The organism is Ligilactobacillus acidipiscis (genome assembly GCF_900116935.1).
Lineage (GTDB): Bacteria > Bacillota > Bacilli > Lactobacillales > Lactobacillaceae > Ligilactobacillus > Ligilactobacillus acidipiscis.
The window spans coordinates 1,499,458-1,557,128 of the sequence record NZ_LT630287.1 but is presented as its reverse complement, the minus strand read 5'-3'; the positions used below and the strand labels follow the sequence as shown (position 1 = coordinate 1,557,128).

General features: G+C 39.0%; 53 protein-coding genes and 1 other annotated feature (2 of these 54 only partly in view). Of the genes, 43 read left to right on the top strand and 10 right to left on the bottom strand.

Annotated features, from left to right (window positions below; genetic code table 11):
• The 3 genes in view from BQ5903_RS07175 to BQ5903_RS07165 are tightly spaced (at most 44 nt apart) and all read left to right on the top strand, a layout consistent with a single transcriptional unit that may run on beyond the window.
• Positions 1-420, top strand: partial view of a ParA family protein gene (locus BQ5903_RS07175; RefSeq protein WP_079579240.1) — the 3' portion only. Its footprint begins 369 nt before the window's first position; only the last 420 of its 789 coding nucleotides appear in the window; its start codon lies off the left edge, out of view; it ends in the stop codon at positions 418-420.
• 44 nt (positions 421-464) lie between these two features.
• Complete coding sequence (locus BQ5903_RS07170) at positions 465-665, top strand: hypothetical protein (RefSeq protein ID WP_002320682.1); 201 nt, start codon at positions 465-467, stop codon at positions 663-665.
• Between the two features lie 20 nt (positions 666-685).
• A complete protein-coding gene (locus BQ5903_RS07165) occupies positions 686-961 on the top strand; it encodes a hypothetical protein (RefSeq protein WP_231920823.1) in 276 nt (91 codons plus the stop codon).
• A 699-nt stretch (positions 962-1,660) separates the two neighbouring features.
• On the opposite strand, the gene BQ5903_RS07160 is transcribed toward BQ5903_RS07165, so the two are convergent.
• On the bottom strand, positions 1,661-2,689 hold the full coding sequence (locus BQ5903_RS07160) for an IS30 family transposase (protein ID WP_079578752.1): 1,029 nt from the start codon (positions 2,687-2,689) through the stop codon (positions 1,661-1,663).
• 255 nt (positions 2,690-2,944) lie between these two features.
• On the opposite strand from BQ5903_RS07160, the gene BQ5903_RS07155 reads away from it, so the two are divergent.
• From BQ5903_RS07155 to ltrA, 3 genes are all read left to right on the top strand, one after another.
• Positions 2,945-4,120: an IS256 family transposase gene (locus BQ5903_RS07155; protein WP_079579239.1), complete on the top strand. Its 1,176-nt coding sequence runs from the start codon at positions 2,945-2,947 to the stop codon at positions 4,118-4,120.
• 222 nt (positions 4,121-4,342) lie between these two features.
• Positions 4,343-4,825: a GNAT family acetyltransferase gene (locus tag BQ5903_RS07150; RefSeq protein ID WP_010494765.1), complete on the top strand. Its 483-nt coding sequence runs from the start codon at positions 4,343-4,345 to the stop codon at positions 4,823-4,825.
• A 565-nt stretch (positions 4,826-5,390) separates the two neighbouring features.
• Positions 5,391-6,776, top strand: coding sequence for a group II intron reverse transcriptase/maturase (gene ltrA / locus BQ5903_RS07145; protein ID WP_079579652.1), 1,386 nt, complete (start codon positions 5,391-5,393; stop codon positions 6,774-6,776).
• A 183-nt stretch (positions 6,777-6,959) separates the two neighbouring features.
• Here the strand turns inward: ltrA and BQ5903_RS07140 are convergent, their stop codons facing one another.
• The 3 genes from BQ5903_RS07140 to BQ5903_RS07130 form a co-directional block, all read right to left on the bottom strand.
• Complete coding sequence (locus tag BQ5903_RS07140; RefSeq protein WP_079579238.1) at positions 6,960-7,736, bottom strand: ISL3 family transposase; 777 nt, start codon at positions 7,734-7,736, stop codon at positions 6,960-6,962.
• An 11-nt stretch (positions 7,737-7,747) separates the two neighbouring features.
• Positions 7,748-8,206 carry a helix-turn-helix domain-containing protein gene (locus tag BQ5903_RS07135; RefSeq protein WP_079579237.1) on the bottom strand — a complete coding sequence of 153 codons (459 nt, stop codon included), beginning with the start codon at positions 8,204-8,206 and terminating at the stop codon, positions 7,748-7,750.
• 159 nt (positions 8,207-8,365) lie between these two features.
• Positions 8,366-9,985, bottom strand: a complete 1,620-nt coding sequence (locus BQ5903_RS07130) for an amino acid permease (RefSeq protein ID WP_010494757.1) — start codon at positions 9,983-9,985, stop codon at positions 8,366-8,368.
• A gap of 303 nt (positions 9,986-10,288) precedes the next feature.
• On the opposite strand from BQ5903_RS07130, the gene BQ5903_RS07125 reads away from it, so the two are divergent.
• Positions 10,289-11,137: an aminoglycoside phosphotransferase family protein gene (locus BQ5903_RS07125; protein ID WP_010494755.1), complete on the top strand. Its 849-nt coding sequence runs from the start codon at positions 10,289-10,291 to the stop codon at positions 11,135-11,137.
• Between the two features lie 98 nt (positions 11,138-11,235).
• On the top strand, positions 11,236-11,793 hold the full coding sequence (locus BQ5903_RS07120) for a DNA-3-methyladenine glycosylase I (RefSeq protein ID WP_010494753.1): 558 nt from the start codon (positions 11,236-11,238) through the stop codon (positions 11,791-11,793).
• A 103-nt stretch (positions 11,794-11,896) separates the two neighbouring features.
• Here BQ5903_RS07120 and BQ5903_RS07115 read toward each other — a convergent pair whose 3' ends face one another.
• The 4 genes from BQ5903_RS07115 to BQ5903_RS07100 form a co-directional block, all read right to left on the bottom strand.
• The gene (locus BQ5903_RS07115; protein WP_056971381.1) at positions 11,897-12,394 is read right to left on the bottom strand and encodes a universal stress protein; all 498 of its coding nucleotides are present in this window, start codon (positions 12,392-12,394) and stop codon (positions 11,897-11,899) included.
• An 844-nt stretch (positions 12,395-13,238) separates the two neighbouring features.
• Positions 13,239-14,513 carry a replication-associated recombination protein A gene (locus tag BQ5903_RS07110; protein WP_079579236.1) on the bottom strand — a complete coding sequence of 425 codons (1,275 nt, stop codon included), beginning with the start codon at positions 14,511-14,513 and terminating at the stop codon, positions 13,239-13,241.
• Positions 14,514-14,711: 198 nt separating this feature from the next.
• Entirely contained in the window at positions 14,712-15,320 is a 609-nt protein-coding gene (rpsD, locus tag BQ5903_RS07105) for a 30S ribosomal protein S4 (protein WP_010494744.1), read from the bottom strand.
• A gap of 285 nt (positions 15,321-15,605) precedes the next feature.
• Positions 15,606-16,070 (bottom strand): GAF domain-containing protein, encoded by a 465-nt coding sequence (locus BQ5903_RS07100; protein ID WP_056971385.1) that lies wholly within the window; start codon positions 16,068-16,070, stop codon positions 15,606-15,608.
• A gap of 168 nt (positions 16,071-16,238) precedes the next feature.
• On the opposite strand from BQ5903_RS07100, the gene BQ5903_RS07095 reads away from it, so the two are divergent.
• The 3 genes from BQ5903_RS07095 (at position 16,239) to thiI (ending at position 20,468) form a co-directional block, all read left to right on the top strand.
• The gene (locus BQ5903_RS07095; RefSeq protein WP_010494742.1) at positions 16,239-17,954 is read left to right on the top strand and encodes a septation ring formation regulator EzrA; all 1,716 of its coding nucleotides are present in this window, start codon (positions 16,239-16,241) and stop codon (positions 17,952-17,954) included.
• A 132-nt stretch (positions 17,955-18,086) separates the two neighbouring features.
• Positions 18,087-19,238 (top strand): cysteine desulfurase family protein, encoded by a 1,152-nt coding sequence (locus tag BQ5903_RS07090; RefSeq protein ID WP_079579235.1) that lies wholly within the window; start codon positions 18,087-18,089, stop codon positions 19,236-19,238.
• Between the two features lie 12 nt (positions 19,239-19,250).
• Positions 19,251-20,468: a tRNA uracil 4-sulfurtransferase ThiI gene (gene thiI, locus BQ5903_RS07085; RefSeq protein WP_010494738.1), complete on the top strand. Its 1,218-nt coding sequence runs from the start codon at positions 19,251-19,253 to the stop codon at positions 20,466-20,468.
• A gap of 60 nt (positions 20,469-20,528) precedes the next feature.
• Positions 20,529-20,737: a binding site (T-box leader), on the top strand.
• A gap of 396 nt (positions 20,738-21,133) precedes the next feature.
• On the opposite strand, the gene BQ5903_RS07080 is transcribed toward thiI, so the two are convergent.
• A complete protein-coding gene (locus BQ5903_RS07080; protein ID WP_079578404.1) occupies positions 21,134-22,444 on the bottom strand; it encodes an IS1380 family transposase in 1,311 nt (436 codons plus the stop codon).
• A 199-nt stretch (positions 22,445-22,643) separates the two neighbouring features.
• Between BQ5903_RS07080 and BQ5903_RS07075 the strand changes: the two genes are divergently transcribed.
• From BQ5903_RS07075 to BQ5903_RS07015, 13 genes are all read left to right on the top strand, one after another.
• Positions 22,644-25,304: a valine--tRNA ligase gene (locus BQ5903_RS07075; RefSeq protein WP_010494736.1), complete on the top strand. Its 2,661-nt coding sequence runs from the start codon at positions 22,644-22,646 to the stop codon at positions 25,302-25,304.
• Between the two features lie 152 nt (positions 25,305-25,456).
• Positions 25,457-26,764 carry a bifunctional folylpolyglutamate synthase/dihydrofolate synthase gene (locus BQ5903_RS07070; RefSeq protein ID WP_010494734.1) on the top strand — a complete coding sequence of 436 codons (1,308 nt, stop codon included), beginning with the start codon at positions 25,457-25,459 and terminating at the stop codon, positions 26,762-26,764.
• Between the two features lie 17 nt (positions 26,765-26,781).
• Positions 26,782-27,432 carry an HAD family hydrolase gene (locus tag BQ5903_RS07065; protein ID WP_154022025.1) on the top strand — a complete coding sequence of 217 codons (651 nt, stop codon included), beginning with the start codon at positions 26,782-26,784 and terminating at the stop codon, positions 27,430-27,432.
• A 50-nt stretch (positions 27,433-27,482) separates the two neighbouring features.
• Positions 27,483-28,157, top strand: a complete 675-nt coding sequence (radC, locus tag BQ5903_RS07060; RefSeq protein WP_029604921.1) for a RadC family protein — start codon at positions 27,483-27,485, stop codon at positions 28,155-28,157.
• Between the two features lie 202 nt (positions 28,158-28,359).
• Positions 28,360-28,569: a cold-shock protein gene (locus BQ5903_RS07055; RefSeq protein ID WP_010494725.1), complete on the top strand. Its 210-nt coding sequence runs from the start codon at positions 28,360-28,362 to the stop codon at positions 28,567-28,569.
• A gap of 122 nt (positions 28,570-28,691) precedes the next feature.
• A complete protein-coding gene (locus BQ5903_RS07050) occupies positions 28,692-29,696 on the top strand; it encodes a rod shape-determining protein (RefSeq protein WP_010494724.1) in 1,005 nt (334 codons plus the stop codon).
• 173 nt (positions 29,697-29,869) lie between these two features.
• Positions 29,870-30,721 carry a rod shape-determining protein MreC gene (gene mreC / locus BQ5903_RS07045; RefSeq protein WP_010494722.1) on the top strand — a complete coding sequence of 284 codons (852 nt, stop codon included), beginning with the start codon at positions 29,870-29,872 and terminating at the stop codon, positions 30,719-30,721.
• Positions 30,722-30,733: 12 nt separating this feature from the next.
• On the top strand, positions 30,734-31,246 hold the full coding sequence (mreD, locus tag BQ5903_RS07040) for a rod shape-determining protein MreD (protein ID WP_056988168.1): 513 nt from the start codon (positions 30,734-30,736) through the stop codon (positions 31,244-31,246).
• 14 nt (positions 31,247-31,260) lie between these two features.
• A complete protein-coding gene (locus BQ5903_RS07035; RefSeq protein ID WP_056971394.1) occupies positions 31,261-31,938 on the top strand; it encodes a septum site-determining protein MinC in 678 nt (225 codons plus the stop codon).
• A gap of 1 nt (position 31,939) precedes the next feature.
• Positions 31,940-32,749 (top strand): septum site-determining protein MinD, encoded by an 810-nt coding sequence (gene minD, locus BQ5903_RS07030; protein WP_010494714.1) that lies wholly within the window; start codon positions 31,940-31,942, stop codon positions 32,747-32,749.
• A gap of 166 nt (positions 32,750-32,915) precedes the next feature.
• Positions 32,916-34,379, top strand: a complete 1,464-nt coding sequence (gene cls, locus BQ5903_RS07025) for a cardiolipin synthase (RefSeq protein ID WP_056971396.1) — start codon at positions 32,916-32,918, stop codon at positions 34,377-34,379.
• Between the two features lie 98 nt (positions 34,380-34,477).
• Positions 34,478-35,416, top strand: coding sequence for an alpha/beta hydrolase (locus BQ5903_RS07020; RefSeq protein ID WP_010494705.1), 939 nt, complete (start codon positions 34,478-34,480; stop codon positions 35,414-35,416).
• Positions 35,417-35,555: 139 nt separating this feature from the next.
• Positions 35,556-36,797 (top strand): ISL3 family transposase, encoded by a 1,242-nt coding sequence (locus BQ5903_RS07015; protein WP_079578367.1) that lies wholly within the window; start codon positions 35,556-35,558, stop codon positions 36,795-36,797.
• A 212-nt stretch (positions 36,798-37,009) separates the two neighbouring features.
• Here the strand turns inward: BQ5903_RS07015 and BQ5903_RS07010 are convergent, their stop codons facing one another.
• On the bottom strand, positions 37,010-37,129 hold the full coding sequence (locus BQ5903_RS07010) for a DUF4044 domain-containing protein (protein WP_079579234.1): 120 nt from the start codon (positions 37,127-37,129) through the stop codon (positions 37,010-37,012).
• 233 nt (positions 37,130-37,362) lie between these two features.
• Between BQ5903_RS07010 and BQ5903_RS07005 the strand changes: the two genes are divergently transcribed.
• The 19 genes from BQ5903_RS07005 to BQ5903_RS06915 form a co-directional block, all read left to right on the top strand.
• Positions 37,363-38,673 (top strand): IS1380 family transposase, encoded by a 1,311-nt coding sequence (locus BQ5903_RS07005; protein WP_010499933.1) that lies wholly within the window; start codon positions 37,363-37,365, stop codon positions 38,671-38,673.
• 405 nt (positions 38,674-39,078) lie between these two features.
• A complete protein-coding gene (locus BQ5903_RS07000; protein ID WP_010494693.1) occupies positions 39,079-39,444 on the top strand; it encodes a DUF3397 family protein in 366 nt (121 codons plus the stop codon).
• A 223-nt stretch (positions 39,445-39,667) separates the two neighbouring features.
• A complete protein-coding gene (gene mraZ, locus BQ5903_RS06995; RefSeq protein ID WP_010494692.1) occupies positions 39,668-40,099 on the top strand; it encodes a division/cell wall cluster transcriptional repressor MraZ in 432 nt (143 codons plus the stop codon).
• 52 nt (positions 40,100-40,151) lie between these two features.
• Complete coding sequence (rsmH, locus tag BQ5903_RS06990; RefSeq protein WP_010494689.1) at positions 40,152-41,102, top strand: 16S rRNA (cytosine(1402)-N(4))-methyltransferase RsmH; 951 nt, start codon at positions 40,152-40,154, stop codon at positions 41,100-41,102.
• Between the two features lie 29 nt (positions 41,103-41,131).
• Positions 41,132-41,497, top strand: a complete 366-nt coding sequence (ftsL, locus tag BQ5903_RS06985) for a cell division protein FtsL (RefSeq protein ID WP_010494687.1) — start codon at positions 41,132-41,134, stop codon at positions 41,495-41,497.
• A gap of 128 nt (positions 41,498-41,625) precedes the next feature.
• Positions 41,626-43,650, top strand: a complete 2,025-nt coding sequence (locus BQ5903_RS06980) for a penicillin-binding transpeptidase domain-containing protein (RefSeq protein ID WP_407936218.1) — start codon at positions 41,626-41,628, stop codon at positions 43,648-43,650.
• A gap of 28 nt (positions 43,651-43,678) precedes the next feature.
• Positions 43,679-44,641 (top strand): phospho-N-acetylmuramoyl-pentapeptide-transferase, encoded by a 963-nt coding sequence (gene mraY, locus BQ5903_RS06975; protein WP_010494677.1) that lies wholly within the window; start codon positions 43,679-43,681, stop codon positions 44,639-44,641.
• A 131-nt stretch (positions 44,642-44,772) separates the two neighbouring features.
• Positions 44,773-46,146 carry a UDP-N-acetylmuramoyl-L-alanine--D-glutamate ligase gene (murD, locus tag BQ5903_RS06970; RefSeq protein ID WP_010494675.1) on the top strand — a complete coding sequence of 458 codons (1,374 nt, stop codon included), beginning with the start codon at positions 44,773-44,775 and terminating at the stop codon, positions 46,144-46,146.
• A 3-nt stretch (positions 46,147-46,149) separates the two neighbouring features.
• Entirely contained in the window at positions 46,150-47,244 is a 1,095-nt protein-coding gene (murG, locus tag BQ5903_RS06965; RefSeq protein WP_056971350.1) for an undecaprenyldiphospho-muramoylpentapeptide beta-N-acetylglucosaminyltransferase, read from the top strand.
• An 83-nt stretch (positions 47,245-47,327) separates the two neighbouring features.
• Positions 47,328-48,185: a cell division protein FtsQ/DivIB gene (locus tag BQ5903_RS06960; protein WP_056988053.1), complete on the top strand. Its 858-nt coding sequence runs from the start codon at positions 47,328-47,330 to the stop codon at positions 48,183-48,185.
• A gap of 115 nt (positions 48,186-48,300) precedes the next feature.
• Positions 48,301-49,653, top strand: coding sequence for a cell division protein FtsA (gene ftsA / locus BQ5903_RS06955; protein ID WP_010494665.1), 1,353 nt, complete (start codon positions 48,301-48,303; stop codon positions 49,651-49,653).
• Between the two features lie 27 nt (positions 49,654-49,680).
• On the top strand, positions 49,681-50,940 hold the full coding sequence (gene ftsZ, locus BQ5903_RS06950) for a cell division protein FtsZ (RefSeq protein ID WP_010494664.1): 1,260 nt from the start codon (positions 49,681-49,683) through the stop codon (positions 50,938-50,940).
• Between the two features lie 33 nt (positions 50,941-50,973).
• On the top strand, positions 50,974-51,393 hold the full coding sequence (locus tag BQ5903_RS06945) for a cell division protein SepF (RefSeq protein ID WP_079579231.1): 420 nt from the start codon (positions 50,974-50,976) through the stop codon (positions 51,391-51,393).
• Positions 51,394-51,405: 12 nt separating this feature from the next.
• Complete coding sequence (locus BQ5903_RS06940; protein ID WP_010494662.1) at positions 51,406-51,672, top strand: YggT family protein; 267 nt, start codon at positions 51,406-51,408, stop codon at positions 51,670-51,672.
• An 8-nt stretch (positions 51,673-51,680) separates the two neighbouring features.
• A complete protein-coding gene (locus tag BQ5903_RS06935; protein WP_172823863.1) occupies positions 51,681-52,463 on the top strand; it encodes a YlmH family RNA-binding protein in 783 nt (260 codons plus the stop codon).
• 31 nt (positions 52,464-52,494) lie between these two features.
• Positions 52,495-53,223, top strand: a complete 729-nt coding sequence (locus BQ5903_RS06930) for a DivIVA domain-containing protein (RefSeq protein WP_010494661.1) — start codon at positions 52,495-52,497, stop codon at positions 53,221-53,223.
• 330 nt (positions 53,224-53,553) lie between these two features.
• The gene (gene ileS, locus BQ5903_RS06925; protein ID WP_010494660.1) at positions 53,554-56,352 is read left to right on the top strand and encodes an isoleucine--tRNA ligase; all 2,799 of its coding nucleotides are present in this window, start codon (positions 53,554-53,556) and stop codon (positions 56,350-56,352) included.
• Between the two features lie 222 nt (positions 56,353-56,574).
• Complete coding sequence (gene dapF, locus BQ5903_RS06920) at positions 56,575-57,561, top strand: diaminopimelate epimerase (RefSeq protein ID WP_056971343.1); 987 nt, start codon at positions 56,575-56,577, stop codon at positions 57,559-57,561.
• A 47-nt stretch (positions 57,562-57,608) separates the two neighbouring features.
• A protein-coding gene (locus BQ5903_RS06915) for an NUDIX hydrolase (protein WP_010494658.1) crosses the window boundary here: on the top strand, positions 57,609-57,671 show its 5' portion. 480 nt of this gene lie beyond the right edge of the window; only the first 63 of its 543 coding nucleotides appear in the window; it begins with the start codon at positions 57,609-57,611; its stop codon lies off the right edge, out of view.

Here is a 57,671-nt window from a genome sequence, read left to right as displayed (position 1 = left end):
TGCCACCCTGATTTTTCAACCATTACTCAAAATATGGTAATCATTTCTGATTTTGTATTCAGTCCAATAGAACCCAGCGAATATGGTTTTATCTCAAAAAGCAACTTAGATCTACGTATGCAACAACTAAAAGAAGATGTTATCAACGTAGAAAGTCGCAAAAGTTTTGTTACCGCACAATTAAAGTTCATTGGCAATCGTATTAAACATAATACAAAATCATCAAAAGAGTTCATAGCAGAAATGAAGAAAGACCCTAGGACAATCGGTTTTGTCCCTGAAAAAGAACTGTTTAACAAAAGCACATTGAATCATACACCAATCGTAGATATGGCAAAAGATCAAACAATTTTAAATAAAAACAGGGCATTCTTTGATCAAATCAGCAAAATATTTGAAAGTTTTAAGAACTTACAGTAATATAGAAGCATAGCATGATATGATATGAAAGGATATGATAGATTATGTCATTTGAAGATAAGAGAAACGAAATGAGTACAGTTTTATCAAAGTCAATGAGAAAAAACACCCCACGTATTTCAAAATCATACACACTTAAACCTGAATTAGCGGAGGAATTAACAAGACGTGCTGCCAGTGAAGAATTAACAGCGTCACGCTATTTAGAAAAAATCTTAAAAGAAGCATTTAATTTGAAAGACTAAAAACAAAGGAGGGCATTAAAATGAAAACTCAATTACTTGATTACTGGTTGTATCTGTATCTAGGTTGTATCTATTTAGTGCCTTTATTTGCTATTATGAAGTTAAATAACGGCGATACACGTTTCATGTTACGCAAGTTGCTTTTTCCACTTGAATATCTCATTCAAGTTAAAGCAGAACAAGCATTTAATAATAGTAGTTCAGCAACACGTCTAATTCACATTATAGTGTGGTGTGTGAGCATTTTAGGACTGGTAGGGGCAAGTATACCATTAGTGGCTTTAATGAGCCTATAATGAAACATACGGCAATTTTAGTGTTTATCACTTATTACTGCATGTTAGCCCCAATCACCTTTTGGTTTCAACCGCACGCAAATATCAGCACCAAGACAAAATAAGTTTAATCTTGAATTTGTTTTAAGTTTTCCAAAATGATACTATTTCAATTAAATAAACACAAGACGAGAATAATTTCAAGAAAACAAAAAATCCCCACTCATAAGAGCAGGGACTTAAAGTTTTAAATAAGTAGTGCTGAACCACTACTTAGCCTATCTAACTTTTTCCTGGCAGTTAAAGTCAGATAGACATTATTTCAATTATTGGTTACATTATACCAACTTTAGCGAATAGTCGCAAACAAGTACAAGTATATTTAAACCGAATAACTGAAAGCAATGGACTAAGTAGTTACAGCTACCTAGTCCATTTTTATTTTCACTTGCATTTATGAATCGTCAACATTCACTAAGTGAGTTGAAAAGCGCTTGATAAAATTTAGATCATTGAAAGGACTAATATTTTATCAACCCTAATCATAGCAACTTTTAATTTTAAATCAAGTTGTTAGTTTTATCAACTCACTTTCAAAAAAAGAAAGGGAGCACATATTATGTCAGAAGATAAATATTATTATTCAGAACAAGTTTATAGACCTCAATTGTCAAGTTAAGTGCAACACTAATGGCCTATTCTTATAATTGGTCTAGAAAGTTAAACCAGTTGTGGCATAACATCCGCTGGACAACTATAGCTTAAACAGCGGCGGGGACGGTGATTCAGCGTGTCTTGAACCAACTGCAGATCCACTAATGAGAGGTTTTTAAAGGAATGCCCCTTTGGGAAGAACTCTCTTAATTGACCATTCACATTCTCATTAGTGCCCCGTTCCCAGGGAGAATATGGATGGGCAAAGTAGATTTCCGTTCCTTGAACCTGATTTAAACTAGCGAATTCCGAGCCGTTGTCAAACGTGATAGTCCGAAAGTTTTCTGCACCGTAATCATCAATCGTATCTTGGAGGGCTTGCCGGCAAGTCTCTGCCCGGTAATCAGGCAATTTAACGATAATTTCCATCCGGCTAACTCGCTCGGTTAACGTCATTAAAGCTGGTTCGGACTCAACCCGTTTGGCTTTCACTAAGTCGCCTTCCCAATGGCCCAACTCCTGACGTTTCCGAACCACTGCGGGCCGGTCTTCAATGGACTGTCCAAGCCGTTTTTTATTCAGGCGGGCATGTCGGTGATTCGGGCGTTTAACGCGGCGACGTAGCTTCATGGGTAAATCATAGTTGTGAAGCTCCGGGAGCTTGCCAGCCTCGATGTACCGATAGACCGTAGCCGTTGATGGGCAGGGAAAGCCCGGGTAATGAGCTTTGAAATAGTGGACATACGTATCGACACTGAAAACTCGTGGCTTAGCTTTTAAAGCTTTCGGCAGGGACTTGAAGAACACGGCAGCCCGCTGCAGTAAACCTTTGGGGTGACACTTGGCCCGCTGTTCTCGATAGTAAGCCGCCCCGCGCTCGGCAAAGTAGCTCTGATATGACCGATGTTTCTGGGAATCAATCTGGGTGGTTAACCCGCGTTTTAATTCGCGAGAAATGGTGCTGGGACTCCGGTGAAGCCGGCTGGCGATCTGACGAACGCCAAATCCTAATCGAGTCAGGGACTCAATTTGACCGCGTTCAAAAGATTGGAGTTGTTGGTAATGCTTAGGCATGATATTCTTAGTTTGGGTCATGAAGACACCTATCCTTATCTGTTGATTTTGTCGTTAATAATAAGAATAGGCCTTCATGGCCTTTTAAGCTAGTCTAATTGGTCTAGTTATCAAGTGTTGCACTTCAATTTTAAATCGGGGAACAAGTTTATAGCGAAACGAGAGCGTAAAATATCTTGTGTAAATGCATAAAAGATTTCTGAATTGTATAGAAATAGGGAATGCCTTCCCTTATGATATTTAGTAACCACAGAAAACATCACAGGAGCATTCCCCATGAATGAACTTACCACAGAAATTATCACTGCACTAGCCCAAAAGCAAGATTTGGACGAAGTTTTTCGTCACCACCTCGAAATTGCGATTAACCAGCTGCTTCAAACCGAATTGGCAGAGTTTTTGGGTTACGAACGCTACTCATACGCTGGGATTAACACTGGTAATAACCGCAACGGCAGTTATGAGCGCTCGTTTGATACGAAGTACGGCCAACTTAACTTAACCATTCCTCGAGATCGCAATGGCCGGTTTGAAAATCATACCTTGCCAGCCTACGGTCGGCACAGTGATAATTTAGAAACAACGGTCATTCAGTTGTATACCAAGGGAATTACCACTGCTGAAATTGCCGAACTCATTGAGAAAATGTACGGTGCTCACTACTCCAAAGCCACGGTTTCCAACATGACTAAAGCCGTCAATGAACAGGTTCAAGCTTTCCAGCAACGTCGACTGGCTTCACAATATGCGGCCATCTTCTTAGATGCCACTTACTTGCCGTTAAAGCGGGATACCGTTCAAAAAGAAGCCGTTCATATTGCGATTGGCATTCGTCCAGATGGTACGAAAGAAGTGCTGAACTACCAAGTGGCGCCAACGGAATCGACTGGAATCTGGACTGAACTGCTGGGAACCTTGATCAAGCAGGGCGTTAAAGATGTGCTGTTGTTTGTGGCCGATGGGTTAGTTGGTTTGGATGAAGGCTTGAATCGGCATTTCCCTAAAGCCAAACGACAACGTTGCCTGGTTCATGTTGGGCGGAATCTGATGAACAAAGTTCGCGTAAAAGACCGCAAGGCCGTGATCAGTGACTTTAAACAAGTTCATCGGGCCGCCAACCGTGAAGCAGCCGAACTGAAACTGAATGAGTTCGCCAACAACTGGCATCAGACCTATCCCAAATTAATCAAAGATCTGCTTAAAATGCCGAATTTACTCACTTTCATGGACTTTCCACCAGCTATCCGGCAATCACTATACTCCACTAACCTGATTGAGAACTTTAATAAGCATCTCAAGCGCACCACCCACCACAAAGAACAATTTCCAACGGAAGATTCACTGGATCGCTTCCTGGTTTCTCAGTTTAATGTTTATAACGAGAAGTCTCTGAAGCGGATCCACCGAGGGTTCAAAGGACTCCAGGACACCTTGGAAGCATCATTTATTTAAGTTAGATACATATTATATGTACGAAGGCATTTCATTTACACAAGATTCTTGACGCTACCAATGGTTTAGCTAAAAGCAAAATATTTTTTGAAAGTGATCTCAGTTGATCTTACTGTAATTATAAAATTTTTAAAATTAGCTTTGATTTCAATAATTTTTAGCCAAATATAAATACGCATGGTAGAATAATTGTGGATTCAAGAAAGTAGGGCAAAGAAAAATATGGAAATTAGAGGGATCCAACCAGCTGATCGGGCAATGGTTGATCATTTGCTGGAAACTTTGGACGACTCAAAGAGACATTTAGGACGACAGGCAGCTAAATTCAGGCAAGAAAAAAATTATCAGCCGATACTGGAAATAGTTGCTGAGGAAGACGGTAAAATTACTGGTACAGCTAGCTTACGTGAAATCACGATCAATGACATAGTTTGTTTAATGGTCGGACCGGTTTTGGAAATTGAGGATCGTTTAGCACCCTTGATCAATACTTTGAAGAAACGCGCCTTTCAATCTGGTTACCGTTTTATTATTTGGCAGCAGCTTGATGAAAAGGATCCAAAAACTTTTGGTTTTAAGCCAGCTGCGGATTATCAATTGTACTTACCCGGACAAGAAGATGGGGACGATAATCTTTATATTTATCAGTTAGTAAAAAACAGTTTGAATGATGTTTCAGGTGAAGTCGAATTTTCAACTGAATAAAAACTTTTGGCAAGAAGTATAACTATAGTAATATTTGGTAAATAAAAGGCTCGGAGTCTTGAAAAATTTCGGGACTTTGTCAAATAGTGTTGATGGTCCATAGAACTCTATCTTTATGGTAGGGTTCTTTTTTTACGTGCGCCCGGCATGGGCAGTAACTAGGCGGTGTAAGTCCGCTGTGAGCCGTAGTGGCCGGTATCACGAGTCGAAGACAAGGGTGTCTATCGTGAGGTAGAATCTGAAGGAAGTCCTAGACGAAACATCGAATCGATGAACAAGAAGTGGCTAAAAGGCTGGAAACGGTGGGATGAGATTGCTTAACAAATCGAAGTCCCTGACCACTCGAAACCGTCACAGTAAAGCCAACGGTTTGATGCGAAAGCTACTGCTCTTACCCGGGGAGGTCTGTCATGGTAGTTCTCTCAAGCTGGAAGTTATTTCTGGCAGGAACAGGCTCAATAGTAATGTTGAGTTGTCCATGACAGAAGTCAGCCGAGGCCATAGTAGCCAGTAATGGTGAAGGGCTGAACAACAATAATTTTGATTCATCCTGGAGGTGGAAACAATACGACAATCGCAGAAAACAGAAAATAAAGCTGACTACCTGCGGAGGGTAACCCTGGAAGGGTCAGAGCAAACAGGAGCGCGTAGCGTTGTTTCTGGTGAAAAGAGAACTCAAAATGGCTTATTACGTGAGAAGGTCTTAGACCGGAATAATTTAAATCGGGCCTTTGTCCATGTCAAGCGTAATAAAGGGGCTGGAGGAATTGACGACATGTCCGTTGAGGAACTTGGCCCATACTTGAAAGAGAATAACGTAAAACTAATCGAGGCCTTGCGAACCGAAAGCTATGAACCCCAACCTGTCAAACGAGTTGAGATTCCTAAGCCAGATGGTTCGAAACGTCAGTTAGGAATCCCAACGGTCGTTGACCGTGTGGTTCAACAGGCGTTACAACAGCAACTGTCTCCTATTTTTGAAAAAGTATTCTCAGATAATAGTTATGGTTTTCGACCACACCGCAGTGCACAAAGTGCTGTGAAAAAGGTGGTTGCTTATTATAATCAGGGTTATCACTACGTGGTCGACCTTGATTTAAAGTCCTATTTTGACAATGTGAACCATGATTTACTAATTAAATTTGTTGAAAATTACATTAGTGAGCCATGGGTCTTGCATTTGATTCGTAAGTTCTTGACGAGTGGTGTTATGAATGGTCGATTTTTCGAGAAGTCCGCTAAAGGTACACCGCAAGGTGGCAATATTTCACCATTACTAGCAAATATTTATCTGAACGAGCTGGACAAAGAATTGACCAAAAGAGGACATAAATTTGTACGCTATGCGGATGACTGTAATATCTATGTTAAAAGTAAGCGTGCGGGTGAACGGGTTCTCAAAAGCATCACCCAGTTTTTAGAAAAGGAACTCAAAGTTGAAGTGAATGCAGAAAAGACGCAAGTCGGTTCTCCACTAAGACTGAAGTTTCTAGGTTTTTCGCTGGGTGTGGGACGCAATAGCGCCTACCCGCGTCCTCATCAAAAACCTAAACAGAGAATTAAACAGGAATTGACAAGAATCACCAAGAGAAGCCGAGGCGTCAGCCTTGATAGGATTCTGCATGAAATTAAGCAGAAAATGCAGGGCTGGATCCAATATTATTCCATTGGGAAGATGAAAACCTTTCTCCAACAACTAGACAAATGGTTGCGCTCGCGCATCCGCCAGTATATCTGGAAACAGTGGAAGAATATCGGAACCCGTTATAAAGCATTGATTAAACTAGGCTTGACACCCAAACAGGCGAAAATCTACGTCAATACTCGTAAGGGATACTGGCGCAACGCGCACAGTAAAACACTGTTGATGACCATAACTAATAAAAGACTGGCACAGCGTGGGCTAATAAATCTGTCCAAACTGTACCAGTCTATTCAAGCAAAAGCTTAAGTTGTTGAACCGCCGTATACGGTTCCGTACGTACGGTGGTGTGGGAGGTCGATAGTGTGAACTATCTCCTACCCGATTGCCATAGCTAGATTAAAGTGTTTAGGTGGGAGGCAGGTGCGGGTCCGAAGCGTAGCGAAATGGGCCCGCACCTGCCTCCCACAGTGTTGACCTAAATTTTTTATCTTAGGCATGGATCAATTTGATGCGGATAAAGAAATGCCTTAAGTTACTGAATCCGTAACAGCTACGTTTAAGTTCTTTGATCTTGCGATTGATCCCCTCTAACGGCCCATTAGAGTAGTCATAGAGACAAGCGTTCCTGATCCCTAAGTAGTTCTTTTGAATGGTCCTTATGACGGTATCCATTTCAGTACCATTGGGACGGTAGTTCATAACTAATTGTTGTAAAGTAGCCCGATCGCGGTTGCGAATAAAGGTTAAGATCGTTTGATAGGTCTGATAGTTTTCTGCGAACTGTGGAAAATTCTTGAGTCCCAGATCGACCACATTTTGGGCAGTCGTGTATTCATTTAATCCCCGATAATATTTAACCTGGGAGGTCTCAAGTTGATTTTCAGCTAAGTGGAATAAGCGCCAGTTGCTTTTTAAAACTTTATAGTTGCGGTCGTGGTGGTCGTTGATCCCTTTTAAAACACGCAGCCGTTCATGGTCAAGTGCCCGACCCGCTAACTGAACAATATGGAAACGGTCAAAGACGATCAGTGCGTTAGGAAAAAGACGACGGACGAAAGTCTGATACTGTGCATTCAGATCCATGGTCACCAGTTGAACTTTTTGACGCTCAGAAAGTGTATAAGTATTGGTGAAATACTCGCGGATCGTCTGCGAGAGACGATCTGGCAATAAGGCGACCAAATCATGTGTTTTTGCGTCAATGCAGATAAAAGAAAAGCAGTTCTTAGTTGAACGAAATTCGTCAAAGCTGAGAGCTGTCGGCAGCTCTTTTGGCGTTACATTACTAAAGCCCGCTGTTCCTTATACAAGATCCGTTGAACCGAGGAAGCTGAGATCCCCACGGCCTGGCTGATCGTCTTGACTGGCAGTGAGTTCTTAGCTAAAGTCGCGATTTCGTGGACTGCTTGGCGGGTGATCGAGTGCCGAGGCGGAGCGAGCTGCGTCTGCGCGCTAAAAGTATGGTGGCAAGTTCGGCACAGATAACGCTGTTTGCGCAAGTTCATGCGGAGCGGTTGTTCACCTAGGCTGGGCAGTTTCATCTTGGTCAGGCGGGTCCCATTCTGAACAAGATTCGTGGAACCACAATTAACACAGCGTTCGACGGGGTAAGTCAGCGTAGCTGAAAGCAGTTTTTCGTGAACTCCGGCCTGTGAAAAATTAGTACAAGCTGAAATTTTGATATTTGGGTCTTGGATATTGAGTAAATTTAGGATAGAATCAGTTTGGGACATCATTTATACCTCGCTTTGATTTGGTTTTTTCGCTTTAATCGTAGCATATGAGGACAAATGATGTCCTTTTTTGTACAAAAATAGTGCTGATGAACGCTCATCAACACTAAAAAGTTTAGACCCAAAATTTCAAAACTCCGAGCCTTTTGAATCGATTACTTTTTAACTTTCTTGTTTAACATTAATTGGTTTTTTACGACCCACGAGCCACAATAGCAGGACTGCTAAGATGCCGATCGTTATGATCAAACCGATTTTTATGGCTAGATGTGTACCGCCCAACCAAACCATGGCGATAACAGCAACCAAGGTTGTACCAATCATGATTGACCATTGTTTTCTGTTAAACGCTACCCCATACTCAACTTCTCGTTTTCTGATCAATGGTAAGATAGCACCTAGTCCAATTAAAATCACAATAGCAATGAAGTTTATAGTCAACTCATACCACCAAGTACCTGAATAAGCTGGAACATCTTGGGGCGCTACACCAAAGAGAGTAGCAGCAGCGGTCACGACTAACAACAACAAACCAGCTATATAACCAAATTTGTCATTTTTGATAAAGACATATTCAGACGGATATTTCTCCGGATTTTTGCGAATTCTCATAAATGCGTAAAAAATCCAGCAGGTCACACCGGGTGAGATGATTCCGTTCAAATTAAGCAACCAGTTGAAGATATCATTCATTTCAGGCAAAAATACACCTAAGAGCATTATGAAACCTGATAATGTACAAGTCAGAATGTAACCGTTGATCGGTAAGCCGTCAGCGTTTTTCTTACGTAAGAAAGCTGGCATATATTTTTCACCTGTGTCAGAAATCAACATTCTAGTCATTGCATCTAGAAGGACGGCCAGTAAAGCACACATATAAATAACTGAAGTCCAAGCATAAATGTACATAAATACGTTGCCAACTCCGTATTGACGCCCTAATGCTTGAAAGGCATAGTAATCACCATTCATTTTCAAATCGTTGGGCAAATGATTTGCATCAAAGAAAATGCCTAGCGAGAATGAACCAAAAATCGTTAGGAAGGTCGTCATTAAAGCTAAAGTGATCATTGCTTTGGGAAATTCAACTTTAGGTTTACGCATTTGCGTGACAAATGGGGCTACTAGCTCGGCACCGTTAACTGCGTAAATCAACAAGCCAATTGTAGTTAGGTATTTTAAATCGAATTTTGGCAAAAGGGTGTGAATATTCATTGGTTGTGTTGCCATATGACCACCTGACTTGATCAAGCCAACAATTGACATAAAAACGAAAAGAACAGTCATACCAAACATGGCAAACCCACCGATCGTTGACAATATTTCCATTGAGTTTGACAAATGACGTTGAATAAAGATAAAGATAATGAAAACAATGAATGTCAATAAAGTAAAAATGGAATTTGGCATATTATTTTGAAAGCTCGAACTTCCTGTAAATGCCCAGCCAAAACCAACGATCACCGATTGTGCGGAGTCAACAACATAGGGAATAGATGCGGCCCAGTAAGTCCATGCAGTGAAATAGCCTAAAAATTCCCCATTAGTACCGCGGATCCACGAACTTAGCCCACCGCCTTCACTGTTAAAAACTGAACCCAGTTGTCCAACCATCAAAGCATAAGGAACGACATATAAAAACATCATGATGATCCATGAAGTAATGACGCCCATACCCTGATTTTTAAAGTTATACATAATATCTTCAAAACCAATCACAGTCACGAAAGCCATCATTGCCAAGACAGGCCAACTAATGTATTTTTTACTACTTTCTTCCACTCTATTTGCACTCCTTATTTAATTTTTGATCGTAAACCATTATATGTAGAGATAGAAATGCTTTTTCAAAAAGTTTTCTGAGAAATTTTCAAGCACTCTTAATAACTTACACTTAAAAAGAGCTTTGTGCAATAAAAGTTTTTTCAGAAATTACGACAAGAAAGCGCTGCGTAGAAATTGAACCACAATTTAATTAAAGTTAAGCAAATTGCTAAAGCTATGCAGTTACGTGCAGGTTGTAATTCTTGCAGCTGCTTATTTTTTAACGTAAAATTAAAATAATAGTTACAGGGAGGCTAGTTAATGGAAAGTGTTTTGATTGATTTTCTTAATGAGTATTATAAAGCAAACTTAAAAAAGATTCACGATGTTGCTGGAAATCAACATTTAGCAGGTTATAGTCAGTATTACAAAACGGATCTGTTTGTAAAAATTTTTAAGCAGCAAGAGATGTTTTACGCAGAACAGCATGTTGACCAAGTTTATTGTCCAGATATTTTTATTGGTACTGTGATTTTTGGTGAAAATTATGTAGTTGTTTTGAAAGATAGACAACTAAAAGAAGTTGAGCAAAAGGACCTAAATGAAGAGCAAGCGTATATCTATGGTCGACTTTTGGCAGAATTTCATCGGAATTTAACAGGAAAGGTCAGTGTACCACAGACAAATGAATCTTTGTCGCAACAGATCAAATTTAAATTTGATTCGTTAAAGGATGAAAAGCATCAACAAAAGGCTAAAAGAGTACTAAAAGTAATTGAAAAAGATTTGCCGGCTGCTGATCAGGAATTTGCAAAACTTAAGAAAGTTGTTTTGCATGGGGATTTTAGTATCCGTAATATAATGATTTACCAAGGAAACTATGTTTTGATCGACTTTGAAAGAACTCATATTGGGTGTCAATATGAAGACTTTATCAAATTCTTCTTTTATGAAGTTAAAGATAAGAAGATGCGTCAAAGTTTTATTGCCGGTTATCAGTCATTACTAGAGTTTGAGATCCCGCAGAAATCTTGTCAGCAAGCTTTACTCTTTTATACAGCTTTAGACATTTATAGTTTCCATGAGTCACATGAGCAAGAAAAGTTTGGTGATATGGCTGACCAAATGTTGGCGACTGTCAGTGATGGAGTTCCTGTGCTTGAAATTTAATAAGTTTTTTGCATAAACTTGTAAATCAAAAAATCTCTGATTAAAAGCACAAGTTATTTTCGTATTTATATTTAGTAAATGAATCGGAGGTTTTTTTTATGACAGTCTGTAGTTGGGCTTTTGGTGAGAAAGAAAATATGCAGGTTTACCATGCAAAAGAGTGGGGAAAAGAAACTCATGACGAGCGGTTGTTATTCGAAATGCTGAGTTTGGAATTGATGCAGGCAGGATTAAGCTGGCAAACAGTTCTGGACAAACGTCAAGCCTTTAAGGATGATTTTTGTGATTTTGATACAGAAAAAATTGGACAGTTAACATCTGATGAGATAAATCAAATTATTCAGGATCCACGGATCATCCGCAACAAGCGAAAAATCGATGCAATCATTAATAATGCTAAAATCGTTGAACAGTGGCACAAGCAGGGTAATAGTTTGGATGATTTTTTTTGGAGTTATGTTGGTCATCATCCACTTGTTAGCCATTGGCACCACGCCGAAGAAGTACCTGCCAGCTCATTTTTGTCGCAACAAATTTCACGAGACCTTAAAAAAATGGGTTTCCAATTTGTAGGACCGACAATTATTTATTCATTTTTGCAGGCGATCGGAGTCGTTAATGATCATATAGAAACGTGTGAGAATAAGTACCTTTAATGTCATTGAGCAATAATTTTAAGAAACAAAAAACTGTTTGGGTATTTTAAATTCATGTGATAATGAATTTCGACCTAAACAGTTTTTTTGATCAAGATGTAGCTTAATTTTCTTGCTTGGTACGTTGCTCTTTACTTAAAGCGGGTTTGTTTTGAAGATCAGTCCGAACGACTAAAACATCACATTTAGAATTCCTGGTGACATATTCAGTTACTGATCCAACGAGGATCCTCTCAACAGCATTTAGACCAGTTGCGCCGATCATAATTAAGTCGATATTTTTTTCCTGCGGGAGATCTTTAGCGATAATAACTTTCGGTGCACCATACTCGATAGAATAATCAATGTTTTTGATGCCTTGTTTTTTTGCATCCTCAATATATCCTTCGATAGTTTTCTTAGCGGTATCAGTGACTTCTTCTACCATGGCCGTGTCGAAACTGGAAATATTTTGAAAGGCTCGAGTATCGACAACGTGAACTAGATGGATCGAACTTTTTTCACCGTTTCTTTTTGCAACGTTAACAGCTTTTTTAAATGCCAATTCAGCTTCATAAGAACCGTCGACCGGTACTAAGATATTTTGATATGTTTGCAACATGCTGTTCACCCTTTCTTTGCTCTCAACTATATTCTAACTATTTTATAAGAAAAAAGAAAGTGAAAGCGATTGATTAGATAAAAAATTATAGTGTATAACCCCATAAAACAAAGGGCACAATAAAGGTACATATAACGTCGAGAAAAATTATTGTTATCAATAACCAGGCCGGAGTGTAGAAAACTACCAGGACCGTTAAAAGAGCACAGATGAACATAAAGATACTAAAGTAAGTGCAAAATATTTTTAGACCGTGTTCTTTTCGTGGATCAAAAACGAGAAAAGGGCGTGCACGATTACGAAATAAGTAGGTCCCAATGATCAGTAAAATCAAAGCTAATACAATTAACAAAATAGATATTGCAAGATCCATAACATGCTCCTTAAAAATTAGTTTGATAATTTTGTATTTAATTCTGCAACAAAGATCAAGAAAAAGAAAAATGATCTTTATGTATTATTAGCTTGAAATTTATCGTACAGAAAATTAAGCCATCAGTAGTTCTTATCAGTGTGTTTATCACAGAATTTAACCAAAAAAACGGCCCAGAATATCCAGACCGCTGCAAAGAAAAACTTTGCATATTCCGTCGACACCGTTAATCATCTCTGTAGTTGAACCCGCGATCAAGCAGGAATGTCATTCTTTGTCTGTTTGTGGGACTCAAGTGAAATGAGTATGCCAGACCGCAGACATTTGAACGACAAATTGTAATGAAAATTGTTCGGTCAACCTTACATTTATGAGATAAGGCGTATGTCACAGAACTCGTAATTATATTAACATAAAGCGCAACCAAGCGCAATTTTCATTTAACAGTACCAAGCCGAAAATTTATTAAAATCACTTTCTTTGTGCCTGACGTAAAAGGTCGTATTGTTTTTTAAATGCTTGTTCGATCCTGCCATTTTCCTTGGCATGGTAATATTGTCTTTCTTTTATTTTAGCAGGAAGGTATGTTTGCTTGACCCAGTCATGAGGAAAATCATGGGGGAACTTGTAGTCCGTTCCATGGCCTAGTTTTTCGGCTCCTTTGTAATGTGCGTCTTTTAATGTATCTGGTACATCACCATAATTTCCTTGTCTAACGTCGGCGATCGCAGCATCAATGGCGCTAATTGCTGAATTAGATTTAGGCGAGATACTTAACTCGATCACAGCATTTGCAAGGGGGATCCGTGCCTCTGGTAAACCGATTTTTTCGGCTGCTGTAACTGCAGAAACAGTTCTGGCAGCAGCTGCTGGATTAGCTAAGCCAACATCTTCATAAGCAATAGTCAAAAGTCTGCGGTTGACAGATATTAAGTCTCCAGCTTCAAGTAATCGTGCCAGATAGTGTAAAGCTGCGTCAGTATCTGAACCGCGAATGGATTTTTGAAAAGCAGAGATCACATCATAATGCGCGTCACCGTCTTTATCTTGAACTAAGGCTTTTTTTTGCAAACATTCTTCAACGATTGCCAGGTCAATATGAATCTTACCATCTTTAGTATCAGGGGCAGTTGATTTTGCTGCCAGCTCTAAAGCGTTCAAGGTACTACGTAAGTCACCGTGTGTAGCTTGCGTAAGATGAGTCATTGCTTCAGAGCTTAGTTCAATATTCATCTTTCCTAAGCCATTTTCGGTGTCTGCTAAAGCACGATCGATGGCTTGTTTGATATCTTCTTCAGTCAAGGGCTTAACTTCGTAGATCTGTGTTCTACTTCGGATTGCAGGGTTGATCGAAATATAAGGATTTTCCGTTGTTGCCCCGATCAAGATGATACTGCCTTTTTCTAAATGGGGCAATAAGAAATCTTGCTTAGGTTTCGTTAACCGATGTATCTCATCGAGCATCAAAACTACCGTACCACTCATCTTCGCTTCTTCGGCAACGATCTCTAAGTCTTTTTTTGAATCAGTCGCAGCATTTAATGTCCTAAAAGCGTATTTTGTCGATCCAGCAATTGCACTGGCTATACTAGTTTTGCCTGTGCCCGGTGGGCCGTATAGGATCATGGAAGATAATAATCTTGCCTTAACCATGCGACCAATGATCTTACCGGGTCCAACAAGATGCTGCTGGCCGACAATATCTTCAATTTTTTGCGGTCTCATTCGATAGGCTAGTGGTTTCAAACCCTTACCTCCTTGTATTAAGATATTAAAAATATCAAGTTGTAATAACAAAACTCCAGTTTAAGTATGTTTTAAACGTTATATTTCTCATTGTGATAATTATTCTATTCAAATTATTGTAGCATACAAGCATTAGCTATCGAGTAGCAAGACCATAAAAAGGTACAAAAAAAGCCCGCACAGCGAGCTTTTTTAATATTAACCAAGTTGGTTGTAGTATTCAACGATCAGAGCTTCATCGATATTTGCATCGAGTTCGTCACGTTCTGGTAAGCGTACAAGTGAACCTTCCAATTTGTTGTCATCAAATGAAACAAAAGCTGGACGGCCAACAATGGCTTCCAAAGCATCCTTGACGATTTGCAAGTTTTTTGAACGTTCGCGTAAAGAAATAACTTGACCTGGTTTTACTTCGTATGAAGGGATGTCAAGACGTTTGCCATCGACAGTAATATGACCATGGTTAACTAGTTGACGTGCCTGACGACGGGTAGTTGCCAAGCCTAAACGGTAAACAACGTTGTCCAAACGACGTTCGAGCAAGATCATAAAGTTATCACCGTGTTTACCTTCACGAATTTTACCAGCTTTCATAAACAAGTTGTAAAATTGACGTTCTGACAAACCATATGTCATACGTAATTTTTGTTTTTCTTGTAATTGAAGGCCATATTCAGAAAGTTTACGACGGTTGTTTTGACCATGTTGACCTGGTGCATATGGACGACGAGCTAATTCTTTACCTGTACCGGAAAGTGATATGCCAAGACGACGTGAAACTTTCCATGATGGACCTGTATAACGCATATTAAAAGTTCCTCCAATAAATTTTTTTGGAGTAAAATAATCCGTGTGAACTTAGTATTCGTGCAGTTTATTCTAGGTTTTCGCTCTTGCAGCCGAAGAGTTACTTGCTAAACCAAAGATTTGGCAATAAACTGTTGACGTTCTTACCGTTCACTGCTGCATTATTTTACACGTAAATTAGCTTACCAGTTTTTAATTCAAAAGTCAATTTAAACTAGTTTAAAAAAGTTAATTGAACTGAAATAAGAGACAGGCAAAGCAAAATGTTGCTAGGGCACAAATTAGTTACAGATGTGTTAATAAAACGGCGACAAAATCAGTTAACACTTGTTGATCTTCTTCATTAAAACGACCAAGTGAAGGTGAGTCGATGTCTAAAACGCCGATTTTCTTATTATTCTTAGTTAGAGGCAAAACTATCTCGGCATTGCTGGCGGAATCACAAGCAATGTGTCCAGGAAATTCGTGAACGTTTGCGATCCTTTGAATCTGTTGCTGTTCGAAAGCTGTCCCACAAACACCCGAACCTGGTTTAATATGCATACAAGCTACCTTTCCCTGAAAGGGTCCAAGATCTAAAATGTCGTTTTTTTCGTCAAATAGATAGGTCCCCACCCAGTTTAAATTGGACATTTCTTGGTAGAGTAACGCTGTTGCATTTGACAAGTTTGCAATAAAGTTATGTTCATCTGTTAACAGTGCATCGAGTTGTTGCACTAATAATGATTTTTCCAAATCAATTTCCTCCATTAAAATCGTATATTAACTACAGTTCTTATGGTATAATCGAAACAGATTTTAAACTAAATTTATTCGGATATCAACTTTTATACAGTTGGGTAAGTTTAGTTTTGTTCAATAGAGATTGTGATTTTGACGAAATATAAAATTTGAATGTGTTATAAAGGGTGGGGTTTCATGGTAGTCTTTTTAATTGCGGTCGTAGTTTTTGCTGTGATCATTTATCTTGCTGTACTGTACTTTCAACGCAGTTACAGTGAGGCAATCAGTGAAGAACAAGATAAAGTTAAAAAAATTGCAGACGATTCATTGGAAGAAAAATTAGCTGAGATCAGCAAGCTGAATCTTTCGGGTGAAAGTTTGACAGAATTTGAGACTTTAGATAAAGGGTATCATTACTTAAAGAATAGGGAACTGCCTGAGCTTTCTGAAGTACTTAACGATTTGAGTGATTCTTTACAACACTATCAATTTTTTAGAGTTTCTCGAGAATTGAAAGGTGCTCAAAAAAAATCAGCAGGCGTGCAGCAACATTTTGTTGAGCTTAAACAAAAATTGAGTTCAATTCAAAAGAGTACTAAAGCCCATGAAGATGCTTTGAAGAAGTTGCAGCAGAAGTATCAGAGCTTAAGGACGGTTTTGTTGAATAAAAACTTTTCGTTTGGGCCGAGTATTGATAAATTAGAAGATAAGTCGGCTGAAATTGAAGACGATTTTAGCAAATACACTAAGTACTCTGAGAGTGGGGATTTTGTAAGTTCTGAGGAGCCTTTGAATAAATTAAGAAACGATATGTCAGCTTTAGAAGATGCGGTACAAGAGATCCCACCTCTTTTTAAAAATTTGAACAATGTTTTTCCTGAACAATTGTCTGAATTAAAAGATGGTTTGAAAAAAATGAAAGATGCTCATCTTGGTTTTAATGAAGACTTGGATTCCAAGTTAGACAAAATAACGAAAGAGTGTCAAGAAAACCAGCAAAATTTAACTGAGTTAGATTTGGTGGCAGGCAAAGAATTAGATGAACAACTCGCGGATGAGATCGACCACATATATGAGCAGATCGAAATAGAATACACAGCTGCCACAAAATTACCTAAGGATCTTGAAGAAATTGGCAAGTTTCTTGACCATGCCCGTAAACAGCAAAACGAGCTCAATATTGAACTTGATCGTTTAGGCCAGAATTATACATTCAACAACCAAGAAGAAGATCGTTCTGCCAATCTGGATAAAGAGCTAGCTGATATTAAACAGCATTATGAGCAGTTAACTCAGGCCAGACAAAAAGAAGAGGTGGTCGTTTCTTCGTTTGAAGTTAAAAAATTAGATGATGATCATCAAAGGTTAACTGATATTGAACAGGAGCAAAAGCAAATCAACGAAAGTATTTCCGGTTTGTGGAAAGAAGAAAAAGATGCTTTTGATGCGATCGAGGATTTTGACACAGAGATCCATCGTATGAAACGCGAAGTAGAAAAACTGAACTTGCCAGGTCTGCCAGATGATTATTTATCATATTTCTTTAAGGTGACCGCTGAAATTGAAAATCTGGATACTGAGATCAATAAAATGAAAATCGATATGGCAGAAATCACTAAGAACTTGATTAATACCCAGTCAGATATTGATGTTTTGAACAATAAGACTGAAGAAATCAAGGATAGCTCGATGTTAGCCGAACAACTGCTGCAATATTCTAATCGTTATCGGAATCGTTACCCAGAAGTTGAGCAGGCTTATCAGCAGGCATTGACTCAGTTTGAAAAGGAATTTAACTTCGTTGGCGCTTTGGATACTATTTCACAGGCGGTCGACACAGTGGAACCTGGTTCGTTCAAGCGGATCTCAGAACAATTTGAGGCTGATAAAAAGACTGTCTTGGCGCTGTAATTTTATGTAGAGTCGTGAACAAAGCGTTCGTAATCAAATACGGCGCTTTGTTTTATTTTGAAATTCAACTTGTAAACTGTAACTAGAGTGTTTACAATTAGTAAGAAAAATTAACTTAGAGAAGGATGTACAATGATTTATTTTGATAACAGTGCAACAACTAAGGTTGCACCGCAAGTTTTAGAAACGTATAAAACTGTGAGTGATAAAATTTGGGGTAATCCATCTTCTTTACACGCTTTAGGCGAAACGGCGGATAATCTTTTAGAGCAGTCACGTCGGCAGATCGCAGACCTCATAGGCTGTGAGCAACACGAAATATTCTTTACAAGTGGCGGTACAGAAGGCGATAACTGGGTAGTAAAGGGGACTGCATTCGCTAAACAAGAATTTGGCAAGCATATTATTACTTCTTCTATTGAACATCCAGCTGTCCTTAATTCAATGAAACAACTGGAAAAATTAGGTTTCGAGGTTACCTATCTCCCAGTTGATGAACACGGACGTGTGAATGCCAAAGATGTTGCTCAGGCTATACGTCCAGATACAATCCTAGTCTCAATAATGGCAATCAATAATGAGATCGGTTCGATTCAACCCTTAGATCAAATTGCTGAGATTTTGCGCGCTTATCCTAGCGTGCATTTTCACGTAGATGCTGTTCAAGGGATCGGTAAGGGTATTGGTAAATTGTTAAGAAATGATCGCATTGACTTTTTGGCTTTTTCTGGGCACAAATTCCATGCACCTCGCGGCATTGGTTTTATGTACAAGAAAGCTGGACGCATGCTTGAACCATTGATGGCTGGCGGCGGTCAAGAAAAAAATCAACGCAGCGGTACGGAAAATTTGCCGGCAATTGCAGGGATGGCTAAGGCCTTACGTTTACTGCTTAACAATGAAGAAACTAACGTGGAAAAAGAAAGACAAATCAAGCAAAAGATTTATGACCACGTAGTCGCTCAGGCTAAAGTAACAGTTTTTTCTGATGTTGATCAAAATTCGTCACCTCATATTTTATGCTTTACGATCGATGGCGTTCGGGGTGAAACAATTGTCCATGCCTTTGAGGAACAAGGTATTTATATTTCTACAACAAGTGCTTGTTCTTCGAAGAAAGGAACTGTTTCGGGAACTTTAAGTGCAATGCATGTTCCAGAAAAAATTGCAACATCTGCAGTAAGAGTTAGTTTAGATGAAAATAATACCTTGCAAGAGGCAGAAGAATTCAATTGTGCTTTTGATCAAATCTATGCTCGTTTTTCCAAGGTATTTACGAAGTAGAAAGGATTACAGATGCAATATACAGAAATTATGGTTCGTTATGGCGAACTATCAACTAAAGGCAAAAACCGACGTTCTTTTATTGACCGTTTAGGGACAAATACAAGAAATGCTTTAGCAAGTTTTAAAAATCTTGAAATTAAAGCGCATCGTGACAGAATGCATATTCGTTTGAACGGGGAAGACTATCATCAAGTCTCTCAACGTGTTCAAAAGATTTTTGGGATCCAAAATTTTTCACCAGCAATCAAAGTAGCACGCGATGTTGAACAGGTTAAACAAACAGCGATCTCTGTTTTCAACGAAGTTTTTTATGATGGAATGACCTTCAAAATAAATACTCGTCGTTCTGATCATAATTTTGAATATGATACCAATCAGCTGAATGATATCCTTGGGGGAACGATTTTAGAAAATTTTCCTGGGATCAAAGTTAAAATGAAGCAACCTGATATTATTTTGCGAGTTGAAGTACGGCTTGATGGCATCTACCTTTCGTACGAACAGATCCCCGGAGCTGGAGGTTTACCAGTAGGCACTGCTGGCAAGGGTTTATTGATGCTTTCTGGTGGGATCGATTCTCCTGTTGCGGGGTACCTGGCTTTAAAACGTGGGGTTGATTTAGAAATGGTTCATTTCTATAGTCCGCCGTATACCAGTGAACAAGCTTTGAACAAAGCTAAAGAACTGACGACTAAGTTGGCTCCATATGCTGGTAAAATCAAGTTTATTCAAGTCCCATTTATAGAAATCCAAGAAACTGTCAAAAGTGACGTTCCAGCAAGTTATTTAATGACTATTCAGCGCCGATTTATGTTACGCCTTTGTGAGAAAATCGCTGAGAATAGAAATGCTTTGGCGATCTTTAATGGTGAGTCTTTGGGGCAGGTTGCTTCACAAACAATGGAGAGCATGGCTGCGATCAATGATGTAACTTCACTACCTGTTTTGCGTCCGGTCGTTTCAATGGATAAAAATGATATTATTAAAGTTGCAGAGAAAATCGATACTTTCGAATTATCGATCAAACCATATGAAGATTGTTGTACGATTTTTGCTCCAAGCGCGCCAAAGACAAAGCCGCGTATCGATCGTGCACGTGAATATGAAAGCAAATTAGATGTAGTCGGTTTGATCGATCGTGCTCTTGCAGGTATCAAAATAACTGAAATCGGCAGTGATGACCATTATTTGAACGCCCAAGAAGATTCCTTTGCTGAATTACTTTAAAAATAACCTGGAGATTTCATTTAGCCTTGACGTATGTTATGAGCAAGGTTAGAATTATTTCATAAAGCTTTGACCAAGAGGGTTAATGGGTACTCACTATTACAGAGAGAAATGGGTGGTGTAACATTTCAGTGAGCTGTTAACTGTAGCTTGCCAGCTGTTGTTTTGAACTAATAGTAAAAACGACCGGATCTCCATCCGTTAACACAGAATTTAAGTGGGGTTTAATAGCCCAATTTAGGTGGTACCACGGCACTGTCGTCCTAATTTAGAGGATGATAGTGCTTTTTTTATACAGAGAGAAGCAAGCTGGGAGAGTCTGAGTACCAATAGACTCAGACGTTATGACAAGTTTCTTTTTTGTCGTGAAGTCGGAATTTGTTGGACGGAAAGTTCTGGCATGAGCAACTCGACCAAAAAGAAAAGTGGAAATGAGACCAGGGCTGGTTAAAAGCCTTTTAATAAAAAAGCTTGGTTTAAAGAGAACAAGTTTTAAAAGTTTAGTTCTTCCTGAATTATTCATACTTTTCGTTGCAGTTAAAACTTTGTGCAAAGTTACTTTAGTGTGTAAAAAAAGCAGCTTTTTGTTAGTTTTGTTGTCGGACTGTTTAAAAAAGGACAGACTTCACCCTTTCCCTAAGAAAAACATTTTTTATTTTGTGAGTTCACAGCGGATATATTTTTAGATTTTGAATCTTGAACAGTGTCTGCCAAAATAATTTATCGAACACATTGGTCTGAGATAAATGGACCCAGACTTGACGCGCATGGTGCGTGACCTTAGCTGCCACATGGAGTAATTTAAAACGGATCGTCCCGACCTGAGCGTGTTTAAGCTTTGTTGGTAAAACTAAGTTCTTCATGGCTTGCAGTATATTATAAGCGACCCCAGCTACCAGCATCCGGAACTCATTGGCCTCAAAACTAGAACTGTCCGTTTTATCAAAGTGAAAGCCACGTTTAACTTCTTTGATCAAGTCTTCCATGGAACCGCGTTGGTGATAGAGGGCAAAGACTTGTGGACCGCTTAATTCTTCCAAGTTGGTCACGATAAACTCATGGTCAAACAGAAAGTTGCCCGCCGGCCGCGTTGATTTAATAATCACACGATAAGGTCGTGACCAACTTTGAGGACAATAGTCTCGCAGGACATGCCATTGGACTTCAGCTTCGGTGAAGTCCTGGTCACCCACTTGGATCAGGTGCTCAGCCCGACTTTGGAGCTGGTAGTTCGCTTTTAAACGAATCACGAACTTAGCCTGCTTTTTATCACACGCATGGTAGATCCCTGGAGCTGCGAAACCAGAATCTCCCCGCACTAAGACATCCAGGGAAGATCCGTCATAGGCCCGTAAGCTCCGTAATAAAAATTTAGTCGCACCTTGGGAAGTATAGCGATTGCCGGGGCGTAATTGAGCATTCAACAAGCAGCCCGATAAAGCATCAAAGGCTAGTAAAGGATGATAACCGTTGGTCTGGTAGTGACCGTTATAAGCACTCTTTTCTTGGTCACCAAACGTATCGGCATGTGTCGAATCTAGATCAAGGATCAGCTGATGTTGATTTAGCTGCCCAAGAACAAAGTGAGCTACCGAGCCGAGCAATGATTTGACTGAAAAGAGCCCAGACGCTGAAATGTGATTGATAAAGCGTGAAAGTGTCGGCTGGGAAGCGACCGCTTGAGACAAGACCAGCTTAAAATCAACGGCGTGTGACAAGGTATTAGCCGACTGATCTTGGCAGTATCCTGCCAGCAATTGCAACAGCAACTGCTTAAATAAATTGTTCAAGGGAAAGGTACAATATTTACGGTCATCTTTAAAATGCAAGTTATCTTCTAAGAGCTGGTCAAAGTGAATTTGGTGCAGAAATTCAGCAATTAATAAAGTTCCGGCATCGTTCGCTAACTCACCACCGTCATTAGAAATGTTGATCTGGTCATTGAATAAAAGTTTTTCATGATGTAAAGTTGACATAAGGAGCACTCCTGTTCTTTGTGGTTTTCATCGACTTTACAATAGCACAGGATGTGCTCTTTTTGTACACCCAACAGGTGAAAAACGAAAAAGATGCGAACTAGCATGACAACAACAAAAAGTAGTCCTTAAGGGAAAAGTATGAATAATTCAGGTTCTTTGTTTAAAAATAAATGAATTAATAGAAAGGATGAAATAAATGGCTAAAGATATTGAAATGTCAACAAAATATGAGCCAACGGCCGTTGAAAGCGGCCGCTATAAGAAATGGTTGGATGAGGATTTATTTAAGCCTAGTGGTGATACTGCCGCTAAACCTTATTCAGTTGTTATCCCACCACCAAATGTTACTGGTAAATTACACTTAGGACACGCTTGGGACACAACATTGCAAGATATGATCATTCGTCAAAAACGGATGCAGGGGTTTGATACCCTATGGCTCCCTGGAATGGACCATGCCGGGATCGCAACTCAAGCAAAAGTTGAAGCTCGTTTGGCTGAAAGTGGTGTTTCGCGTTACGATCTTGGGCGTGAAAAATTCGTTGATAAGGTCTGGGAATGGAAAGATGAATACGCAGATATTATCAAACAGCAGTGGGCTAAGCTGGGTTTATCCTTGGATTATAGTCGGGAACGTTTTACTTTTGATGAAGGACTTTCAAAAGCGGTACGCAAAGTTTTTGTTGCTTTATATGAAAAAGGCCTGATCTATCGAGGCGAATATATTATCAACTGGGATCCGAAAGCCCGGACTGCACTATCAGATATTGAGGTAATTCATCAAGATGACAAGGGTGTTTTTTATCATGTTAAATATCCCTTTGTTGACGAAACTACATTTAACGGAAAAAATTATATAGAGATCGCTACTACTCGTCCGGAAACGATGGTGGGAGACGTAGCAATTGCTGTTAATCCTAAAGATGAACGCTATAAAGAATTAGTTGGTAAAGAAGTGATCTTACCACTAAATGGCAGACACTTAGAAATTATTGCTGATCAGTATGTTGATCCTGACTTTGGAACAGGAATGGTCAAAATCACTCCTGCCCATGATCCTAATGATTTTGAAGTGGGAAATCGGCATAACCTTGAACGCATCAATACCATGAATGAGGATGCTTCCTTAAATGATAAGGCGGGCGAATATGCAGGTATGGATCGTTTTACAGCTCGTGAGGCAATTGTTGAAGACCTTAAAGAGCAAGATTATCTTTTATCTGAAGAGCCCATTGTGCATAGTGTGGGACATTCAGAACGGACAGGTGTTCAGGTCGAGGCTCGCTTGTCAACTCAGTGGTTTGTTAAGATGAAGCCTTTAGCGAAAGCGGCTTTAAAGAATCAACAAACTGATGACAGAGTGAACTTTGTTCCAGAACGTTTTGAACACACGTTTACGCAATGGATGGAAAATGTTCACGATTGGGTCATTTCCAGACAGCTTTGGTGGGGTCATCAGATCCCAGCCTGGTATCATAAGCAGACTGGCGAGATTTATGTTGGTGAAAAAGCACCAAGTGATCTGGAAAATTGGGAACAAGACTCTGATGTTTTGGATACCTGGTTCTCCAGCGCTTTATGGCCATTTTCTACTATGGGTTGGCCCGATAAAAATGCTCTTGATTTTCAACGTTATTTCCCAACCGATACTTTAGTAACGGGTTACGACATTATTTTCTTCTGGGTTTCACGGATGATTTTTCAAAGTAAAGAATTTACAGGACGTCGTCCATTTAAAAATGTCTTGATCCACGGCTTGATCCGTGATGAAGAAGGCCGTAAGATGAGTAAGTCTTTAGGCAATGGTATCGATCCGATGGATGTTATTAAAAAATACGGTGCAGATGCTTTACGCTGGTTCTTAGCCACTGGTTCAACGCCAGGACAAGATATTCGTTTTTCATATAAGAAGATGGATTCGGCCTGGAACTTTATCAATAAGATTTGGAATGCCAGCCGTTTTGCTATTATGAACTTTGATGAGGATACAACAGCTCAATTACCTGATAAAAGTGAATGGCAACTTGCAGATAAGTGGATCTTAAGCAGATTAAACACTACTATTCATGAAGTTACACGTTTGTTTGACCAATTTGAATTTGGTGAAGCAGGGCGTGCTTTATATAACTTTATTTGGAATGATCTTTGTGACTGGTATATTGAAATGGCCAAGGAAGATTTTTATGGCAAGGGTCAGTCCCTTAAGCATAATACACAAAATATCTTGTGTTATGTTTTAGATCAAACATTGCGTTTGCTGCACCCGATCATGCCTTTTGTGACGGAAGAGATCTGGTTAGCAATGCCGCACGATGGTACATCATTAGTTGTAGCTGCTTATCCTGAAGAAAATGAAGATTTTTATGATGAAGCTGCTGAAAAAGGAATGGAGAATTTGATCGAGCTGATCAAAGCTGTTCGTAATATTCGAGCTGATGCCAATGCTCCACTGTCATCATCAGTCGATATTTTGATTAAAACAGCGACATTAGAAACGAAAAAGATTTTTGAAAATAATCAGGATTATATCGAACGTTTCTGTCATCCAGAATCGTTACAGATCGGTGCTGATGTAAACGCACCTACTTTGGCAATGACAGCGGTGATCAGCGGAGCGGAAGTTTATATCCCACTTGCTGGTTTAGTTGATTTGAGTCAAGAAGTACAAAGATTGCAAAAAGAAATCGACAAGTTAGAAAACGAAGTTGCACGTGGTGAAAAGAAATTAAGTAATCAGGGATTTGTTAATAATGCACCAGAACAATTAGTTGCTGAGGAAAAAGAAAAGCTTAGCGGTTACCGAGAAAAACTTACTGCAACCACAGTCCGACTCGCTGAAGTCAAAAAAGAATTGTAAGCAATCCAAAGAACAAGGAAAACCAGCAAAGGTTTCCTTGTTTTTTTCGATGAAATTTTGTAATGATTTGCGTATAATATATGGGGTAATGGCAGGAAATGCCAGAATAGATTTAGAAAATGATATTTCTAAGGAGTCAGGCGGATAGTAATATGGGTAAAGTAAGTAATTATGAAGAGGCGTTAGACTTCATACATGGGAGGCATAAGTTCGTTAAATATCCGACTTTAAAACGGATGCGGCGTTTTGCTGAACTATTGGGCAACCCTCAAGAAAAGTTATCAATGATCCACGTTACAGGAACAAATGGTAAAGGGTCTGTGACGGCTTATTTGCGTGACCTATTGCTTGGAGAAGGTTATGATGTCGGTACTTTTACCTCTCCTTTTATTGAAAAATTTAATGAACGAATTTCAATGAATGGGAAGATGGTCAGTGATGAAACGATTTTGTCCTTAGTGCAAGAGGTTAGGCCGGTTGTGGATCAATTAGATATTGAGTTTAAAGAGGCAGGCGGCGGTCCGACTGAATTTGAGGTCATTACAGCCATGATGTTCTTGTATTTTAGCAAACACCAACCTGATTTTTTGATCGTTGAAGTCGGAATTGGCGGGACCTACGATGCAACAAACATCATTCAACCGTTGATCTCAGTGATTACTTCGGTAGGTATGGATCATATGCAGATCTTAGGTAATACTTTGGCTGCGATCGCAGAAAATAAAGCGGGGATCATCAAAAAAAATGTGCCTGTTATCTGTGGTAAGCTGTTGCCAGAAGTGCAAGATATCATTAAGCAAAAAAGTGAGTCTATGAATGCAGACTTGTATTTGTTTGAGCGAGATTTTTTCGCCACAGCAAAACAATTGCCGAATTTTTGGGGTGAGACCTTTGATTATCGTTTCAAAGATCATCTTTTAAAAAATGCTCAAATACAAATGGTCGGTGATTATCAAATCGAAAATGCTTCAGTGGCATTAACAGCCTTTTTGGTCCTGTTGGAGCAGCGTTCTCCTTTCGTACCAATGAACCAGTTAAACAGATACTTAAGAAGAACTATCTGGCCTGGCAGGTTTGAAAAGTTGGTTGATGAACCTCTCATAGTTTTAGATGGGGCACACAATTTACCCGCGATGCAGGGAATCAGCCGAACTCTTAAGACTAAGTTTAATAGTCGCAAAATATATGTTTTACTAGCTGTTTTGAAAGATAAACAGTTTAATGAAATGATTGCTGAATTAGAGAAGCTGCCCAATGTCACCCTTGTTTTGACAACCTTTGATGCGCCGCGAGCAACTTTCAAACGTGAGGAATTAGACGCTAAGTGGGCTAATATCTCAATGTATGAGAAGTGGAATGCTGCCTTGCTCACACTGATCAACAACATGGAGGCTGATGATATGTTGCTGATTACGGGCTCTTTGTATTTTGTGTCAGAAGTGAGAAAGTATTTTAAGTAAAAGTTAGGAGTATAGAGTTGAAACCAGAATTAGTTATTTTTGATATGGATGGCGTTGTATTTGATTCTGAGAAAGTATATTACACAGCAAATAAGATGGCTGCTGATGAGTTGGGAATGGAGTACTCAATGGAGTATTACCGCAGGTTCATTGGAGCTGGAAATGAACAGATGGTCACGGCGATGACGGCTGACTTTGGAGATTCAAAATTGATTAAAAAGTTTATGGAACGTAGTTTTAATTTGATCGATCCACTAGTTTCAGCTGGTAAGATGGAACTGAAAAAGGGCTTTCTCGAATTGACTAGTTTTTTGCAGAAGACACAAACGCCATATGTTTTGGCTTCAAGCAATGATCGTCACCAAATCGATTTTTACTTGCAGACATTAAAAATGGATCTGGGTTTTGATTTAATCATTTCTGCAGATGACGTTAAACAAGCTAAACCATCATCTGAAATTTTTAATCAAGCATGGGAGCAAGCTGGACATCCGGCTAAGGAAAAAACTTTGGTGATCGAGGATTCACATAATGGGATCGTAGCTGCTAATCGAGCTGGCATCCCCGTAGCAATGGTGCCTGATTTGATACAGCCAACTGAATATGATTCGAAAAATACTTTTGGTGTTTTTAAGGATCTGCAGGAATTAAATAATATTTTAAAATAAAAAAGTTAAATTTGACCTTTTCTGCGTATATATTACTTGGAGGGGTAAAGATGACACTTATAAATTCTTTTGATATAAATTTTTTAGCCGACCAGATCGAGCATTATGGAACACAAGAACTGACTGATCGTGAATTATTGTTTTGCGTTTGTTGCAGTGCTTTTTCTAAAAGAGACGCAACAACTATTACAGGAAAGTTTTTTTCCCAATATGAAGACTTAGAACAGATGCAGTATCTGACAGACCAAGAGATTCGCGACTTATTACCGGAGAATCAGAAAAACTGGTTTTTTGAAGTCTTGAGCGAGTTTGCGCAAAGATTTGAAAAAAGACCGTCCTTAGCTTTAGGGACAGTTTACTCCAGTAAAAAAATTGGTGAATATATGTCACAGATGTATGGTTGTGCTAAGCAAGAACATTTAGTTGGCATTTATCTGGATACTAAAAACCAAGTTCTTTTGCAAAAGAGTATTTTTAAAGGTACCTTGAATTCAGCTACTGTTCATCCACGAGAGATTTTTAAAGAAGCTGTTAAGTGTAGTGCGGCTCGCTTTATGGTCGTGCACAATCATCCTAGCGGAAATGTAACACCTTCTAAAAATGATCTTGCGTTAACGGACAGATTACTTGAGTGTGGCGAAATGCTAGGGATCACTTTGTTGGACCATATTATCGTAGGCGATAACTCATATTTGAGTATGCGTGAAGAAGAGCTCATTGCATAAAATTGTTCTTAAATTAAAAAAGATTCGTGCCCTGAAAGAAGGAATGACTATCAGTGTGCGAGTCTTTTTTTATAAGTAAAGGAAATTTGGATGATTTGATAAAAATTTTTGAGGCAAAAATGAACTGTATCCGCTAGTGTATTGTGGAAGGCTTTAAAATGTGGTAAACTTGCACAAGTACAAGTGTTGAAAGGAATATAAAATGTTAACAGGAAAAGTACGTTCTTTTAATAAAGATAAGGGCTTTGGTTTTATTACTCCAGATGATGGTGGCGATGATTTTTTCGTACATTTTTCTGCAATTTTGACCACCGGTTATAAAGTTTTGGAAGCCGGACAAAAAGTCAGCTTTGTTTCGGTTGAGGGAATCAGAGGACCACAAGCTTGTGATGTGACGATTTTAACTGAGTGATTCTGTGCTCATTAATTTGAGAAATTCTTAATAAAGATGCGCTAAGTAAATAGAATGCTTATGTTATAATTCGGTATTAACTAAAAATAAAAGTATTAGACATTGTGAAGGGATGAAAAAAAGTGTTCGGAATGGGAACGAAGAATATCGGGATCGATCTCGGTACAGCAAATACAATAGTTTATGCTGAGGGGAAAGGTATCGTTTTACGTGAACCTTCAGTAGTTGCTAAGAATACTAAATCTGGTGAGATCGTTTCTGTTGGATCAGAGGCTCGTAACATGATCGGCCGTACTCCGGCAAGTATTGTTGCGATCCGTCCAATGAAAGACGGTGTCATCGCGGATTATGATACAACTGCTGCTATGATGAAATACTATATTGACAAGGGTTTGGGCAAGCATAGCAGCAAACCATATGTTATGGTTTGTGTACCAAGCGGTGTAACGGAAGTCGAAAAACGTGCTGTGATCGATGCAACAAGAGTTGCTGGTGCTAAAGATGCTTATGTAATTGAAGAACCATTTGCTGCTGCCATTGGTGCTGGTTTGCCAGTCATGGATCCAACAGGAAGTATGGTTGTTGATATTGGTGGTGGGACAACAGATGTTGCAACTATTTCATTAGGCGGTATAGTTTCTAGTCGTTCGATCCGGATGGCTGGTGATCGATTAGATGAATCTATCGTATCTTTCGTGCGGAAGAATTATAATTTATTGATCGGTGAACGTACAGCTGAACAATTAAAGATCGATCTTGCTTCTGCTTCTGTTGAAGCTGCTAAGCAGTTAGATGCACAATCGATTCGAGGTCGTGATTTAGTAACTGGTTTGCCGAAGACGATCGAAATCAAGGCTGAAGCAGTCGCTAATGCTATTCAAGAAGTTGTTCAAGAAATCATTACAGCTATTAAAGAAACCCTTGAGGAAACTTCTCCTGAAATTGCTGCTGATGTTATCGATCATGGGATCGTGCTAACTGGCGGCGGTGCTTTATTGCGTCATCTTCCAGAAGTGATTTCTGATGCCACCAAAGTTCCTGTTTTCGTAGCTTCTGAACCTTTAGATTGTGTTGCGATCGGAACAGGCGAGTCGCTTAAAAGTATTGATGTTATGAAAAAGAATTAGTTCTTAGAGAAAAATTAGTTGGGGGTTGGAGTCGTTTTTCTCCAACCTCTTAATTTTTTATGTAGTTTATGCTGAATAATATGACTGACAAGTATTACTGGTAAAATAAACAAGGCAGTGATCAATTACAGTAATATTTTATAAGTTAGTCGTAATACGAGGAGGTTTCAAGTTTGCAAAAATTCTCATTCAATAAGAGATTGGTAGTTACAATGATCATCTTGATCATTGGCTTTTTATTGATAGCTTTTTCAATTAGTGTGCGAAATAACCGAAAAGCTCCAATTTTTGTTCAGCAGATCGGTAATGAAGCTGGTGGAATAGTTGAGCGTGTCGTTGGTGTTCCAATGAACGGATTGGGTCATGCATCAGATTCAGTCAAGGGTTTATACAATACTTATACTGAAAATAAGAAATTGAAAAAAGAGGTAGATACAATAGCTACCCAAAAAGTTGAAAACCAAACTTTGAAAAATGAAAATAAGCATTTAAAGCAACAATTAAAACTTAATGAGACGTTAAGCTCTTATAGTAAGATCAATGCTGTTGTGTTGAGTCGGACTCCTTCTTCATGGCAAGATCAAGTTGTGATAAATAAAGGAGCAGTTGCAGGTGTGAAGAAAAACGACCCAGTTGTTTCTAGAAAAGGTCTCGTCGGCCGAGTCACAGAAGTTAATCAAACAAATAGTAAGATTGAGTTACTGTCAACTAGCAATGATTCTGCTAACCGATTTGCAGTTCGCTTACAGGGTAAAGATGGAACAGTGATCAATGGGTTGATCACTGGTTATAGCACGTCAAAAAATCAGCTGATCATGGGACAGATCACTTCTAAAGAAAAAATTTCCAAGGGGGCGCAGATCACAACTTCAGGCATGGGAGGAATCACTCCTCAGGGCTTATTAGTGGGTAAAGTCGTCCGTGCGGCTAATGACGATGAGGGACTTCCAGCCAAAGTTTATATTAAACCTGCTGCCGATTTTAATGATTTAGATGTTGTAACGGTTGCAAGGAGAGTTGATTAGGAGTTTTGTGACATGAGAATTTCGAAAATGAGATATTTTTTCCCGATAGGAACTTTTTTATTTCTTTTTTTAGATGGTTCGCTTAGCCATCTTTTTGCCCCTTCTTTTTTTACTAGTAGTACTTCAGTTGAGAGTCGACTTATTTTGTTATGGTTGGTTCTGGGCATTTGCTATGGCAAGGTCGATCACTTGTTAGCATGGTCAGCTGTAGCTGGACTTTTTTTCGATCTTTTCTATACGGGTGTTTTAGGTATTTTTACGCTGTTACTACCCTTTATGGTTTATTTGACTAGAAATATTGTAACGTTTTTTAATCGCTCATTTATTGTGGTATTATTAATATATTTAATAGATATCACTATTTTGACAACTCTTTTTTATTGGGTGAATGCATTGATCGGTTTTACATCGGCATCTGCTGTGACGTTTATAGCTCGCACTTTAGGTCCGACTTTAGCGTATAATTTGGCAGGCTATGTAATCTTGTACTGGCCATTGAAAATGTTTTTTGAAAAATTTAGTTAAGGATGTGTGGAAGAATGCAAGCTGTCGTTTTAAAAGGGTATAACAACGGCTATGAATTGATTTTAGAGCCGACTGCCAGCTTTACTGAAATAAAAGTAGAATTGAGTAATTTGATGGAGAAATTACACAATGATGAAACTGCAGATCGTACTAAAAAGTATTCTTTCAACATTAATACAGGGATGATACTTTACACAGCCGAGCAAAAACAAGCTTTGGAAAATATTTTTGCTAACTACCCGCGTTTTTCGATTCATAAGATCCAAAGTTCGGTGATCGAAAAACAAGAGGCACAAGAAATAGTTGACAGTACAACGGTGCACGTTAATGGTGATATTATTCGCAATGGGCAGGATAAACTCGTTCAAGGAGATTTGCTTTTTTTAGGCACATTGCATGAAGGCGGTATTCTAAGAGCAACAGGCAGTATTTTTGTTTTAGGAACTGCGAACGGTGTTCTTTGTGCGGGTCATGAGAATAATACAAGCGCTGTTCTTGCTGGAAATTTGAAAAATGCTCAGCAATTACGAATTGCTGATTTGGTAGATATTGTTAACGAAGATAAAAAAATTTCAGAGACAGATCAAATGAGTGCACTTTTCGTGAATGATCTGCATGCTTTGGCACTAACTCGGATCGAACAGTTAAAAACAACTAGGCCAAAGTTATTCATAAAGGCAGGGGGATTTTAGAATGGGAAAAGCAGTTGTTATTACATCTGGTAAGGGCGGTGTTGGTAAAACAACAACGTCGGCAAATCTGGGAACTGCGCTGGCTTTAATGGACAAAAAAGTGTGTTTGGTTGACTTAGACATTGGTTTGCGTAATCTAGACGTAGTCTTGGGCTTAGATAATAGAATAATTTATGATATTGTCGATGTTGCTGAAGGACGTGCCAAACTTCCACAAGCTTTGATCAAAGATAAGAGATTTAATGACAAATTATTTTTATTACCGGCTGCGCAAAATGCTGACAAAACCTCGTTGACACCCGACCAAGCCATCGAGATTGTTGAAGAGTTAAAGAGTGAATTTGATTATGTATTTTTGGATTGTCCGGCAGGGATCGAACAAGGGTTTATGAACGCCGTTGCTGGAGCTGACGAAGCAATCGTTGTTTCGACGCCTGAGATCTCAGCAGTACGAGATGCTGATCGTGTTGTTGGCTTACTGGAACAACAAGATTTAGATAAACCGCCAATGCTTGTTATTAACCGGATCCGCAAAAACATGATGAATGAAGGAAATATGATGGATGTCGATGAAATTACCAGACATCTTTCCATCGAACTTTTAGGGATCGTTTTTGACGAGGATGAAGTTATTGCCACCTCTAACAAGGGAGAACCGATCGTTTTATATGAAAAAAATCCAGCTGCACAAGGATATCGAGATATTGCGCGACGTATGGACGGTGAGACAGTACCTTTAATGTCGTTGAAAGAACCTAAAAAAAGCGGCTTTTTTCAAAAAATTGGTGCATGGTTCAAAAAGGATAAATAGCAATGGTTTAAAGTTGGGGTCATCATCAGAACGGTGGCCTTTTTTATTTTCAGAATTTTTAGTCAAAGCAAATGACTAGCGGGTTTATGAATGATACTTATATACATTATTCGTCATCTTTGCTATAATTTTTTTGTATCTATTTCGGACATGGTGGTGAGTTTTCGTGAATTTGATTTTTAATATTGTATTTTTGGTGTTTTTTGTAAATACTCTTTTTGCCATCGTGACGGTTTTTAAAGAAAAAAGAGATATTGCTGCAACTTGGGCATGGTTGTTAGTTTTAAATTTACTTCCAGGTATCGGATTTTTGATTTATTTGTTTGCAGGAAAAAAGATTTCTAAAGAGCGGATCTTTGATATTAAAGTTCAGGAAAAATTAGGGATCGATCAGCTTGTGTCTTTGCAAAAAGAACAGTGGAGCGAAAAGGAACTGTTACCTTATGATGTGTTGACTAATGAAGCACAACAAACTGCCCGTCTTTTTTTAGATGCTGATCAGGCAATATTTACCAACCATAATGAGGTCAAGGTGTTTACTGATGGAAAAGACAAGTTTTCCAAGTTGTTGGATGATATCCAGCACGCTAAAGATCACATACATATTGAATATTATACGTTCTATAGTGACAAGATCGGTCACCAGATCCTGCAAGCTTTACAGGAAGCACAAAAAAGAGGTGTAACTGTACGGGTCATATATGATAGTATGGGTTCTCGCGGTCAGACTCGTCATTTTTTTAAACCATTGGAAGAATTAGGCGGTCAAGCCGAGCCATTCTTTGGGTCAAAAAAATCATATTTTCACAGCCCTCGTTTAAATTATCGTGATCATAGAAAAATCGTTGTGATAGATGGCGTGATCGGGTACATCGGCGGTTTTAATATTGGTGATCAGTATTTGGGACGCCTAGAAAAATTTGGTTACTGGCGAGACACTCATTTACGAGTCGTTGGTAACGCAGCAGTTGCTTTACAGTCACAATTTTTTATGGACTGGAATGCCACCGTTAAAAATTCTCCAGAATCTGCGCCAATTGAATATGCTGACAGATATTTTCCATTGCAGAGAGGCCAGGGGACGACTGGTATTCAAATCGTTTCTTCAGGACCGGATAACGAAACTGAGGCTATTAAGCTGGGATACTTGAAAATGATCAGTAATGCCCACGATTATATTTACATTCAAACTCCGTACTTGATCCCAGATGATTCTGTTATGGAGACTTTAGGAGTTGCGGCACTTTCAGGAGTCAAAGTGAAAATAATGATCCCTTCTAAACCTGACCATGCCTTTGTTTATCGTGCTACCGAATATTATGCTCAAGAGCTATTAGAAAAAAATGTTGAGATATATAAATATGATAATGGTTTTATGCATGCTAAAACAATGGTCGTGGATGGGCAAATGTGTTCAGTCGGTTCAGCAAACCTTGACTTTAGAAGTTTTAAGTTGAATTTTGAAGTAAATGCGTTTTGTTATGATCGTAAGCTAACTATTGAGTTGACAGATATTTTTGCGCAGGATCTGAACAATTGCACTAAATTAACTCCAGAATATTTTTCTAAACAGTCACGTTGGATGAAATTTAAGCAATATTTTTCACGGCTTCTGTCACCTATTTTATAAAAATAAAGTACATGTTTTTTAGTTGACTAAAGTTTTTCACTAAAAAAGCACGTATTTTATCTTTTTATGTACAAAAAATATTAGAAATGGAAATAACTATGTCGAAAAAGAAAAAAATACTAATAAGCTTTCTCACGTTAATTTTAGTAGTAGTAGTAGGTGGTATTTTAGGTTATGCTGCTAATTATTTAGTTACTTATGCTTTTGATAATCCCCATCGTACTGAAAAGCAGCTTAAATCTAAAGGACAGGAAAGAATAGACCAAGAGTGGTTAAGCAAGCAAAAAGATGGGTCACAGTGGGCTATGAGAGCGCAGGATACTAAGCAAAAACTTGTGGCCTTCTATTATCCGGCTAAAAAAGCGACAAAAAAAACCATTGTAGTTGCTCATGGTTATCAAGGAAGTCATTATACAATGGCTTCTTATATTAGAATGTTTCACGAGAAAGGCTACAATGTTTTGGCTCCTGATGATAGGGGGAGTGGTCAAAGTCAGGGGCGATATGTCACATTTGGTTATCCTGATAGTCGTGATTATCTAATCTGGGTCCAGCGGGTGATTGCAAAAAACGGCCGTGATTCCCAAATTGGATTGTTTGGTGTTAGTATGGGAGGAGCTACAGTCATGATGATGAGCGGCTTAAAATTACCGCACCAAGTTGAAGCTATAGTTGAAGATTGCGGCTATGATACAGTTGCAAATGAATTGACCTATCAATTAAAACAACAATTCAATATGCCTAAGGAGCCTTTGATCACTTTAAGCCTTTTGATAGCTCGATTCAGAGTGGGTCATAATTTTACTGAAGCTAGCTCTGTCAATGCTCTACATAAGAATAGATTGCCAGTGCTTTTTATTCATGGGCAAAAAGATACTTTTGTCCCGACCAAGATGGTTTATAATAACTTCAAGGCCACAGAAGGTGAAAAATATCTCTGGATCACTCTTAATACTAAGCACGCAGATTCCTTGAAAAATTATCCTCACAAATATCGGCAAAAAGTTGGGCAGTTTTACGACAAATTTTGGCAATAAAAAAGCAAGGCACATAAACGGGTCTAAACTTTTTAGTGTTGATGAGCGTTCATCAGCACTATTTTTGTACAAAAAAGGACATCATTTGTCCTCATATGCTACGATTAAAGCGATAAAACCAAATCAAAGCGAGGTATAAATGATGTCCCAAACTGATTCTATCCTAAATTTACTCAATATCCAAGACCCAAATATCAAAATTTCAGCTTGTACTGATTTTTCACAGGCCGGAGTTCACGAAAAACTGCTTTCAGCTACGCTGACTTACCCCGTCGAACGCTGTGTTAATTGTGGTTCCACGAATCTTGTTCAGAATGGGACCCGCCTGACCAAGATGAAACTGCCCAGCCTAGGTGAACAACCGCTCCGCATGAACCTGCGCAAACAGCGTTATCTGTGCCGAACTTGCCACCATACTTTTAGCGCGCAGACGCAGCTCGCTCCGCCTCGGCACTCGATCACCCGCCAAGCAGTCCACGAAATCGCGACTTTAGCTAAGAACTCACTGCCAGTCAAGACGATCAGCCAGGCCGTGGGGATCTCAGCTTCCTCGGTTCAACGGATCTTGTATAAGGATCAGCGGGCTTTAGTAACGCCAAAAGAGCTGCCGACAGCTCTCAGCTTTGACGAATTTCGTTCAACTAAGAACTGCTTTTCTTTTATCTGCATTGACGCAAAAACACATGATTTGGTCGCCTTATTGCCAGATCGTCTCTCGCAGACGATCCGCGAGTATTTCACCAATACTTATACACTTTCTGAGCGTCAAAAAGTTCAACTGGTGACCATGGATCTGAATGCACAGTATCAGACTTTCGTCCGTCGTCTTTTTCCTAACGCACTGATCGTCTTTGACCGTTTCCATCTTGTTCAGTTAGCGGGTCGGGCACTTGACCATGAACGGCTGCGTGTTTTAAAAGGGATCAACGACCACCACGACCGCAACTATAAAGTTTTAAAAAGCAACTGGCGCTTATTCCACTTAGCTGAAAATCAACTTGAGACCTCCCAGGTTAAATATTATCGGGGATTAAATGAATACACGACTGCCCAAAATGTGGTCGATCTGGGACTCAAGAATTTTCCACAGTTCGCAGAAAACTATCAGACCTATCAAACGATCTTAACCTTTATTCGCAACCGCGATCGGGCTACTTTACAACAATTAGTTATGAACTACCGTCCCAATGGTACTGAAATGGATACCGTCATGAGGACCATTCAAAAGAACTACTTAGGGATCAGGAACGCTTGTCTCTATGACTACTCTAATGGGCCGTTAGAGGGGATCAATCGCAAGATCAAAGAACTTAAACGTAGCTGTTACGGATTCAGTAACTTAAGGCATTTCTTTATCCGCATCAAATTGATCCATGCCTAAGATAAAAAATTTAGGTCAACACTGTGGGAGGCAGGTGCGGGCCCATTTCGCTACGCTTCGGACCCGCACCTGCCTCCCAACCCAAACACTTTAATCTAGCTATGGCAGTAAAAAAAGAACCCTACCATAAAGATAGAGTTCTATGGACCATCAACACTATTTGACAAAGTCCCACATAAACTGCCTTGTTTTTACAAAACTATGTCTTATTATTAACCGAGAAGTGGACCTAGAGACCCTAGGATCACTGAGCCGACCATGAAAATCAGCATGACCCAGACTACAACCATAGTCACTTTTTGAAAAGTTGAACGTTCTTTCTTTTTACGCAATGAAACCACCCTTAAGTTTTTAATTATATCTTACATTTTTAATAAAGTTCCTGTCAAACCCTATAACTAGACATTATACCTGAATTATTCATACTTTTCCCTTAAGGACTACTTTTTGTTGTTGTCATGCTAGTTCGCATCTTTTTCGTTTTTCACCTGTTGGGTGTACAAAAAGAGCACATCCTGTGCTATTGTAAAGTCGATGAAAACCACAAAGAACAGGAGTGCTCCTTATGTCAACTTTACATCATGAAAAACTTTTATTCAATGACCAGATCAACATTTCTAATGACGGTGGTGAGTTAGCGAACGATGCCGGAACTTTATTAATTGCTGAATTTCTGCACCAAATTCACTTTGACCAGCTCTTAGAAGATAACTTGCATTTTAAAGATGACCGTAAATATTGTACCTTTCCCTTGAACAATTTATTTAAGCAGTTGCTGTTGCAATTGCTGGCAGGATACTGCCAAGATCAGTCGGCTAATACCTTGTCACACGCCGTTGATTTTAAGCTGGTCTTGTCTCAAGCGGTCGCTTCCCAGCCGACACTTTCACGCTTTATCAATCACATTTCAGCGTCTGGGCTCTTTTCAGTCAAATCATTGCTCGGCTCGGTAGCTCACTTTGTTCTTGGGCAGCTAAATCAACATCAGCTGATCCTTGATCTAGATTCGACACATGCCGATACGTTTGGTGACCAAGAAAAGAGTGCTTATAACGGTCACTACCAGACCAACGGTTATCATCCTTTACTAGCCTTTGATGCTTTATCGGGCTGCTTGTTGAATGCTCAATTACGCCCCGGCAATCGCTATACTTCCCAAGGTGCGACTAAATTTTTATTACGGAGCTTACGGGCCTATGACGGATCTTCCCTGGATGTCTTAGTGCGGGGAGATTCTGGTTTCGCAGCTCCAGGGATCTACCATGCGTGTGATAAAAAGCAGGCTAAGTTCGTGATTCGTTTAAAAGCGAACTACCAGCTCCAAAGTCGGGCTGAAAACCTGATCCAAGTGGGTGACCAGGACTTCACCGAAGCTGAAGTCCAATGGCATGTCCTGCGAGACTATTGTCCTCAAAGTTGGTCACGACCTTATCGTGTGATTATTAAATCAACGCGGCCGGCGGGCAACTTTCTGTTTGACCATGAGTTTATCGTGACCAACTTGGAAGAATTAAGCGGTCCACAAGTCTTTGCCCTCTATCACCAACGCGGTTCCATGGAAGACTTGATCAAAGAAGTTAAACGTGGCTTTCACTTTGATAAAACGGACAGTTCTAGTTTTGAGGCCAATGAGTTCCGGATGCTGGTAGCTGGGGTCGCTTATAATATACTGCAAGCCATGAAGAACTTAGTTTTACCAACAAAGCTTAAACACGCTCAGGTCGGGACGATCCGTTTTAAATTACTCCATGTGGCAGCTAAGGTCACGCACCATGCGCGTCAAGTCTGGGTCCATTTATCTCAGACCAATGTGTTCGATAAATTATTTTGGCAGACACTGTTCAAGATTCAAAATCTAAAAATATATCCGCTGTGAACTCACAAAATAAAAAATGTTTTTCTTAGGGAAAGGGTGAAGTCTGTCCTTTTTTAAACAGTCCGACAACAAAACTAACAAAAAGCTGCTTTTTTTACACACTAAAGTAACTTTGCACAAAGTTTTAACTGCAACGAAAAGTATGAATAATTCAGGATTATAGTTAAGATATTAAAATTTGCAATGTAAATTTTACTGATTTGTCTAAAAATATAATTAAAAGATAAATTTAAAAATCATGCATCATACTAGCATAGTAGTACCATCTTAATTACGACCTGTGAAAATTGTGGAATAATATGGAAATAAGGTCTTACTAAAGGAATAAAATTGTGTCCAGAGTGAAGATAATAAATCTTAAAATGTTTTAAAAGGTTTCTGATTCGACGTTTTATGGAGGAAATTATGATATTAAAAAATTGGTTTTTCTGGTTGGCTGCTTTTATAATTTGGAATATTTTGATCGTGACGATAAAAAAGATATTAGGGCAAGACTGGCCGGCTAGTCTAAAAATTTTGGACCTTGATCTACCACTTTTACTTGGGGGCGTCCATGTTATGTCTCAGGACTTGATGGGACTGTCGATTTTGCCATTTTTGATTTTTGCTATGGCACTCTTTGGGATTGCCATGACATTGACGTATGCTTTTTTAGAAGGCGACATTATTTATCGTGCTTTTTTTGTAAGGTATATTAGGACTGCTGATATTGTAGCAACTTTAGCGTTTATTGTCTTTCTTATACTGGAAATTTGTCAATATATTGTTTAGGTAAATCATAATGCAATATGTTTATTGTGTGAAAACGGCTGCCATTTAAATATGGCGGCTATTTTTTTATGCTCTTTTCGCACCATATGGGAACGTTAGTTTGAATATGCAAATTCCTAGTCTATCAACGTTTTTTTAGTGGGTTTTTCGTGTCATTTAGTGGTTAAAAGTGGGGATATGTGGTAACATTTAAATTAACAAGTTAATTAGGGGGGTGACGCCAATGTTCATGGGAGAATACAGACATTCGATAGACACTAAAGGACGTTTGATCATTCCTGCTAAGTTCAGAGATGGATTAGCGGGTAAATGTGTTTTAACTCGTGGTCTGGACGGCTGTTTATTTGGCTATCCCATGGAAGAATGGCAGATCCTCGAAGAAAAGCTAAAGCAGCTTCCTTTAACTAAAAGAGATGCACGTGCTTTTGTACGTTTCTTTTATTCCGCTGCTACGGAAAGCGAGTTCGATAAGCAGGGTAGGGTCAATATTCCCCAATCTTTACGAACTCATGCTGGTGTGGATAAAAAATGTGTGATCGTTGGTGTGTCGAATCGTTTTGAAATTTGGTCAGAAGATCGTTGGCAAGAATTTTCAGATTCGGCAGAAGAAAATTTTGATGATATTGCAGAAAATATGATCGATTTTGGTTTGTAACCTATTTTAGTGGTCAAAAATTATTAACCACGTGATATTGCGAGGAGTTATTATGGCAGAGTTTAAACATGAAACAGTCCTTTTAAATGAGGCAATTGAAAATTTAGATGTTAAACGGGACGGCTATTATGTTGACTGTACCTTGGGTGGTGGTGGCCATTCTCATCGTTTGTTATCCGAACTTGGTCCAAACGGAAAACTTTTTTCCTTTGATCAAGACGAAACGGCAATTGAATATAATCAGAAAAACTTAGCCACTTATATTCACAGCGGTCAGCTGGTTTTAATTCAAAAAAATTTTCGTGAGTTAAATCAGTCGTTAAAACAGCAGGATATCACCGGTGTTAATGGTCTAGTATATGACCTAGGTGTTTCTTCACCGCAATTTGATGTTGCGTCCCGAGGGTTTAGTTATCGGAAAGATGCTCCTCTAGATATGCGTATGAATCAAGGCCAGCCATTGACCGCTGCTAAGATCATCAACGAGTGGTCTTATCAAGAGTTAGTCAGGATCTTTTTTCGGTATGGCGAGGAAAAATATGCAAAGTCGATTGCTCGTCGTATTGAAGCTGATCGTAATGAACAACGAATAGAAACAACCGGTCAATTAGTGGAGCTGATCAAGCAAGGTATTCCAGCTAAGGCACGCAGACATGGCGGTCACCCTGCTAAAAAGGTCTTTCAAGCGTTACGAATTGCCGTAAACGATGAACTTGGTGCATTGGAGGAATCTTTGGAACAGGCGTTAGATCTGCTGCTTCCTGGCGGAAGAATAAGCGTGATCACCTTCCAATCTCTGGAAGACCGTTTAGTTAAAGGCTTGTTCAAAGAAAAAGCCAGTGTCCCTGATTTACCCCCCGGCTTGCCAGTTATTCCCAGCGGAATGCAGCCGGATTTTAAGTTAGTTACGAAAAAACCAATCGTTCCATTAAAAGAAGAGCTTGAAAGAAATCATCGTGCGCACTCTGCGAAATTACGCGTAATCGAAAAAATAGACAAATAATTAATAATTACTTGAAGGATGTGATTTAAATGGCACAGAATACAGCAAGACAAATAATGACAGATCCAGTTTCGCAACCTGTACATACAAAACAAAATAAAAACGAACAGCAGTCGAAAAAAGCATTTTATTTAAAAATTGAAAAAATTATGGTAGTATTAATTTCTGCTTGGGTCAGTATTCTAGCCTGTTTTGTAGTAGCGTCTGCAATAAATCTTAATTCTTCTCAGGTTGACCTTCAGAAGGTCAACTCACAAATTTCAGCGATACAATCAAAAAATGCGAATACCAAGCAAGAAGTAGTAGAGTTAACAAGCCGTTCACGCCTTGATGCGTTCGCAAAAAAGGCCGGTTTGTCAATGAATGAACAAAATACAAGGAATGTTTCAAAATGAATAATAAACAAAAGCGATCGGTGAATGAGAAAGGCATAAAATATAACCGCAAGTACTTGGGGAGACTTATTTTCTTTGTGGTTATTGCGATTTTTATCCTTTTCACTGGGCGCTTTTTTTATGTCTCAGTGTTTCACAAGGCCGATGGACAAAACTTGCAAAAAAAAGTTGCTAAGTTATATGACGCTGAAACAAGACAACCTGCAAAACGTGGAACGATTTATGATTCTAATGCCCAGCCGATAGCTGAAGACACGACCACTTATTCAATTTATATTGTCTTGTCTAAAAAAGCTACATACAATGGTAAGATCAATTATCTGCCTGATTCGAAAAAACGTCAGGCAGCGTCTATTTTAAGCAAAAACTTGCATATCGATTATAAAAAGGTTTGGAATATCCTTAATCCTCAGAATAAAGACTTGTATCAAGTTGAACTTGGCAACTCTGGCAAAAATATTTCTTTAGAAACTAAAAAAGCTATTTCCAGTGCTAAGATCCCTGGGATCAAGTTTATTCCTTCGCAGTCCCGCTTGTATCCAAATGGAAATTTTGCTTCTCATTTGATCGGTTTGGCTGAAAATACCGATGGACGTTTAGTTGGTGTAATGGGGCTTGAAAAGCAGTTTGAACGACGTTTGAAAGGTAAAGACGGGGTTAAAGAGTCCTCGTTTGATAGTCAAGGGACCGATATTCCCGGCCGTAATGGTAAGACGCGTAAAGTTAAAAACGGCGACAATATTTATACTACTATCGATCAACGTTTACAAAATTATTTGGAAAGCCTAACTGATCAAGCACAAAATAGGTATCACCCGCAAGGGATACGGGTCATGTTGATGAACGCTAAATCTGGTGATATTATTGCTGCTACACAGCGACCGACTTTTAACCCAAAGACAAGAGAAGGCATCAATGACATTTGGCGCAACACTTTGCTGGCAGACGCTTATGAGCCTGGCTCAACTATGAAAATATTCACTACAGCGGCGGCCATCAACAGCGGCAACTTTAATGGTGATGCTTCTTACCAATCTGGAAGTTATGAAGTTGATAAGCAAAAAATTTATGATTGGAATAGAGTTGGTTGGGGTACGATCAATTATCAACAAGCTTTTATTCGTTCCTCAAATGTGGGTATGGCTCATCTTGAACAGCAAATGGGTGCAAAAGAATGGTATAAATATTTGGAAAAATTTGGCTTTCTAAAAAGCACTGATTCTGGTTTAGGGGACGAGTCCGCTGGATCGATCAGTTATAAATACCCGATCGACCAGGCCAATACGTCTTATGGACAAGGTATTGATGTGACTACTTTCCAAATGATGCAAGGTTTTTCGGCAATTGCCAACGGGGGAAAAATGGTCAAGCCACGATTAATATCGGAAATCAAAGATCCTAATACGAACAAGATAGTTTATAAATCACAGCCAACTGTAATTGGACATCCGATTAAAAAAGCAACTAGTCAACAGGTCCTTAATTTGATGCAACGAGTTGTGACTGATGAAAACGGAACAGGGCAAGATTATAAACTGAACAATTATTCTGTGGCAGTGAAAACAGGTACGGCAGAAATTGCTAATGAGAATGGCAGTGGTTATATGAACGGAGATACTAATCATATATTTTCAGTAGCAGGAATAGCACCGGCCAATAATCCAAAATACATTTTGTATGTGACAATGGAACGTCCAAAAAGTTATGGTCAAGAAAAAACGGCGACTAAGGCACTTTCGACCATCTTTAATCCTTTAATGCAACGGACACTGGATGACGATACAAATGAATCACAAGTTGCAACCAAAAAGATCACTGATTTTAAAGGTTCCAATGTTGATACTGCTGTAGAAAAATTGCAAAAACAGGATTTAAAGGTTGAAGTGATCGGCAAGGGTGATAAAGTTAAGCAACAATCACAAGATCCTGGAGCTAAAGTTATTAAGGGAGAACGTGTTGTTTTGTTGACCAACGGGAATTTGACTATGCCGGATCTGACTGGCTGGTCGCAAGCAGATATTGTTAATTTCGGCCAAATGGTCGGTATAAATATCAAGTTGTCTGGCTCAGGTTATGGGATCAAACAAAGCGTGGCAGCTGGTCAAAATTTGACTGGCGTTAAATCACTGAAAGTTAATTTACAAGAACATTAAATATGAAAAATATAAAGGAGTTGCTTGAATGAATTTTTTAGCAATGTTAGGGACAGCCTTATGCAGCTTTATTCTCACAATTATTTTTATTCCATTTTTTATTAATTTTGCTCACAAGAAGAAAGCTGGGCAAATGATTCGTGAAGAAGGACCTAAATGGCATGAAAAAAAATCTGGGACGCCCACAATGGGAGGGTTAGTATTTGATGTAGCAATCGTTTTGACAGCTATCATTGTTCCTTTGATCATGAATGAGTTGAGTGTACAAGTACTGATTTTAGACTTTATTTTGGCTTTGTATGGATCGTTGGGCTTTTTTGACGATTCTATCAAGTTAATGAAGAAACAAAACGAAGGTCTCAAGGCTTGGCAAAAGTTATTAGGGCAAATCGTCGGTGGAGTTATCTTTTTGGTTGTTTATAAACTTGAAGGGCTGCCGTTTACGTTGAATGTTTTTGGATGGCATATGAATGTTGCATGGGTCTATGCATTGTTTGTATTATTTTGGTTGATCGGTTTTTCCAATGCGGTCAACTTAACGGATGGTATCGATGGTTTGGTAGCAGGACAAGCGATCATTGCTTTTGGAGCATATGGGATCATTGCACATGTGCAACACCAAAATGATGTACTGATTTTTTGCTTAGCGGTTATTGGTGCACTCTGCGGTTTCTTTTTGTTTAATAAAAAACCTGCTAAGATTTTTATGGGTGATATGGGCTCTTTAGCATTAGGAGGTGCACTTGGTGCTGTGTCGATCCTTGTTCACCATGAACTTTCGTTACTATTTATCGGATTGATTTTTGTGATAGAAACAGCCAGTGTTATTTTACAAGTTATTTCCTTTAAAACTACTGGTAAAAGGATCTTTAAGATGAGCCCCTTACACCATCACTTTGAATTAAGCGGGTGGAGTGAGTGGAAGATCGATGTTGTTTTTTGGTCAACCGGTTTGATCATGGCTATTGTGTCATTATGGATCATTTTGTAGAATTTACTTAATTTAAAAAACAAAGTTTTTCACTGACTATATGTCGTAAAAAATCATAAAGATTTGACATAGCTATTCAGAATTATGAATTTTACGCCAGGAAAAATGAGCGAGACAAGGGAGTCAGAGAAATGAAAGCTATCAAAGATTATAAGAATAAGAATATATTAGTTTTGGGGTTAGGGACCAGTGGCTCGAATGCTGCTATGCTATTACATAAGTTAGAAGCTAATGTGACTGTCAATGATAAAAAGGTCCCAACTGATTTAAGTTTGGTCAACAAGCTGACTCAGCAAGGGATCAAAGTCGTTACAGGAAGTCACCCTTTGGAACTCTTAGAAAATTGCCAATTAATGGTTAAAAATCCTGGGATCCCATATAGTAATCCATTAGTAAAAAAAGCACTAGCGCAGCAGATACCAGTGATCACTGAACCTGAATTGGCTTATGAAGTTTCAGATGCTCCGCTTTTAGGCGTAACCGGCACAAATGGAAAAACAACTACTACAACTTTGATCTCCTTGATGTTAAAGAAATTCTCGCGTTTTCAAAAGGTGTATTCTGCAGGAAACATTGGCACTTCAGTTTCAATGGTTGCCCAGGAAGCAAAAAAGAATGACGTGATCGTGACTGAATTGTCAAGTTTTCAACTCAACAGTATTACAAAATTTCATCCACATATTGCGGTATTAACTAATATTTATGAAGCTCATACAGATTTTCATGGTACACATGAAAAGTATATACAGGCTAAACTTAATATTACTAAAAATCAGACACCAGCGGATTATTTTATTGTTAATTGGGATAATGAAGAAGCTCGACAAGCTAGTTCAGTTTCAAAAGCAACTATTGTGCCATTTTCTGCAGCAGGGACAACTCAAGCTGGGTCATATTTGCATAAGGGACAACTTTATTATAAAAATGAAAAAATCATTTCTGCTGCTGAAATTAAGATCCCGGGTGAGCATAACGTAGAAAATGCCTTGGCAGCAATTGCCGTTGCTAAACTTTTAGGACAGAGTAATGAACATATTGTAGAAGTACTGAAGACATTTTCTGGGGTCAAACATCGCACACAATACTTAACCTCTTTCAAAAATCGGCTCTTTTACAATGATTCCAAAGCAACCAATATAGAAGCCACTGAGAAGGCACTCGCTAGTTTTGAAAAACCGGTCGTTTTATTAGCCGGTGGTTTAGATCGCGGCTTATCGTTCGAACCTTTAATAGAACCGTTAAAAAAGCATGTTCATGCTCTAGTTGTTTTTGGGGAAACAGCACAACAATTAGCAGCTGTTGGCAAAAAGGCCGGTATCGAACAAATAGCTTTTGCAAAAGATGCTGCAGTTGCTGTTCCTCAGGCCTTTAAGTTAAGTGAACCGGGTGATGTGATCTTATTATCACCTGCTTGTGCAAGTTGGGATCAGTGGCCAACCTTTGAAGTACGTGGTGATAAATACATTGAGGCAGTTGAGAAACTGATCAAGCAGATGGAGGTTTAAAGTATGCGATTATTGATATCTGGTGGTGGAACGGGCGGACATATCTATCCGGCTTTAGCATTGATCGAGGCACTGAAAAAAAGAGAACCAGATGCTGAAATTTTGTATGTCGGTACAAAAAAAGGACTTGAAAGTAAAATAGTTCCAGATTCAGGAATTCCATTTGAAACAATTCAAATTCAGGGCTTTAAACGTTCCTTGAGTTTTGAAAATTTTAAGACGGTTTATCTTTTCTTAAAGAGTGTGAGAGATTCCAAGAAAATTATTCGAAATTTTAAACCGGATGTTGTTGTGGGAACTGGTGGCTATGTTTGTGGTTCAGTCGTGTACGCTGCAGCAAAACTTGGTGTACCAACTTTGATCCATGAACAAAATAGCGTTTCTGGTGTAACCAATAAGTTTTTGAGCCGTTATGTTGATAAAATCGGGATTTGTTTTCCAGATGTCAAAAAAGATTTTCCGGCTGAAAAGGTAGTTTTTACGGGTAATCCTCGCGCACAACAAGTTGTCGGGATCAAACCTAATAAAAAATTAGAAAAATATGGTTTAAATGCTGAACGACCAACTTTATTGATTTTCGGCGGTTCTCGCGGAGCAGAAAAAATTAATCAAACTGCGCTAGCAGCTGCCCAAATGTTTAAAGAAAGTAAATATCAGGTCCTTTTTGTTACTGGGCGGGTGCATTATGATAAACTAATGCAACAAACTGAGGCGAAAAACGTACCAAGTAACTTTGTTATTCAACCTTATATTTCTGATATGCCACAAATTTTACCTGATATAGATGCAATTCTCGGTCGCGCTGGTGCAACTAGTTTGGCGGAAATTACGGCGATCGGGATCCCGAGCATCTTAGTGCCTAGTCCGTATGTGACAAATGATCATCAAACTAAAAATGCTTTGAGTTTAGTCAATCAAAAAGCCGCTAAGTTATTAAAAGAACAGGATCTGACCCCAGAAGCGTTATTTAAAGAGATCGATGAATTGATGGGTGATGATAATTTACGTTTGACAATGGCCGAGAATGCTAAAAAAGCAGGTGTTCCAGATGCTGCAGATAAATTATTAGGGGTTTTAGATAACATTAAGAGAGTGTAAATTCTTTTTGTGTCGATCATTTTGATGGTGCTATGGTTTATAGTTACGCCAAATTTTTTGTTGATGGGAGGGGGCAGAGGGTCATGGTCTTTAAATGGCAAAAAAATAAAAAGATAAAACGTTCTTCTGCCCCTCTGCCCCCATGGGAACAAGAACAAAAACGACGACAGGAGCGTTTGAAAGCCAAAAAAAAGAAAATAGAACTTCGACCTGAGTACGATAGAAATTTACCGAAGATGAAAAAAAAGCGTACTCAACGTCTAAAAAAACATGAAAAAGTTTTATTGTCTGTTTTTCTAACACTCACGCTGATCACTTTTTATTTTATATTACCTTTCAGCAGAGTGATGTCTGTCAAAATCGATAGTTCCTATCCGGAAAGCAAGAATGAAATTTTAGAAGCATCCGATCTGAGGTATTATGAATCATTGTTTGGTGTTTGGCCACGAACTGAACAGATCAGTCAAAAAATCAAAAAAAATGTGTCATCAGTTAAATCTGTTGATATTTCGTATAAAGGTAGTAAGATAACCATCAAAGCTCAAGAGTATCCAATGGTCGGATACCTGAAGAAAGGTTCTGCCTATTATCGGATCACGTCAGTTGGTTCAGTGTCCTCAGAAAAACTAAAAAGGATCACAGGAAAATACCCGGTCTTTTATTCTTTTGACTCAAAAAAACCATTGGTCCAAACAGCGCAACAGTTCAGCAAACTTTCACCTGAAATTAGACAAAGCATTTCAGAAATACATGCGGCACCGACCAAAGTCGATCCGCAGAGGATCAAACTGTACATGAATGATGGAAATCAGGTAATTGCTAAATCAATAACTCTTAAGAAGAAAATGAAATATTATCCAAATATTTCTGCAAATATGGATAGTCCAGGAATTGTTGATTTAGAAGTAGGTGCATTTTCGTATCCGTATGGTAAAAAGTGAGAAAATTTGTTGATTTGTCCGCAGAATCATGGTAAGTAAAACCGTTTCTATGGTAGAATTTCCTTAATAAGCTTTTTGTGATATAAAATATTAAAAATAACTAGGGGGCTGAATGATGTATAATTCTGATATATTCGTCGGACTAGACATTGGGACTACATCTATCAAGGTTATCATAGCAGAGTTTGTAAAAAATCAGCTCAACATTATCGGATATGGAAATACGGGTTCAGTTGGCTTAAATCGTGGTGTAATAGTTGACATTGACCAGGTAGTAGCTTCAATTAAAGATGCAGTAAAACAAGCCGAACAACGAGCAAATATTGACATTTCGGATGTCACTGTTGGAATTCCGGCAAATATGCTACAAATTGAGCAATGCCGTGGTATGATCGCTGTTAGTGAAGAAGATGGCAGTGCTAAAGAAATTACGGAAGATGATGTTCGTAAGGTTACACAAGCAGCTTTAGTACAAAGTTTGCCGCCTGAACGAAGTGTGATCGATGTTGTTCCTGATGAATTTACTGTTGATGGATTTGATGGGATCAAAGATCCTCGTGGAATGGTCGGAGTTCGGATGGAAATGCAAGGGGTCATGTATACGGGGCCAAAGACGATTTTACATAACACAAAGAAATGTGTTGAACGGGCTGGCTTGACCGTTTCTGATATTGTTGTGGCACCAATTGCTTTATCGCAAGTTGCTCTAAATGACGGTGAACAGGATTTTGGAGCTATCGTAGTTGACTTAGGCGGCGGGAAAACAACTGCAGCCGTAGTCCATGATCATAAATTGAAGTATACATATCTTGACCAGGAAGGTGGAGATTATGTGACTCGGGACATTTCAGTCGTTTTGAATACTTCAATTGAAAATGCAGAAATGTTAAAAAGAAATTATGGTTATGCCATGTCTTCTTTAGCTTCCGAGGAAGAGTCATTTCCTGTACAAGTTGTTGGTCGTCAAGAACCAGAAAAAGTTACCGAACAATATTTGTCGGAGATCATTGAGGCTCGTTTAAGGCAAATTTTTGAAAAGTTGGCAACTGCACTTGAACAGATCAATGCTTTTCAATTACCAGGCGGGGTCGTTTTGACAGGTGGTATGGCCGCATTGCCTGGAATTGCTGAACTTGCCGAAGAGATTTTTCAAGTTCAAGTTAGAGTATATATTCCTCAAGAAATCAATTTACGGATCCCTTCTTTTACTCAAGTGATCGGTTTGGTAGAATATGCTACCAAACAAAGTGAGATCGATTTGATAGTTAAACAAACGCTGGGTTCTGCTAAGGCAAAACGACAAAATCTAGATAATCAACAAAAAGGCAATTCTCGACCAGAGCAAAAGCCAGTAAAAAAACCAAAGAAAAATAACCATGCTGATGAACCAAAGAAAAATCAGACTTCCGGCGAGGAAAATGGATTTGGTTATAAGTTCAAACATATGTTTGACAACTTCTTTGACTAAACTCGACTTTAATAGGAGGGAACAATAATGGAATTTTCACTAGATGCAAATGAAAACAATACTGGAGCTACGATCAAGGTTATTGGTGTCGGAGGTGCGGGCGGTAATGCTATCAACCGTATGATCGAAGATGATGTTCAGGGCGTTGAATTTATCGTCGCTAATACAGATGTACAAGCATTACAAAACTCTAAGGCTGAAACGAAGATCCAACTTGGACCTAAGTTGACTAAGGGACTTGGTGCAGGTGCCAACCCAGATGTAGGTAGTAAAGCAGGACAAGAAAGTGAAGAAGCAATTGCTGAAAGTTTAAACGGCGCTGACATGGTATTCGTAACTGCAGGTATGGGTGGCGGCACTGGTACAGGTGCAGCACCGATCATTGCCAAAGCTGCTAAAGAGCAAGGAGCTTTAACAGTTGGGGTTGTTACACGTCCGTTCACCTTTGAGGGCCCTAAACGTGCTCGTTTTGCTGCTGAGGGTGTAGCAAAAATGAAAGAACAAGTCGATACATTAATAATTATTGCTAACAATCGTTTGTTAGAGATAGTTGATAAGAAAACTCCAATGTTAGAAGCATTCCAGGAAGCTGATAATGTTTTACGTCAAGGTGTTCAGGGTATCTCTGACTTGATCACATCTCCTGGTTACGTTAACTTGGATTTTGCTGACGTTAAAACTGTTATGCAAAATCAAGGTTCAGCATTAATGGGGATCGGTTCAGCTAATGGTGAAAATAGGACTGAAGATGCTACTAAAAAGGCTATTTCTTCACCACTGTTGGAAGTTTCGATCGATGGTGCAGAGCAAGTCTTGCTTAACATTACGGGCGGACCAGACCTTAGTTTGTTTGAAGCACAAGCTGCATCAGACATTGTTGCTCAAGCAGCCACCAGCGACGTTAATATTATCTTTGGGACTTCGATCAATGAAAACTTAGATGATAGTGTGATCGTCACAGTTATTGCTACTGGGATAGATAAAAAGAAAGCCAAAAAGGAAACGCGACGTCAAGTGCGCGATGAGCGTCAGCAAAGTGCGCCAGATGCTTCAGAAAAATCTTCTAAGAGGCGCGATCCGCTTGGTGATTGGGACTTGAACCGAGAAATTAATGGTGACCGCCAAGTCTCTCATGATTCACGAGAAAATGAGTTCAAAAATATCGAAAAACAGGACTTTAACGTCTTTGGCTCTGCTTCAGCAGATAGTGATAGTGATAATTCACAAGATAATGATGAAGATGATGGCTTAAATACACCACCTTTCTTACGTCACCGTCGTCATTAATTCTTAGTAGGTTTTAATGAAGGAGGAGAATAAATGTCACTGGGAGATAAAATTAATAGTTGGTTTGGAGATTATGATGAACCGGTCGAACAAAACTCCTCAAATCAACATCCAGATGACGAATTATCTCGTGGTCAACGTTCGCGAGTAATGTCGCTGCGAAATGGTAAAAATGGTGATATTATCGAAAAAAAGATAATGCTGTTTGAACCAAGTATTTTTTCTGATGTTAAGGCTATTGCTGCTCGCTTGCTTGCAGGTGAAGCGGCCGTGGTGAATTTTCAAAAAATGGATAATCAGCAGGCGCATCGTGTAGTTGACTTTTTGTCAGGGGTAACTTTTGCTATCGATGGTGAGATCTCGAGAGTAGGAGAAGCAATTTTCTTATGTACTCCTCATGAATTTACTGTTGAAGGCGACATTACGGAAAACATGCGTCAATCTGATTTTTAAGGAGTTTTCAACTTGCTTTTATCGATAATACAGGGTTTGTTTCAGTTATATTCTTTAGCGATCCTGATATTTGTTTTAATGTCATGGTTTCCAGGTGCTTATGAAACAAAATTGGGTGAATTCCTAGCCAGGATCTGCGAACCATACCTGAGTCTATTTAATTTCATTCCGCCGATATTTGGAATCAGTTTTGCACCCTGGGTTGCTTTGATCGCGTTAAAATTTATTGAAAATGGATTGCTTTATTTGTTGGCCATGCTTGGTCTGGGAGGATTTTGATCATGTCCATTAATAAAGCCATTTATCAACATTTTCGCGCTGAAGAGGCGCCTTTGATCGACAGTTTAAATGACATGGTCAATCAAGCAGCTAATGAATATCGGCCAATTTTGTCGCATTTCTTGAATCCCCGTGAGTTGTTTATTGCACGCACAATTGTCAATACTCAAGATAATGTTAAAATGAGTTCTTACGGCGGACTAAACAATGCAGAAAGGCAAAGAGCGCTTTTTTATCCCGATTATTATGAACCGGAACTTGCTGATTTTCAAATCAGTTTGATGGAAGTCATCTATCCGCATAAGTTTGCCGTTTTACACCATGGCAGCATTTTAGGTACATTAGTGAATAGTGGTATTCAACGAGAAGTATTAGGAGATATCATTACAGACTCAATGCGATGGCAGTTTTTCGTCGAAGAACCGATTGCTTCTTTTTTGAAGACAGAAGTTGATCGAGTCTCAAGAGTGAAAGTCAGACTGGAAACTCAACCAATGAGTGAAAGGGTGACTCAGATCAGCGAGTGGGAGGAAGTTAATGATACGGTGCCTTCTTTACGGGCAGATGCGTTGATTTCTCATTTCTACAATTTGTCCCGTAAGCATGCTAAAGATCTCTTTCAAGCTCATAAAATTCAACTGAATTGGATGACGCTTGATAAGCCAGATTATGAATTGTCTGATTTTGACATTCTGTCCGTGCGAGGATATGGCAGGATAAGGTTAAACGAACAAAATGGTGTTTCTAAAAAGGGTAAGCTTAAAATTAGTGCAGCAGTTTTAAAAAAGTAGTATGCTTTAATTAATTAGGAGGTGTTGGTCAATGACATTGACCCCGTTGGATATTCATAATAAAGAGTTTCACGTAAAACTTCGTGGCTATGATCAAGACGAAGTGAATGACTTTTTGGACCAAATCATAAAAGATTACGAAATGACACTTCAAGAAAATGAGAAGTTAAATTCTAGCTTGGAGCAGAGCAACGAAAAGCTTAAGTATTTTAATGATTTAAAAGATTCCTTGAATCAGTCGATCATTGTTGCGCAGGAAGCTGCTGATAAAGTCAAGGCTAACTCACAAAGAGAAGCTGACATTATCCAGCGTGAAGCACAAAAAGAAGGCCAGGATGCTATTGACCAAGCTAATGAAAAAGCTCGGCATATTATTGATCAAGCCTCACGCAAGGCAACACAGTTAGCTACTGAAACTGATGGTTTACGCAAACAAGCTCGGATCTTCCGGCAAAAGTTGCAAGTCATGATGGAATCACAACTTGAAGTTGTTAAGGGTTCCGAATGGGATGATATTTTAAAGCAGGGTGAAACAAGCAGTTACGAAGAAATCCAAGATGCTTTAAGACACGAAGAAGACCTTGACAAGCAAGCCGCTGAGGAAGTAGAATCAGGGCAAGCAGCAAATGAAGCTGTCGGTGCTCATACAGAAGCTCAAGAACCTGATGTGGATAATGATGATACAGTTGTTATTTTCCCAGACGCTTCTGTTGAGGATGAAGATGGACAACATTTTGCAGATGCAGAAGAGAATAATTAATAAGTCTAGTTTTTAATGGAGAACACGAGTGTCAGTGGATGTCTAAGCGAGTCGATATTAGGTGAAAGTTCGATGACGGTAAGCTGATTGTTTATCCTCTCCATGTTTGTTGAATTGAAAGTGTACATAAACCGTTAGTAGGTTCGACCGGCTGATGACCGTTAACACATTATTGAGGACCTTGTTTTTTAGTGCTTATAAGTAAAATCAAGGTCAAATTTGGGTGGTACCACGAGAACTTCGTCCCTTGCGGATGAGGTTCTTTTTTTACCCTGAATTTTAAGCGGCAGTGATAAATAAATTTAAAATTAGTCATAAAGGAGCAAGGAAATGAGAGTAAAAGATACTTTAAATTTAGGAAAAACTAAATTTCCAATGCGCGGAAATCTTCCAGTTCGCGAAGTTGAGCGTCAACAAGAATGGGAAGAAAATAAGATCTATGAAAAGCGCCAAAAATTAAATGAGGGAAAACCATCTTTTGTTTTGCATGACGGCCCTCCATATGCAAATGGCAATATTCACATGGGCCACGCCTTAAACAAGATTTCTAAAGACATTATCGTCCGTTCTAAATCTATGATGGGTTTTCGTGCACCATATGTTCCTGGTTGGGATACTCATGGCTTGCCAATTGAACAACAGCTCAAAAAAGCCGGAGTCGATAGAAAATCAATGTCGGTCAATGATTTTCGTGAAAAATGTCGTGAGTATGCATTAAAACAAGTTGATAAACAGCGCAAAGACTTCAAACGCTTAGGCGTTGCTGCCGAATGGAATCGGCCTTACGTTAGTCTTGACCCTTCATTTGAAGCACATGAGATTCGTGTTTTTGGCAAAATGGCCGAAAAAGGCTTGATTTACAAGGGCAAAAAACCAGTATTTTGGTCTTGGTCGTCTGAATCAGCTTTGGCTGAGGCAGAAGTTGAATATCATGATGTGACCTCACCCTCTGCTTTTTATGGTGAAAAAGTGATTGACGGTCGAGGTGTCTTGGATGAAGACGAAACATACATGGTCGTTTGGACTACTACTCCATGGACAATTCCTGGATCAGAAGGAATTACGATCGATGCCGGTTTTGATTACGCAGTCGTTCAACCGGAAGGCGACGAGAAGAAATATGTTTTAGCTGCTGAATTAGTCGATCAAAACGCCGAGTTATTCGGATGGCAGAAAGTGCAAGTCTTAAAGACAGTCAAAGGTTCAGAGTTAGAAAACGTTTTGACTGAGCATCCGTTTTATCCTGAACGGAAATTAGTTACTATGTTGGGTGATTTTGTGACACTTGACGCTGGGACTGGCTTAGTTCATACAGCTCCCGGTTTTGGTGAAGATGACTTTAATGTTGGACAGCAATATGGCTTAGATATCGTTGTACCAGTTGATGATAAGGGCTATTTGACTGCCGAAGCAGGTCCCGACTTTGAAGGTGTCTTTTATGATGACGCTAATCAAATTTCTTTAGACAAACTTGAAAAAGCTGGCTTATTGCTTCGGGAAATGGACTATGAACATTCTTATCCATTTGATTGGCGGACTAAAAAACCGATCATCTTTAGGGCAACGCCGCAATGGTTTGCTTCAGTTGATAAAATTAGACAACAGATCTTAGATCAGATCGACGGCGTTAAGTTTTTCCCTGATTGGGGGCAAAAACGTTTGTATAACATGATCCATGATCGTGGTGATTGGGTCATTTCACGCCAGCGTGTTTGGGGTGTTCCATTGCCGATTTTCTATGGCGAAGATGGAGAAGCTATTATGGAACCAGAAACGATCGATCATGTGGCTGAATTGGTCGCTAAATATGGTTCGAACGTCTGGTTTGAAAGAGATGCCAAGGACCTGTTACCAGAAGGGTATACAAATGAGCATTCACCTCATGGTAAATTTACCAAGGAAACGGATATCATGGATGTCTGGTTTGACTCTGGATCGTCTCATCAGGGTGTTTTAGCTGATAGAGATTATTTAACCTATCCTGCAGATATGTATTTGGAAGGATCAGATCAATATCGTGGTTGGTTTAATTCAAGTTTGATCACAAGTGTTGCCTTTTCAGGTAAGGCACCGTACAAACAAGTCTTATCACAAGGTTTTACTTTAGATGGCAAAGGTCGGAAAATGAGTAAATCATTGGGTAACACGATCGTTCCTGAAAAAGTTATCAAACAAATGGGTGCTGAAATTATCCGTTTGTGGGTTTCCAGTGTTGATTCATCTGCTGATGTACGTGTTTCAATGGGAAGCTTTCAACAGATTTCTGAAAGTTACCGCAAGATTCGTAATACGATTCGTTTCTTGCTGGCTAATACAACTGATTTCGATCCAGAAACTGATCAAGTTCCTTATCAAGAATTAGAATCTATTGATAAGTATATGCAAGTCAGAATCAATCATTTTACCAAAGATGTTTTAGATGACTATGCAAAATATGATTTCATGAATATTTACAAACGCTTGATCAACTTCATCACAATTGACTTATCTGCCTTTTATTTAGATGTTGCCAAAGATATTGTTTATATTGAAGCTGCTGATAGTCATAAGAGACGTTCAATGCAAACAGTTCTATATGATGTCGCCGTTCGGTTAACTAAATTATTGACACCGATCATTCCACATACTACAGAAGAAATCTGGAAATATTTGAAAGAACCTGAGGAATTTGTTCAATTAGCCGAAATGCCTGCTGTTGATCATTTTGATGGTGAAGCAAAATTACTTGCTAACTGGGAAGAGTTTATGAAGATCCGTTCGCATGTTTTCAAATCTCTTGAGGTCGCACGTGATCAAAAGCTGATCGGTAAATCTTTTGAAGCCCATGTTGATTTATACGTTACAGATAGTGTTCGTCAGTTGTTGGATGACTTAGATACCGACGTTCGTCAAGCTTTGATCGTTTCCGGATTGGACCTTAAAGACTTCTCAAAAGCATCTGAAACCGCTGATAAGTTTGATAAAGTCGCTGTTCAAGTGACTCATGCCGCCGGTGAGGTTTGTCCGCGTTGTCGAATGATCAAGAAAGATGTTGGTCAAGACGCACACTTTCCAGAATTATGTCAAAACTGTGCTTCAATAGTAACAGAAAATTATCCGGAAGCAGTTGCAGAAGGTTTAGAAAAATAGATCAATATATTTTAACCTTGCTTAACTATAAGCCAAACAAGTCGTTTACTTTACTTGTTTGGCTTTTTGAGTAATTTATTTCGCGAAGAACGTTAAAATTTGCTATCATATTTAGTGATAAGTCAAATTTACAGATAGTATAGCACTGGGTTTTATTTGCAGATTTGGTAGATAGAAAAAATGGTATTTACTGAAGTCTTTTGATTTGAAAGGGAAATGAGGATGAAACTATTAAAAGTTCATGGTTCAGGTAATGATTTTTTTTTACTGGACAAAATGGAATCAGGGTCACGTTTAAATGAGGTAAATCTCATAAAACTAGCTAAAACAATATGCGATCGTCACAGTGGTCTGCATGGTGGTGCTGATGGTTTGTTGGTAGTTTTGCCAGCCGAACATCAAGCGGCTCTTGCAAAAATGCGTGTTATCAACGCAGATGGTAGTGAGGCCAGTATGTGTGGCAATGGGTTAAGAACAGTTGCACGCTATGTTGCTGGAAAAGCACAAATCGGTGATGATCAAGGGTTCCAGATTCAAACAATGTATGCGGATCTGCAGGTCAAAGCTGCCAGTGAGCTGGCTCAAAATGTGCCTGCTTATGAGGTGGAGATTTCTCCGGTCAGTTTTTCTGCGACAGATATTGGCATGCATGTTGGACAACAGAGTTTATTTAATGGATTGATCCCGGCATTATCTGAAACTATCAAATTTTCAGCAGTAGCAGTGCCTAATCCTCATCTAGTCGCATTCGTGGATGATAAAATACTAGCGGGGGATAAATTAGTTGAGATCGCCACCTATCTGAATGGACATAATTCATTTTTCCCTGATGGAGTGAATGTTAGTTTTATCAATGTTAAATCTGCTAGACAAATTTTTGTGCGGACTTTCGAACGTGGAGTTGGTTTGACTAGCGCTTGTGGAACAGCAATGAGTGCTTCAAGCTTGATTTTTGTTCTTCAGCAATTAAAAGAGAAGGGCTTTGAAAAGATGCTTGAAGTGTATAATCCTGGAGGAATGGTCAAAACGATCGTCCATCAGCGTCAAGATGGTACTTACTGGATCTCGTTGATTGGTAACGCAACAGTCACTGCTAATGTTGTTCTTGACGAAAAAGCCGCATTGACCGGGAATTTTTCTGAGGTAGTTTGGCAAGAAACTGGTGAAGAAAAGCAATATCAACGCTTTATCACTTCGCTTAAAAAGTAAGGCAAATCTGATTATTTTGAAAGTTATAAGCTAAGGGGCAATAAAATATGAATTTTGAAGAAAAAGTTAAAGAAACTAAACATCTATTTAAGGGTCATGTTATTGACCTT

Bases quoted from the DNA above. Each gene is read 5' to 3' on its own strand.
- BQ5903_RS07170 (WP_002320682.1), top strand. From the start codon at position 465: ATGTCATTTGAAGATAAGAGAAACGAAATGAGTACAGTTTTATCAAAG.
- BQ5903_RS07165 (WP_231920823.1), top strand. From the start codon at position 686: ATGAAAACTCAATTACTTGATTACTGGTTGTATCTGTATCTAGGTTGT.
- BQ5903_RS07160 (WP_079578752.1), bottom strand. From the start codon at position 2,689: ATGACCCAAACTAAGAATATCATGCCTAAGCATTACCAACAACTCCAA.
- BQ5903_RS07155 (WP_079579239.1), top strand. From the start codon at position 2,945: ATGAATGAACTTACCACAGAAATTATCACTGCACTAGCCCAAAAGCAA.
- BQ5903_RS07150 (WP_010494765.1), top strand. From the start codon at position 4,343: ATGGAAATTAGAGGGATCCAACCAGCTGATCGGGCAATGGTTGATCAT.
- BQ5903_RS07135 (WP_079579237.1), bottom strand. From the start codon at position 8,206: ATGATGTCCCAAACTGATTCTATCCTAAATTTACTCAATATCCAAGAC.
- BQ5903_RS07125 (WP_010494755.1), top strand. From the start codon at position 10,289: ATGGAAAGTGTTTTGATTGATTTTCTTAATGAGTATTATAAAGCAAAC.
- BQ5903_RS07120 (WP_010494753.1), top strand. From the start codon at position 11,236: ATGACAGTCTGTAGTTGGGCTTTTGGTGAGAAAGAAAATATGCAGGTT.
- BQ5903_RS07115 (WP_056971381.1), bottom strand. From the start codon at position 12,394: ATGTTGCAAACATATCAAAATATCTTAGTACCGGTCGACGGTTCTTAT.
- rpsD (WP_010494744.1), bottom strand. From the start codon at position 15,320: ATGCGTTATACAGGTCCATCATGGAAAGTTTCACGTCGTCTTGGCATA.
- BQ5903_RS07100 (WP_056971385.1), bottom strand. From the start codon at position 16,070: ATGGAGGAAATTGATTTGGAAAAATCATTATTAGTGCAACAACTCGAT.
- BQ5903_RS07095 (WP_010494742.1), top strand. From the start codon at position 16,239: ATGGTAGTCTTTTTAATTGCGGTCGTAGTTTTTGCTGTGATCATTTAT.
- BQ5903_RS07090 (WP_079579235.1), top strand. From the start codon at position 18,087: ATGATTTATTTTGATAACAGTGCAACAACTAAGGTTGCACCGCAAGTT.
- thiI (WP_010494738.1), top strand. From the start codon at position 19,251: ATGCAATATACAGAAATTATGGTTCGTTATGGCGAACTATCAACTAAA.
- BQ5903_RS07080 (WP_079578404.1), bottom strand. From the start codon at position 22,444: ATGTCAACTTTACATCATGAAAAACTTTTATTCAATGACCAGATCAAC.
- BQ5903_RS07075 (WP_010494736.1), top strand. From the start codon at position 22,644: ATGGCTAAAGATATTGAAATGTCAACAAAATATGAGCCAACGGCCGTT.
- BQ5903_RS07070 (WP_010494734.1), top strand. From the start codon at position 25,457: ATGGGTAAAGTAAGTAATTATGAAGAGGCGTTAGACTTCATACATGGG.
- radC (WP_029604921.1), top strand. From the start codon at position 27,483: ATGACACTTATAAATTCTTTTGATATAAATTTTTTAGCCGACCAGATC.
- BQ5903_RS07055 (WP_010494725.1), top strand. From the start codon at position 28,360: ATGTTAACAGGAAAAGTACGTTCTTTTAATAAAGATAAGGGCTTTGGT.
- mreD (WP_056988168.1), top strand. From the start codon at position 30,734: ATGAGAATTTCGAAAATGAGATATTTTTTCCCGATAGGAACTTTTTTA.
- BQ5903_RS07035 (WP_056971394.1), top strand. From the start codon at position 31,261: ATGCAAGCTGTCGTTTTAAAAGGGTATAACAACGGCTATGAATTGATT.
- minD (WP_010494714.1), top strand. From the start codon at position 31,940: ATGGGAAAAGCAGTTGTTATTACATCTGGTAAGGGCGGTGTTGGTAAA.
- BQ5903_RS07020 (WP_010494705.1), top strand. From the start codon at position 34,478: ATGTCGAAAAAGAAAAAAATACTAATAAGCTTTCTCACGTTAATTTTA.
- BQ5903_RS07015 (WP_079578367.1), top strand. From the start codon at position 35,556: ATGATGTCCCAAACTGATTCTATCCTAAATTTACTCAATATCCAAGAC.
- BQ5903_RS07005 (WP_010499933.1), top strand. From the start codon at position 37,363: ATGTCAACTTTACATCATGAAAAACTTTTATTCAATGACCAGATCAAC.
- BQ5903_RS07000 (WP_010494693.1), top strand. From the start codon at position 39,079: ATGATATTAAAAAATTGGTTTTTCTGGTTGGCTGCTTTTATAATTTGG.
- mraZ (WP_010494692.1), top strand. From the start codon at position 39,668: ATGTTCATGGGAGAATACAGACATTCGATAGACACTAAAGGACGTTTG.
- rsmH (WP_010494689.1), top strand. From the start codon at position 40,152: ATGGCAGAGTTTAAACATGAAACAGTCCTTTTAAATGAGGCAATTGAA.
- ftsL (WP_010494687.1), top strand. From the start codon at position 41,132: ATGGCACAGAATACAGCAAGACAAATAATGACAGATCCAGTTTCGCAA.
- mraY (WP_010494677.1), top strand. From the start codon at position 43,679: ATGAATTTTTTAGCAATGTTAGGGACAGCCTTATGCAGCTTTATTCTC.
- murD (WP_010494675.1), top strand. From the start codon at position 44,773: ATGAAAGCTATCAAAGATTATAAGAATAAGAATATATTAGTTTTGGGG.
- murG (WP_056971350.1), top strand. From the start codon at position 46,150: ATGCGATTATTGATATCTGGTGGTGGAACGGGCGGACATATCTATCCG.
- BQ5903_RS06960 (WP_056988053.1), top strand. From the start codon at position 47,328: ATGGTCTTTAAATGGCAAAAAAATAAAAAGATAAAACGTTCTTCTGCC.
- ftsA (WP_010494665.1), top strand. From the start codon at position 48,301: ATGTATAATTCTGATATATTCGTCGGACTAGACATTGGGACTACATCT.
- ftsZ (WP_010494664.1), top strand. From the start codon at position 49,681: ATGGAATTTTCACTAGATGCAAATGAAAACAATACTGGAGCTACGATC.
- BQ5903_RS06945 (WP_079579231.1), top strand. From the start codon at position 50,974: ATGTCACTGGGAGATAAAATTAATAGTTGGTTTGGAGATTATGATGAA.
- BQ5903_RS06930 (WP_010494661.1), top strand. From the start codon at position 52,495: ATGACATTGACCCCGTTGGATATTCATAATAAAGAGTTTCACGTAAAA.
- ileS (WP_010494660.1), top strand. From the start codon at position 53,554: ATGAGAGTAAAAGATACTTTAAATTTAGGAAAAACTAAATTTCCAATG.
- dapF (WP_056971343.1), top strand. From the start codon at position 56,575: ATGAAACTATTAAAAGTTCATGGTTCAGGTAATGATTTTTTTTTACTG.